Consider the following 55,733-nt stretch of genomic DNA (forward strand, 5'->3'; position numbering starts at 1 on the left):
AGCGCTCCCGGCACCACGACACAAAGGTTTCGTTGTGAACTAGTACGCGCTTCCTGCCTGAACTGCAGGAACGCACCTTCTCGCGCGGTTCCAAATTCCAGGACAGCTGACCGTCGTCAGCCGCGAAAAGGAAGTCTTCCATGAGACCTATCGCCCTGAATTCCAGCATTGCGTTCGGAGCAGAGTCCCTGGGCGCAGTGTTGGAGCAGGTTCGGCCCCACTCTTCGCCGATTCATCACCTGGCAGATGTCAAGCTGGAGCCGCCCTACAACAAGCTCCAAATCGCGGAATACCTGAAACAGCACCATGTCCGCACCACGGGCGACAACACATTCGACGACTGCCTCTTCCAAAGCGTGCTGTTCACCAACTTTTTTGAGAAGGTCGACAACGGTGAGCTCAAGCCAGGCCAGCCAGAGCATGACAAACCGGCGTTGTATCTGCTTAAGAAGTCCGTCGAATTGTTGCAACCCCTGCATCTAAAGATCGAGGCAACGTGCAAGCATTACGACAATATGCTTCTCAATTCGCCGCCGGCGCTGCGGGCAACGCTAGAGCAGGAACTCAAATTCGTCCAGGGCATGGCTGCAAGGTTTGCGGAGCTCGAAAGCGACCTGATAAAAGCATTGAGTTCTCCTCTTCAAGATTTCCAGCCAACGCGAAACAAGGCCTGCTTCCTGTTGTTCGCACACGCCTTGCTCGCGGATGCTGTGAACGCGGTCCAAGGATGGATGGACGATCTAGCTTCTGATGTACCCCAAACTTCGCGACTCAGGTTATTGCTGCAGCCGATCGAAGAAAGCATGGTGAGGAGCTATGTGACAAGGAACGAGTCCAGCAGCAACTTGTTTTCCGCAGGACCGCTGAAGCCCGCAGATGAGAAGCTTTGCAAGAAGGGCCTGACGTCTCTGAAATTGGACGGTATAGAAAGCTTTACGGTGCCGTCGTTCTCAGGGTCAGGTTCGCAAGGCGTGCTGTCCATCTTGCACGGGATCTTTCATGGAAAGTGCCTACTCAGCGCGGCCGCCAACCAGCCGTATGCCGTGCACGACAACTACTACAAGCAGCAACATCTCTCCACCTTGCGCCATGACTGCGAACACCTGGAGACCATGATCGGCACCCAGGTGTTCAGCAGCCTCGCCCCGAAGCTGATGCCGATCTTTGCCAAGCTGGAGGACCCCGAGAGCAACCTGCCCGCCCAGGACGTGAAGAAGGATCTGGTGGTGCTTTTCCACATGCTGCACGAGAACCCCGCAGAGCTGACGTTGCTCAGCACGTTGAACCCAAAGAAATCATTTCTTGACTGCGCCAAGAAGTTTTTCAATCGAGCGTCAGTGGTGGCGGACATGATCCCGCTGTTGAACAAGGTCGGCTTCTCCATCGCTCCTATTGACGAGCAGAGCTCTGCCGAGGACAAGGTGACCTGCTACGAGGCGGTCGCCCAAGCCACGAACACCCTCTGGATGGAGTTTCGCGTGCGACACGCCGTCGAGTTGAAGGAGAGCAAGCTGTTCGCCAAACTACCAAACTTCCTCAACGATTGAGCAATCGCCACGAACTTCACGGGGCCGCGCTTTAGGTTCTGCCGGCCCGCCGCGCACTGCGGCGCGAACGCGCCAAGGCGACGATTTCAATCAATCCCCACACCAAGGCACCCCCGAGCGCGCGGAAGGTGTGAGGATTCGGAGGCCAGAAGAAGGAAGCGTTCATGGAAGGGGCCGGGCACCGTCGACAGGTGGCCCTTGCGTCACCCTAAGGGCCTTGTGTGACATGTTGATGGCGACCATTGCCGCTATCCTCCAGCGCACCCGATCCCCCAACGACCACGCGTGAACCCCTCGGACCTGCCCGAACTGCTGGAGCTGGCGCAGCTGATCGATCTGGCCGGCGCACATCTGGAGACGCGCGTCCTGTGCGAAGTGGCCGCGGGCGCGCGGCGCTTTCCGGTCCAGGCCTTCCTGCTCGGCAGCACGCGGCCCGATGCGCCGGCCGTGGGCTTCTTCGGCGGCGTGCACGGCCTGGAGCGCATCGGCGCGCAGGTCGCGATCGCCTACCTGCGCAGCCTGGTGATGCGCCTCGCCTGGGACGAGACGCTGCACCGCCAACTGGAAACGATGAGGCTGGTGTTCATGCCGCTGGTCAACCCCGGCGGCACGTGGCTGGGCACGCGCGCCAATCCCAACGGCGTCGATCTGATGCGCAACGCGCCGATCGAAGCGAAGGAGCGCGTGCCCTACCTGATCGGCGGACAGCGCATCAGCGCGAACCTGCCCTGGTACCGCGGCGCCGCCGGCGAGCCGATGGAATGCGAGAGCGCCGCGCTCTGCGCGCTGGTCGAGACCGAGCTGCTGGGCCGGCCGCTCAGCGTCGCGGTGGACTGCCACTCGGGCTTCGGCCTGACCGACCGCATCTGGTTTCCCTATGCGCACACCGCGCGGCCGATCGGCCATCTGGCGGAGATGCACGCGCTGTGCGAGATCCTCGACCAGAGCCTGCTGCACCATCGCTACAAGCTGGAACCGCAGAGCCGGCAGTACCTGGCCCACGGCGATCTCTGGGACCACCTCTACCTGCATGCCGCCCACCGGCCGGGCAGCGTGTTCCTGCCCGTGACGCTGGAAATGGGCTCGTGGCTGTGGGTCAAGAAGAACCCGCGCCAGCTCTTCTCGCGCCACGGCATCTTCAACCCGGTGATCGAGCACCGGCACCAGCGGGTGCTGCGCCAGCACATCGCGTGGCTGGACTTCATCACCCGCGCCGTGGGCAGCCACGAACGCTGGCTGCCCGCCGGCACGCAACGGGCGCATCACGAGCAGCAAGCGCTGGCGCGCTGGTACGGGAGGCCCTGATGGACACCTGGGTGCTGATGCGCGGCCTCACGCGCGAGAGCGCTCACTGGGGACGCTTCGTCGGCTTGCTGGAGGATTGCTTTCCCACCGCGCGGATCGTGGCGCTCGACCTGCCCGGCAACGGGCGGCTGAACGAGATGCGCAGCCCGCTGCGCATCGAAGACACGACCGACGCCTGCCGCGAACAGCTGCGCGCACTCGGCATCGCGCCGCCCTACCATCTGCTGGCGATGTCGCTGGGCGCGATGGTGGCGGTGGACTGGGCGGCGCAGCATCCGCACGAGCTCGCGGGCTGCGTGCTGATCAACACCAGCTTGCGGCCCTTCAGCCCCTTCCACGAGCGCCTGCGCCCGGCCAACTACGGCACGCTGCTGGGCCTGGCCTTCGGGCGGCAGGCCGCTCGCGAGCGCGAGGCGACGATCCTGCGGCTCACCACCCGCCATCCCGCGGGCGGCACGGCCGTGCTCGACGACTGGACGGCCATCCGGGAGGCGCGCCCGGTGTCGCCGGCAAACGCGGTGCGCCAGGTGCTGGCGGCGGCGCGCTACCGGGCGCCGGCGCGGGCGCCTTCCGTGCCGCTGCTGGTGTTGGCGAGTGCCCGCGACGGGCTGGTGAATCCGCGCTGCTCGCGGCGGCTGGCGCAGCAGTGGAGCGTGGAGATTGCGGAGCATCCCAGCGCCGGGCATGACCTGCCGCTGGATGACGGCGCCTGGCTTGCGGCGCAGGTGGGACGCTGGGCCGCGCAGAGCCTCAGGCGGGCATCAGCTGCTCCACCAGGCCATCCAGGCGCGCCTTGACGCTGCGCCACTGCGGCAGCAGCGTCTCCAGCAGCCGATGGAAACGCGGGCCGTGGTTGTGCTCGGCGAGGTGGCACAACTCGTGGATGAGCACGTAGTCGATGCATTCGCGCGGCGCCCTCACCAGATTCGGATTCAGCGTGAGGCGACCTGCCGGCGAGCAGCTGCCCCATCGTGTCCGCATGATGCGCAGCTGCATGGGCGGCGGTGTGCCGACCCATTGCAACAAGGGTGCGAGGGCGGCCAGGCGCGCGGCCAGCACCTCGCCGGCACGCTTGCGGTACCAGGCGTCGAGCAAGTTGCGCACGCGAACCGCGTCGCCCTGGGGCACCGTGACTTCGATGCGCGTGCCGCGCAGGCGCACGTGGCCGTCCCGGCTTTCGTCGACGACGACCTCGAGCACGTAGCGTCGGCCGAGGTAGAGCAGCGACTCGCCGCTGACATGAGCGCGCGGCAGCGCGTGCGCAAGACGCTCTCGAACCGCGGCGACCTGGCTGCTGATCCAGCGCGCGCGCCGCTGCAGGGCCGCCTGCACCGCGGCGTCGGATGTCCCCTGCGGCACATCGACCCGCACGCGCCCGTCGGGAGCGACGTGAATGGCAATGCGCTGCCCCGTGCGGGCCGGCTGGACGCGCAGGCAGAAGGCAATGCGCTCATCGCCGTAGCGAAGGCTTCGAAGCGTCGCATCGCTCAAGCGCGTTGCCCCAGGCCGATGCGGGTCATCTGGAGCACACGAGCGATCACATCGTTCGCCCGATCGAGCCCCAGCGGCGCATAGAGCAGCTGCAGCAAGCCCTTGCGGATCGCGGCTTCGATGCCCTGCGCACTCAGGGAATGCTCGGCCACCGCGTTCTGCACCACCGCACCGATGGCGAGCGCATGCTGGACGTGGGCGTTGCGCCGAGCCTCGTCGAGCGCCGCCGCCTCGCCATCGCCCAGCGCCATCAAGATGGCGCCGTAGTAGGCCCTGGCCTGCGGGTTGAGGGCCAGGAGCTCCGGCATGCCGGGCGTGGCGCGCCGGTCCACGTCGCGCTCGAGTTCCTTGAACAGCGCGTACTGGGTTCGCGGGTGTTCGAACATCGCCTCGGCCTGCTCGATCGCCGCCTTCAGCAGCTCGGAAAATACCTGCTGGGCGTAGGGGTCGTCGACCAGCTCCTGCTCGATGGTCTTGCGCACACGGGTCTTGATCAGGTCTGCCTCGCTGCGCGTCTTCGCCTGCGACCAGCTCTCGGAAACATCGGGCACGCCCCGCTCCTGCGGCATGAAACGGCCACGCGTGACGCGGATTTTTTCGCCGATGACGTGCTCGTCGACCAGTCTGCGCAGCTGCTCGTCGTATTCGCTGGGCGGGGCGGTCTCCATGGCATCGCTTCGTGCCGCTTGCCGCACCTGGATCAAGATCTTGAGGTCCGCCTTGTACTCCTCGAGCGCCGCCTCCGAAAAGCCACGGTCCTCGAAGAAGCCGCGCGACGACAGCGCGGTCTTGAGGCAGAGGCCGAAAGCCGTCAGGGCGGCGTAGAAATCGTCGCGAAGCTTCTGCCGCTGGTCGTAGTCGCCGCCCTGCCCGTCGCTGGCCAGACGAGGGCTCAAGGCCTGGCGCAGCTGCTCGGCGTCCTTGCGGTTGGCGACGCCTTCGAAAAAAGACCAGACCGCCTGGTGCCGCATCGGCAGTTGTTGGTATTCGGTGCCGAGCTGTGCGTAGAGCCCTTTCAGATCGCCGATGTCGAAGCCGCCTTGCGTGCGGGCTTCGAGGTCCTGGTAGGCACGGATCGCGGTGTCGAGCTCCTTGAGGATGCCGCGATAGTCCACCAGCAGGCCGTGGCGCTTGGCGTCGTGCAGGCGATTCACCCGAGCCACGGCCTGGATCAGGTTGTGGCCCTTCAGCGGCTTGTCGAGGTAGAGCACCGCATTGCGCGGCTCGTCGAAACCGGTGAGAAGGCGATCGACCACGATCAACAGGTCGGGGTCGCCGTCGGTCCCGAAGTCCTGCATCACCTGCCTTTCGTGGTGGGACGCGTCGACGCCCTGGTGCAGCATGTTCTGCTGCCACCATTTCTGCACCTCGGGCATGCCGCCTTCGTCGATGCCGGCGTCGCCTTCGCGCATGTCGGGCGGGGAGATCACCACCATGCTCGTGACCAGGCCCGTCGCGTCGAGCGCCTTCTTGTAGCGGATCGCGTCGGCCTTGCTCGCCGTGGCGACCTGGCCCTTCAGGCCCGGCGCCATCTTCTTGAAGTTCTCATGGAAGTGCGTGGCGATGTCCCATGCGATCAGCTGGATGCGCTTGGCCGCGCCGTGGATGGCACCGCTCCTGGCGTACTTCCTCTTGAGCTCGGCGCGCTGCGCCTCGGCCAGGCCTGCGGTGATCCTGTCGAACCAGCGGTCGGCGGCAGCGGCGTCGATGAACAGCTCGGGCACCCGCTCTTCGTAAAGAAGCGGCGCGACGGCACGGTCCGCCACCGCGCGCTCCATGGTGTATGCGTGGATGATCGGGCCGAACTTCTGCGCGGTCTTCTCGTCCTTCAACAGCGGCGTTCCGGTGAAGGCCACATAAGCCGCGCGAGGCAGCGCCTTCTTCATGCGCTCGTGCGTCTCCCCGCCATGGCTGCGATGGCCTTCGTCCACCAGCACCACGACATCGGGCGAATCGTTGCGGCACTCCGCGAGCCTGGAGGCGGTATTGAATTTCTGCACCAGTGCGAAGGTGATGCGCTTCGTGCCCTGGCCGATGCGCCGCGCGAGGTCGCGCCCGCTCGCGGCCTTGCTGTGCTCGCCCTCCTTGTGCGTGGCGATGGAGGAGCCGAAGGCCCCGCCGGCCATGAAGTTCCGTGCGAGCTGCGTTTCGAGATCGCGCCGGTCGGTGATCACCACGAGACGGCACTCCTTCAAGCCGTCGTGCAGGAGCAGCGCCTTGGTGAGGAACACCATCGTGAAGCTCTTGCCCGAGCCCGTGGTGTGCCAGATCACGCCGCCCTCGCGCGCGCCATCGGGCCGTTGCCCGGAAAGGCGCGCCAACAGGGCGCGCACCGCGAAGAACTGCTGGTGGCGCGCCACGATCTTTCCGATGCGGCTGTCGAACACCACGAAGCCGCGTATGAGTTCGAGCAGCCGCTCTCGCGTCAGCAGGCCGACCATCAGGCGGTCTTGTTCGTTGGGCGGCATCGACAGGAACCCGCTGGACTCGAAGTACTCGCGCACCGTGGGTGGCCGGCTTTCGAAGAGCGCATGCGAGGCTGCGGGCAAAGGCGCGTTCTTCAGGGCATGGACGTGCGCATCGTCGAACTCTTCTTCCAGCGCCCAGTGCGCCCAGAATCTTTCCGGCGTGGTCGTGGTGCCGTAGCGGGCGTCGGTCTCGCTGACGGACAAGAGCAGTTGTGCGTAGACGAAGAGGTGCGGAATCTCATCGTCGCGCTGGTTGAGCAGATGCTGGCCGATGCCCTCGAGCACCATCGCTTCGGCCGCGTTTCCACCGTGCCGGCCGTGGGGCTGCCTGGCCTCGATGACGACCAGGGGAATGCCGTTGACGTAGCCGACGATGTCCGGCGCGCATTCGTGCGTGCCGCGCGTGGAGACGACGCGCAGCGCTTCCGTCGCGTCGAAGCGGTTGGCGTTCGGGTCCATCCAGTCGATGACATGGATCGTCGGCTGGTGCCGCCTGCCGTCCGGCATGAATTCGGTGACGGTGATGCCATAGGCGAGCTTGGCGTAGAGGCGCTCGTTGGCCGTCAGCAGGCCCTCGCCGAGGCCGACGGTCGACAGCTCGCGCAGGATCTGATCGATCGCGCTGGGTGAGAGGTGATAGGGCTCGCCCTTGTAGTCGAAGCGGCGGGTCTGCAGGACCTCGATGAGTCGCGGCTTGAGGAGGACTTCGCGCGTCGAGCCGCGCAGGGTGAGGCAGTCTGCGGTGCTGAGGTAGTTCCACCCGAGGTTGCAGAGCATCCGCAGCGCGGAAACTTGGGCGCCGGATCGCCCGCGGATGGAGGGGATGATGGTCATTGCGCCGGTCCCTCGGTGATCAGCCGCCGCATGACTGCTGCGCTTTGCATTCGATTTGTGGCTACGGGAATAGCCAGCTTGGCAAGCTGCCCTCTTGTCCTGCCCAGTCCGTACATCTCCATCAGCAAGGTATTCGGCGGGCGACGCCATTCGGCCGCCCGCGTGCGCCGGTTCTCGAAGAAGTCAAGCCAACGGCCATTCTCACGCCTCATTTCCGTCGCCCCTTCACAACCTCGGACAAGTGCTTCGCCTTGCTCGTCGCCTCGGCGAAATGCTGCTCTACGGGGCTGCGCAGTTGCAGTTGCGTCTGTCGAAATTGCTCGTACTGGAGGTGCGCCTTCCTTAAGGCTTCATCGTTGCTTACTCGTCCCAAATCACTAAGGATGTCGCGCTCGGACATGCGCAGGAAGTCGTCCAGCTTGTCGATCCAGGCGCGCATCGTCATGATCTTGCGGCTCATTGCCTGCAGTTCCGCGAACTCCAAGTAAAAGCTGACGATGCGGTTGAGCATCTCGAGTTCCTCGAAGCTGAGATAGTTCTTGGCGACCTCAACATCCGCCTTGCGCGGCCTCGCCCCCGCCCAGTTTGTCAGGCCCATGTTCGGCTTGGTTGCATCGGCACGCGTCGAGATGATTTCGGCAGCGGTATGGCCATGCGCGGCCCAGTGCATCTTGTTCTGCAACGTTGCGAAGAATTGTTGTGAAGAATCCGCCCTCGGGTCATAGTCAATGCTGGTGGCGTAAATTTCCAGGATCTTTTGCCAGAACACCTTTTCTGAGCTGCGGATGTCACGAATGCGCGCCAGCAACTCGTCGAAGTAGCGCCCCTGGCCGGCTGCCTTCAGTCGCTCATCGTCCATCACGAAGCCCTTGATCAGGTATTCGCGCAGACGTTGCGTGGCCCAGATGCGAAACTGGACACCGCGCAGCGACTTGACGCGGTACCCGACGGAAATGATGACGTCGAGGCTGTAGTGCTCAGTCTCTCGCTGTACCTCGCGCTCGCCTTCGGATCGAACCGTTGCAAAAACTGCAACGGTTGCGTCCCGGGTCACCTCGCCCTCCTCGTAGATATTCCTGATATGCCGTGAGATGACCGACTTGTCACGACCGAACAACTCAGCCAGTTGCGTGAGGCTGAGCCAGACGTTCTCGCCAACCATCCGGACCTCGATGTGGCTGCGGCCGTCATCCGTTTCGTAAAGAAGAAACTCTGTCGATTCCATATCGGCGGCGCCCACGTTAGGGTCGGTTCGGGGGGGACGCCTTCGTTTCCCGCTCATATTCCTATCTCCGCGAGGTGCGTCTCTATTTCTTCTTCGATGCCGTCAAGCTCCTTCCTGAGCCCATGGCGTTCGTCCTTCAGCGTCGTCATGTCGAGCAGACCGTCTGTCGCGAAGGTATTGACGTAGCGAGGAATGTTGAGATTGAAGTCGTGTTGGGCGATCTCCTCCGGTGTCGCGAGATACGCATATCTTTCGACCGGCGCACGCGCTGCATGGGTGTCCAGCACACGCTGCAGGTCTGTGTCGCGCAGCACATTCTGGTTCTTGCCCGGTTCAAAATCGCGACTCGCATCGATGAAGAGCACCTTGTCGTCCGCCTTGTCCTTGCGGAAAACGAGCACGGCGGCCGGGATGCCCGTGCCATAGAAGAGCTTCTCGGGCAGGCCGATCACGGCATCGAGCAGGTTTTCCTCCACCAGCTTCTGCCGAATGCGCCCCTCGGCCGCGCCGCGAAACAGAATGCCGTGCGGCACGACGACCGCCATGCGACCGCCCGCGGGCTTCATGGTCTCGACCATGTGAAGAATGAAGGCGTAGTCGCCCTTCGTCCGCGGCGGTATGCCGCGGCGGAAGCGGCCGAACTTGTCTCTTCCGGCGGCCTCGTGGCCCCACTTCTCCAGGCTGAATGGCGGGTTGGCGACGACCACGTCGAACTGGCGCAGGCTCCCGTCGCCCGCCAGCAGCTTGGGATTGCGCAGCGTGTCGCCCCACTCGATGCGATGGTTGTCCTCGCCGTGCATGAACATGTTCATTTTGGCCAGGGTCCAGGTGTTTCCGATGGCCTCCTGCCCGTAGAGCGCATAACGCTTGGAGCCGGTGCGGTCGCGGATCAGGCGGCCGCACTTGAGCAGCAGCGAGCCGGAGCCGCAGGTCGGGTCGCAGATCTCCTCGCCTTCCTTGGGGTCCATCAGGCGCGCCACGAGACTGGAGACTTCAGGCGGGGTGTAGAACTCGCCGGCGGTCTTTCCGCTCGACGACGCGAAGTGGCTGATGAGGAATTCGTAGGCGTTGCCGATCAAGTCGAGCTCGCCGATGCGGCTGGGGCGCAGGTTGAGCTCGGGCCTGGCGAAGTCTTCGAGCAGGTGCCGCAGGATGTCGTTCTTCTGCTGCTCGTCGCCGAGCTTGTTGGAGTTGAAGCCGACGTTCTGGAACACGTCGCGCAGCTTGCCGATGTTGGCGTCTTCGATGGCGTGCAGCGCGCGGTCGATGCGCTCGCCGTTGCCGGGCTCGAAGCGGGCCGCATGCAGGGCGTAGAAGCTGGCGCTGGGCGGCAGGACGAAGCGCTCGGTCTTGAGGAGCTCCACGATGAGATCCTGCGCCGTGTCGCCGTACTGCGCCTGGTAGGCGTCGTGGTGGTCCTGCCAGGCGTCGGACACGTACTTGAGAAAGAGCATCGGGAGCACGTAGTCCTTGTAGGTGCTCGGGTCGACGACGCCGCGAAAGGTGTCGCAGGCCGCCCACACGGCGGCGTTGATGCTGTCCTGGCTGATGGCTGTCTTGCTCATGCTTTCTTGGTTTCCCTGGGGTGGTTCATGCCTTGCCCGATGTGCTGGCGAGGGCCTCGGCGATCGATTCGAACTGCCGTTCGCGATTGCGAATGAGCAGGTCGTGCACCTGCCTTTCTCGTTGCGCGAGGCGGGCCAGCGCCACGATGCGCTCCTGATCGGCCAGCGGCGGAAGGCCGATCGGCAGCGATTCAAGCACAGGCCGACGCACGCTCAGTTGGCTGGAGCCTTCGGCGGCGCGGCGCAGGGCCCGCTGGAAAGGCGCCTGGTTCATCTGCCAGGCGAGGAAGGCCGGCAGCAGCTCGTGCCCGGGCCTGACCCGCAGTTGGAAGAGGTGCGGGCCGCACACGGCCGGGCCGGGAAGCTCGCCGACGCAGCTGGCATGGAAGCGCGTGCCGCGGGCGACGAAAAGCAGGTCTTCGGGCAGGAGCCAGTCGGGCTCGCGTCGGCCGGTGAGCTGCGTGCGGATGACCCCGTCCCAATCGATGCCGTGGAGGGGGTCCAGGTCTTTCATCTGCACGGCCTGGACAGCGCCGCCGCGGATTTCATCGATGGCGCCGCGGAAGGGATAGCCGGCTCGCACGGCGACATGTGCGCCCAGGAAGTCTTGAATTGCATGAATTGACATGATGCACATGTTACTACTTGCAAACACGTGCTTTCTCCTTCAAACTGTGTTTTTTCACAGAACTGATTGCATCAACTGAAATGATGCATCTACGGGGAGCTTTTCCATTGGGCTATGAAGTCGACCTCTTCCCTGGAGCCGATGGCGGCGCCGCGATCGTTGTGCGTTGGGGCGCACTGGACAACTACCGCTTGCTGGTCTACGACGTCGGCACACCGGCCGCAGCCCAGCAGCTCGTGAAGCCGTTCGGGAGCAATGCCTCACCTCGCACGTGCAGCACGTCGTGATCCCGCATCCGAACCGAAGGCATGCCGGCGGCCTGGAGGTGGTGCTGGACCAGCTCAGCGTCGGCGAGCTGTGGATGCATCGGCCGTCCACGCACACCGATCGCGTGTCCGAAGCCGGCACGGTTGCTCGCAAGCTGGAGGAGCTCGCGCTGGCGCGAGAGATCCCTCTGCACGAGCCGTTCGCGGGCGCCGTCATCGGACCTTTCACGGTGCTGTCGCCGAGCCGGAGCTGGTACGTCGAGGGTTTGCTTCCGGCCTTCGAAGCGGCATTGCCGCCCGCGAGCGGGCCGACGCTGGCCGACGCGGCGCGATGGATTCGGCTGGCAAGTGCGCGGTGGGCAGCCGCTGGGATGTCGAGGTGCTTCCCCGCGATCCCGCAACCTCGGCGGAGGACGAGTCGAGCGCGGTGCTGTACGGCGAGTTCGAAGGTCGCGGCGTGCTGCTGACGAGCCATGCAGGTGTGCGTGCGCTGAGTGACGCCTGTACCTTCGCCGAATACCTTGGCTTGGGCCTGCCCTCGAATCTCCGGCTGATGCAGGTGCCCAATGACGGCAAGCCCGATCACCTCTCGAGCCGCGTGCTGGACCGCCTCGTGGGCGAGCGCCTGCCGCGGGAGCAACGGCACTTCACCAAGACGGCCTTCATGTCTGCGCCTCGCGATGCACCCCCCATGGGCTACAAGATCGTGACCGACGCGCTGATGCGCCGAGGCGTCCTGAGCTTTCAGACCCAGGGGCCGCAACTCCATCACGCCCACGAGATGCCCCATCGCGACTGGCTGCCGGCCGGGCCGGTGGGGGTGGGTGCGTGAACACCGGCCACCAGAACGACAAAACGCGCCCGAGGGCGCGTTTCAGTCACGAAAGGAGAAGAAGCGACCTACTTGGCCGCCACGACCCGCACCATCTCCAGGCACTTGTTGGAGTAGCCCCATTCGTTGTCATACCAGCTCACCAGCTTGATGAAGGTGCCGTCGAGCGCGATGCCGGCCTCGGCGTCGAAGATGGAGGTGCGCGGATCGCCACGGAAGTCGGTGGCCACCACCTTGTCTTCGGTGTAGCCGAGCACGCCCTTGAGCGCGCCTTCGCTCTGTGCCTTCATCTCGGCGCAGATCTCCTTGTACGTGGCCTCCTTCACCAGCTCCACCGTGAGGTCGACCACCGACACGTCGGAGGTCGGCACGCGAAAGCTCATGCCGGTGAGCTTCTTGTTGAGCTCGGGGATGACCACGCCCACCGCCTTGGCCGCGCCGGTGCTGGAGGGAATGATGTTCTCGAGGATGCCGCGGCCGCCGCGCCAGTCCTTGTTGCTCGGGCCGTCCACGGTCTTCTGGGTGGCGGTGGCGGCATGCACGGTGGTCATCAGCCCGCGCTTGATGCCCCACTTGTCGTTGAGCACCTTGGCCAGCGGGGCCAGGCAGTTGGTGGTGCAGCTGGCGTTGCTGATGATGGCCTCGTTGGCGTACTTCTTGTCGTTCACGCCATAGACGAACATGGGGGTGTCGTCCTTGCTGGGTGCCGACATGATCACCTTCTTGGCGCCGGCGTCGAGGTGCTTCTGGCAGGTCTCCTTGGTGAGGAAGAGGCCGGTGGATTCGAGCACCACGTCGGCGCCCACTTCGTCCCACTTGAGGCTGGCCGGGTCGCGCTCCTGTGTCAGGCGGATCTTCTTGCCGTTGACGATCAGGGTGTTGCCTTCGACCGTGACCTCGCCCTGGAAGCGGCCGTGCACCGAGTCGTACTGGAGCATGTAGGCCAGGTACTCGGGCTCGAGCAGGTCGTTGATCGCGACGATCTCGATGTCGTTCTTGAAGTTCTGCACCGCCGCGCGCAGCACGTTGCGACCGATGCGACCGAAGCCATTGATGCCGAGTTTGATAGCCATGTGGTTTGCTCCTGGAAGGTTGAAAACTGGGTGCGGCCGAATCAGCGCGCGAGCGCCGCCTCGACCGTGGCAGCGACGTTCTCGGCCGTGAAGCCGAAATGCTTGAACAATACGCCGGCCGGTGCCGACTCGCCGTAAGTGTCGATCCCGACGACGGCAGCGACACCGTACTTCCACCAGCCGTCGGTGGCGCCCATTTCGACCGCGATGCGCGGCGTTCCCTGGGGCAGCACGCTCTTCTTGTAAGCCACGTCCTGGCGATCGAAGGTGGTGGTGGAGGGCATGGAGACCACGCGCACGGCGATCTTCCTTGCAGCCAACAGCTCCTGGGCCTTGAGCGCGAGCTGCACTTCGGAGCCGGTGGCGATGATGACGGCCTGCAGCTTCTTCCTCAGCCCGTCGGGCTCCGCCAGCACGTAGGCGCCCTTGCTGATGTCGCTCAGGTCCTTCTTGGGCGCGTACGGCAGGTTCTGGCGCGACAGCAGCAGCGCGGTCGGGCGCGTGGCATTCTGCAGCGCGACGGCCCAGGCCACGGCGGTCTCTGCCGTGTCAGCGGGTCGCCAGACGTCGAGATTGGGGATGAGGCGCAGCGAGGCCGCGTGCTCGATGGACTGGTGCGTGGGCCCGTCTTCGCCGAGTCCGATGGAATCGTGGGTGAACACATGGACCACGCGCTGCTTCATCAGCGCCGCCATGCGGATGGCGTTGCGGCTGTAGTCGCTGAAAGTCAGGAAGGTGCCGCCGTAAGGGATGAAGCCGCCGTGCAGCGCCACGCCGTTCATGATGGCGGCCATGCCGAACTCGCGCACGCCGTAATTGATGTGGCGGCCCGGCAGGCCGTCGGGGATCTGCTCGTTGCCCTCGGTGCGCACCACGGCACCGGCGGCATCGAAGCGCAGCGCCGGCGTGCTCTTGGTGTTGGTGAGGTTGGAGCCGGTGAGGTCGGCGCTGCCGCCGAGCAGCTCGGGCAGGGCGGCCGTGAAGGCTTCGAGCGCCAGCTGCGAGGCCTTGCGCGAAGCCACGGTCTCGGCCTTGGTGTGGGCCGTGACGACGGCATCGAAAGCGGTCTGATGAAAGTTCTTCGGCAGCTCGCCCTTCATGCGGCGGGTGAACTCCGCCGCGAGGTCGGGGAACTGCTTCGCATAGGCGGCGAACTTGTCGTTCCACGCGGCTTCGCGCTGCGCGCCGGTGGCCTTGGCGTCCCATTCGTCGTACACCGCCTGCGGCAGCTCGAAGGGCTCGTGCTGCCATTGCAGCGCGGTTCGGGTCAGGCCGATTTCATCGGCACCCAGCGGCTCGCCATGGGCTTTGGCGGTGTTGGCGCGGTTGGGGCTGCCCTTGCCGATCTGCGTCTTGCAGATGATGAGGGTGGGGCGCTCGTCCTGCTGCCGGGCCCGCTGGATGGCGTCCGACACTTCCTTCACGTCGTGGCCGTCGATCGGGCCGATCACGCTCCACCCGTAGGCCTTGAAGCGTTCCGCCGTGTTGTCGATGAACCAGGGCTTGACCGGGCCGTCGATGGAGATGCCGTTGTCGTCGTAGAGCGCGACCAGCTTGCCCAGCTTCCAGGCGCCGGCCAGTGCGGCCGCCTCGTGGCTGATGCCTTCCATCAGGCAGCCGTCACCGAGGAAGACATAGGTGCGGTGGTCGACGATGCTGTGCTCGGGGCGATTGAACTCCGATGCCAGCAGCTTTTCGGCCAGCGCGAAGCCGACTGCGTTGGTGATGCCCTGGCCCAGCGGACCGGTGGTGGTTTCCACCCCGGGCGTGATGCCGGTCTCGGGATGGCCGGCCGTCTTGCTGTGCAGCTGGCGGAAGCGCTTGAGCTCTTCCACCGGCAGTGCGTAGCCCGTGAGGTGCAGCACGGCATAGATGAGCATCGAGGCGTGGCCGTTCGAGAGCACGAAGCGGTCGCGGTCGAACCACTGCGGGTTGACGGGGTTGTGCCGGAGATGCTCGCCCCACAGGGCGACCGCCATGTCGGCCATGCCCATCGGTGCGCCCGGATGCCCCGAGTTCGCGAGTTGAACGGCATCCATGGCCAACGCGCGAATCGCGTTGGCCATCAAGGCTTGGTTGGCCATGTGGTCGGGGCTTTCTTGGGGGAGCTGGTTGGGGAGAACCCAGGATTTTAACGGGCGGGGCATGGCGCCTGTCCGGTGGCGCGGCAGAGGGCTGATAGAGTGCCGGCCATGCATGGGCTGCACCTGACCGCCGACCTTCACGATTGCCGTTGCGAGACGCGCTGGCTGGTCGATGCATCGACGCTGGGAGCCGCCTGCGTGAGGGCGGTCGAGACCGCGGGCCTGCAGGTGGTGGGCACCCTGTTCCACGCTTTCCCGGCCAGCCCGCAGGGACCGGGCGGGGTGACGGCCACGGTGCTGCTCGCCGAGTCTCACCTGTGCGTCCACACCTGGCCGGAACAGCGCGGGGCGACGCTGGATGTCTACGTCTGCAATTTCGGCGCCGACCACTCGTCCAAGGCGAGGGGGCTGATGGGGGCGCTGGAGGCACTGTTCGCGCCCGGCCGCGTCGAACGGCACGCGCTGCAGCGCGGGGCCATCGCGGCGCAGGCGGTTGCGTCATGAGCATCCGCGCCATGATCCTCGCCGCCGGGCGGGGCGAACGCATGCGGCCATTGACCGACACAATGCCCAAGCCCCTGCTCGAGGTGCAGGGCAAGCCGCTGATGCAGTGGCCGATGGAGGCGCTGCGGGCGGGCGGCTTCCGGCGCTTGGTCGTCAACACCGACTGGCTGGGCGAGCTGATCGTCTCGCGCTTCGGGCACCGGCACGCTGCTTGCGAGATTGCCTATTCCCACGAGGGCCGGGATTTCGGCGGCGCCCTGGAGACCGCGGGCGGCATCGTGCGCGCGCTGCCACTGCTGGGCGATATCTTCTGGGTGCTGGCGGCTGACGTGTTCGCGCCGGGTTTCGTCTTTGGCCAGGCCGCGGTGGACCGTTTCGCGGCCGGCAAGGAGCTCGCGCACCTGTGGCTGGTGCCGAACCCGCCGCACAACCTGCGCGGCGACTTCGGGATCTCGCCCGATGGGCTGGCGCTCAATGACGCGCCGCTGATGCACACCTTCTCGACCATCGGCCTGTACCGCGCAGCGTTGTTCGCGCCGCCGTACTGCCGCATTCCGGCGGGCAACCCCGGCGGCGTCAAGGCGCCGCTTGCACCGCTGCTGCGTGCGGCCGTGGCCGAGGGCCGGATCGGCGCCGAGCTCTACGAGGGCCCATGGACCGATGTCGGGACGCCGGAGCGGCTCGCGGCGCTGAACGCAAGAAGACGACCCGCCTAGAGCGCGGCCGGTCAGGGTACGTTGGCCGTCCGGATGTGGAAGGGCTTGCCCTCCATCGCATAGCTGCCGCCGAACTCGATGTTCACGCTGCCCGTGGCCTGGACAGGACACCCGGTGGGTGGCTGGCACGACCATGAGCCGCCGCGGTCGGCGAAGACGACGGCGCCGTAGCGGTAGTTCGACACCGCCTTGCCCGTGTAGTCGGCGATGCTCAGCACCATGTTGTCGCTGGCGAAGTTGTCGGCGTCTTCCACCGCGATCGGGTCGACGATGCGCGAGTCTTGCAGGGTGCGGATCACACTGCCGCTGTTGCCGTCGGAGGCGAAGCGCACCCACTGGATCTTGCGATCGCCGCGCGAAGCCACCAGCACCTGCTGGTTCAGCGGCTCGATGCTCCTGTTCTCCGGATCGATCTTCGAGATGGCCAGCGATGTCGGGTTCTTCCCGACTGCGACGCGGCCCTTTTCGACGACGTCCGTTGCCAGGGTGCCGGCTGGCACGTTGCCCAGGCCGTAGATGCGCAGCGAGCCGCTCTCCGTGGCGATCCAGGCCCGATGGACAGGGCCGAACACGGTGGTGCGCACCGCCGTGGGCCGGTCGTCCAGCGCCACAGTCGAGATCACCGCTGGAGTCTGCTGCGGCTTGTACGCGAAGGTGTACGGCCACTGGTTGTCGGCCTGGCCAAGGTTGGTGAACTCCGTCGGACCGGTACCGAAGTACACGCTGTTGACGTAGGTGAACAGCGGCTTCAGGTCGATGAAGGCGGCCTTTTTCTCCGACTTGGAGATCACCACCGCCACGCCGGCCTTGGCATAGCGGTTGGCGTTGGTGCCGGACCCGCTGAAGGTCGCCCGCTTGACCGGGTCGGTCAGCGGCGTGTAGGTCTGGCCCATGAACTCGCCATACTTTTCCGGCAGGGCGGTCTGGAACTGATCGAAGCCGGTGGTGACCGCGATTTCCGTCGGCGCGTTCATGCCGGGCAGGTCGATGTAGCCCAGCACCTTCATGAAAGCGGTGTTGCCCATGTTCGGCAGGCCGGGATACACCGCCATCCACTCGTGCCACCAGTCGTACCAGGCGTCGTAGCTGCCGTTCGTCGCGGAGTTGTAGGGGTTGCAGTTGTTGCACAGCCCCGCCAGCGAAATCACCGCCACCTGGCCCTTGAGCGCCGTCGTGTCCCACACCGTCACCAGCGCGTATTCGCTGGTGTTGGTGACGGCCATGCCGGTCGGCACCTTGTTCTCGGGCAACTTGACGGAGGTCCGATTGTTCGCGGTGTTGCTGCCGGCGGTGCCGATCAGGCCATTGTTGAAGGCCACCAGGGAGGTGGCGCAGAAGCCCGTGCGACCCCCGCAACGCGCCACCGCCACCGGTTCGCCGTTCGTGAGGCCGGCGGTCTTGTAGGTGCTGACGTTGTAGTTGGTGCGCCCGGCGCTGCCGTCCCAGGCGGCCGCTTCCTGCCAGGGCAGCTGCGGCGCCTGCGCGAAGGTGTTGTGGTCGATCGCGGAGATCTGCAGGTCGCCCACGCCCATGCGCACGGCCGTGTTGTCGGCGACGAAGCCGACATGGGCCTGGTTGGTCGAGTAGAGGCCGGCCTCGGGGAGGAGGGGACCACCCACCTGCCACGTCCCGGCGTGATAGGCCGCCATCGTCTGGTCGGCGCGCTTGAACAGGGTGGGAATGCCGCTGTTGTTGATGGCCGGCGCGTCGCCGTAGCGATAGACGATGCCCTCCGCCTTGGCGAGTCGGGGCGCCAGGGCGCGATAGGCGTCGGCGACGACACGGCCGGCGCTGTCGATCACGTCGCCGGTGATCGGAGCCGGAGCCGGGGCCGGGGCCGGAGCGGGAGCGGGAGCGGGGGCTGGAGCTGGAGCTGGAGTTGGAGCTGGAGCTGGAGCCGGAGCTGGAGCCGGAGCCGGAGCCGGAGCCGGAGCGGGCGCGGGAGCAGGTGCAGGTACGGTGACCGGGCCGAGCGAATAGCAGGCCTTCGCGACAAAGGGGGAAGGGTCGCGGCCAAAGAATTCATTGGTGCATGCGGCGGTGCCGGTGATCGACTTTTCGATCCATGACGTGCCGGAGCCGTACCACACCAAGGTCGCAGCGGCGGCAACGGTGAAAGACGAGCCCTCTTTGGCGAGCAGTGTCCCCGCGAGTTGAGCGGGAGCCGGGGCAGAGTTTGAGTTGGAGGTTGCGGGTGGGGTTGGGGTTTCGGTAGACACCGGACTCGGCGCGGGGCTCGGTGTGACCGGGGAAGTGGCGCCACCCGCAAGGGAGACAGGAAGGCTTCCGCCACCCGAGCCGCCGCCTCCTCCTCCGCAACCCGCCAGCGCACCGGCCGCAACAAAGAGCAGAAGGGCGCTTTTGTCCGTGACTTTCATCCAATTGCTCCAAAAAGATCGAGGCGCAAGATGCAGCAGCAGGCGATACGTCTTTCTACGTTACTTGCATTCAGTTTCTTTTCGCTCGGTTTGGGCCTGTACAGGTTACTGAAGTTTCAATTGGTTACTTGAACTTTTGGAAAAGGCATACCGAAGAATTCGTTGCCGGCACCAGCTGTTTGGGGGAAGCAACAGCCAAAAAAAAGCGGCCCGCACAAGGCGGGCCGCAAAGCTTGGGTCGAATCAGGCGATCAAGGCACGTTGGCTGTTCTCATCATGAACGGCCGCCCCTCCATCGCGAAGCTGCCGCCGAACTCCATGTTCATGCCGCCGGTCCCCTGCACCGGACAGCCGCCGGTCGACGCCGGGCACGCCCCGCCGCCCGCGAAGACCACCGAACCGTAGCGGTAGTTCGACACCGCCTTGCCGGTGTAGTCCGCAACACTCAGCGTCATGTTGTCGCTGGCGAAGTTGTCGACGTCTTCGACTGCGATCGGGTCCACGATGCGCGAGTCCTGCAGGGTGCGAACCACGCTGCCGCTGTTGCCGTCGGAGGCGAAGCGCACCCACTGGATCTTGCGATCGCCGCGCGAGGCCACCAGCACCTGCTGGTTCAGCGGCTCGATGGTCTTGTTTTCCGGATCGATCTTCGAGATGGCGAGCGAGGTCGGGTTCTTTCCGACCGCGACGCGGCCCTTTTCCACCACGTCCGTTGCCAGGGTGCCGGTTTGCACGTTACCCAGGCCGTAGATGCGCAGCGAACCTTCTTCGGTGGCGATCCACGCGCGGTGCACGTCGCCGAACAGGGTCGTGCGAACCGCGGTCGGCCGGCTGTCCAGTGCCACCGTGGAGATCACCGTCGGGGTCTGCTGCGGCTTGTACGCGAAGGTGTACGGCCACTGGTTGTCGCCTTGACCCAGGTTGGTGAACTCCGTCGGACCGGTACCGAAGTACACGCCGTTGACGTAAGTGAACAGCGGCTTCAGGTCGATGAAGGCGGCCTTCTTCTCCGACTTGGAGATGACGACTGCCACGCCGGCCTTGGCATAGCGGTTGGCGTTGGTGCCGGACCCGCTGAAGCTGGCGCGCTTGGCCGGGTCCGTCAGGGGCGAGTAGGTCTGGCCCATGAACTCGCCTTGCTTCTCGGGCAATGCCGTCCTGAACTGGTCGAAGCCGGTGGTGACCGCGATCTCCGTCGGTGCGTTCATACCCGGAATGTCGACGTAGCCCAGCACCTTCATGAAAGCGGTGTTGCCCATGTTCGGCAGGCCGGGGTATACGCCCATCCACTCGTGCCACCAGTCATACCAGCGGTCGTAGGTCCCGTTGCGGATGCCGGTCGGCGTCCCACCATTGGGGTTGTAGGGGTCGCAGTTGTTGCACAGCCCCGCCAGCGAAATCACCGCCACCTGGCCCTTGAGCGCCGTCGTGTCCCACACCGTCACCAGCGCGTATTCGCTGGTGTTGGTGACGGCAATGCCGGTCGGTACCTTGTTGGCAGGCAGTTTCACCGAGCCTCGGTTGTTCGCCGTGTTGCTGCCGGCCGTGCCGATCAGGCCATTGTTGAAGGCCACGATGGAAGTCGCGCAGAAGCCCGTGCGACCGCCGCAGCGCGCCACCGCCACCGGATCGCCGTTCGTGAGACCGGCGGTCTTGTAGGTGCTGACGTTGAAGTTGGTGCGCCCGGCGCTGCCGTCCCACGCCGCCGCTTCCTGCCAGGGCAGTTGTGGCGCCTGCGAGTAGGTGTTGTGGTCGATCGCAGAGACCTGCAGGTCGCCCACGCCCATGCGCAGGGTCGGGTCGTCGGCAACGAAGCCGACATGGGCCTGGTTGGTCGAGTACAGCCCCGCGTCGCTCGAGACCGGGCCGCCCACCTGCCAGGTCCCGGCGTGGTAGATCATGGTCTGGTCGGCGCGCTTGTACAGCGTGGGAATGCCGGTGTTGTTCACGGTCGGGGCGTCGCCGTAGCGATACCGGATGCCTTCCACCTTGGAAAGCAGCGGTGCCATGGCGCGGTACGCATCGGCCACCAGGTTGCCAGCGCCGTCGACGACGTCGCCGGAGACAGGGGCGGCGGGTGCGGGTGCCGGGGCCGGGGCGGGCGCAGGAGCCGGCGCAGGTGCCGGGGCGGGCGCGGGAGCCGGTGCCGGTGCGGGAGCCGGTGCAGGCGCGGGGGCAGGTGCCGGCGACGCCGCACCGAGGGAATAGCAGGCCTTCACAACGAAGGGCGCAGGATCGCCGCCGAAGGTCGTGTTCGAGCAGCTGACGGTGCCGCTCACCGTCTTCTCGGTCCACTTGCCGGTGACACCGTACTGCACGCGAGTCGCAACAGCCACCGTGAAGGACGCACCCTCGACGGCGAGGCGCTCGCCGACTGCGGGCGCGGGTGCGGGGGCAGGGGCCGGGGCGGGCGCGGGCGCGGGCGCCGGAGCCGGAGCCGGTGCCGTGCCCGTCTGGACGTAGCACGCCTTCACCACGAAAGGCAGCGGGTCGCCAAAGTTTCCGTTGCTGCAGGACTGCGTGCCTGACAGCGTCTTGGTGGCGTAAGTGTCGTTCGCCCCATATTTCACGACCGTCGAGGCGGCCAGCGTAAAGGTCCGATCCTCGTCTGCCACCTTCGTCCAGCTGGCATCGAGCTTGCTCATCGGTGCTGCTTCCTTGGTCCCCGTCGATTCGGCGGCAGGTGCGGCGGTGGTTGAAGAAGCGGTCGCAGGTAACGCGTCCGAGCCCTGGGCTGCGGCGAATCCGCCGGTGTTGTTGCCTCCACCCCCGCATCCTGCGAGTGCGCCAGCTGCAACAAAAAGCAGAAGCGCGCTTTTGTCGATGACTTTCAAGCAAATCCCTCCTAAATTGGTTAAGTTCGGGTTTGTACGGGTCAACGTCGTTACGGGCAACCGCTCTTGCACTTCTTTTCCTATGTGTATTCCGTGTCCCCAGGGCGGTGTTACTAACGTTGTGATTGCTAACGCTTTCAACGCAAATCCTCCACATTGAGGAGGCGCCTTTCTCGGGACCGTGATGGGGGTGCGAAGAAGTGGAAGCAAGCCAAAAACGTGCCCTTGGGGTGGCGCACGCAAGAAAAAAGGCCCGCACTGGGCGGGCCTTTGGAGATCAATTAGCAGCAGATCGCAGCAGATCAGGGAACATTGGCGGTTCGGATCTGGAAAGGCTTGCCTTCCATCGCAAAGCTGCCGCCGAACTCGATGTTGACCCCGGCAGTAGGCTGAACGGGACAGCCGCCCGGCGGCTGGCAGGTCCACGAGCCGCCCCGGTCCGCGAAGACCACCGAGCCATAGCGATAGTTGGACACCTTTTTACCGGCGTAGTCGGCAATACTCAGCACCATGTTGTCGCTGGCGAAGTTGTCGGTGTCTTCCACCGCGATCGGGTCGACGATGCGCGAGTCCTGCAGGGTGCGAACCACGCTGCCGCTGTTGCCGTCGGCGCCGAAGCGCACCCACTGGATCTTGCGATCGCCGCGCGAGGCCACCAGCACCTGCTGGTTCAGCGGCTCGATGGTCTTGTTTTCCGGATCGATCTTCGAGATGGCGAGCGAGGTCGGGTTCTTGCCGATCGCCACGCGACCCTTCTCCGCCACGTCCGCAGCCACCGTCCCCGTCGGCACGTTGCCCAGCCCGTAGATGCGCAGCGAGCCGCTCTCCGTGGCGATCCACGCACGGTGGACCAAACCGAACAGGGTGGTGCGCACGGCAGTCGGCTTGTCATCCAGCGCCACGGTCGAGATCACCGTCGGCGTCTGCTGCGGCTTGTTTGCAAAGGTGTAGGGCCACTGGTTGTCGGCCTGGCCGAGGTTGGTGAACTCCGTCGGACCGGTACCGAAGTACACGCCGTTGACGTAAGTGAACAGCGGCTTCAGGTCGATGAAGGCGGCCTTCTTCTCCGACTTGGAGATGACGACTGCCACGCCGGCCTTGGCATAGCGGTTGGCGTTGGTGCCGGACCCGCTGAAGGTCGCGCGCTTGACCGGGTCGGTCAGGGGCGAGTAGGTCTGGCCCATGAATTCGCCGTTCTTCTCGGGCAGCGACGTTCCGAACTGGTCGAAACCGGTGGTGACCGCGATTTCCGTCGGCGCATTCATGCCCGGCAGGTCGACGTAGCCCAGCACCTTCATGAAAGCGATGTTGCCCATGTTCGGCAGGCCGGGGTACACGCCCATCCACTCGTGCCACCAGTCGTACCAGGCGTCGTAGCTGCCGTTCTTCGCAGAGTCGTAGGGGTTGCAGTTGTTGCACAGCCCCGCCAGCGAAATCACCGCCACCTGGCCCTTCAGCGCCGTCGTGTCCCACACCGTCACCAGCGCGTATTCGCTGTTGTTCGTCATGGCGATGCCCGTGGGCACCTTGTTGGCGGGCAGCTTGACCGAGCCTTTGTTGTTGGCAGTGTTGGTGCCGGCGGTGCCGATCAGGCCGTTCTGGAAGGCCACCAGCGAAGTCGCGCAGAAGCCCACGCGACCGCCGCAACGCGCCACGGCCACCGGTTCGCCGTTCGTGAGGCCGGCGGTCTTGTAGGTGCTGACGTTGTAGTTGGTGCGCCCGGCGCTGCCGTCCCAGGCGGCCGCTTCCTGCCAGGGCAGCTGCGGCGCTTGCGCGAAGGTGTTGTGATCGATCGCGGAGATCTGCAGGTCGCCCACGCCCATGCGCACGGCCGTGTTGTCGGCGACGAAGCCGACATGGGCCTGGTTGGTCGAGTAGAGGCCGGCCTCGGGGAGGGGTGGACCACCCACCTGCCAGGTTCCGGCGTGGTAGCTCATGGTCTGGTCGGCACGCTGGTGCAGCGTCGGAATGCCGGTGTTGTCGACGGCGGCAGGAGACCCGTAGCGGTAGGCAATGCCGGCATCCTTGGCGAAACTGGCGGCAATCGCCTTGTACGCGTCGGCGGACACCGCGCCGGTGCTGTCGACCACCTCGGGAGCGGGCGTGCCGGGGGCCTGGGTCGCCGTGGTCGAGCCGGCTCCGGTTCCGGTGGCTGTCCCGCTGTTGGCCGCAGTGGCGCCGAGGGCTGCGAATCCGCCGCCACCGCCACCGCCACCGCCTCCTCCACAACCTGCAATGAGTGCGCTTGCGACAACGGTCGCGAGAAGCGCGCCTTTATATGAAAAATTCAACAAAAACACCTCCATTTTGACAAGATCGTCATTTGTACGTGGGCCACCTCCTACAGGGCAACCCTTCTTGCAAATGTTTTCGTGATGTGTTCCTACTCTCCAGGGGAGTAGTTACAAAGGTATTGCATAGTGACGTTATGACCGCAAATCATCTAGCCCGCCGCCGCAAGGAACTTTCTTCGTATTTGGGACCCGACGCCGTCGCCATCATCCCGACCGCGCCGGAGCGACCGCGCAACCGGGACAGCGACTTCCTCTTCCGCCACGACAGCTACTTCTATTACCTGACGGGGTTCACCGAGCCCAACGCCTGGCTCGTGCTCACGAGCGAGGGACATGCCACCCTGTTCTGCGCCCCCAAGGATCGCGAGCGGGAGATCTGGGACGGTTACCGCCTCGGCCCGGAAGCGGCACCGGCGGCGCTGGCAGTCGAAGAGGCTGTCTCGATCGAGGAACTCGATGCCCGCATGCCGAAGCTGCTGGAGAACAAGAAGACGGTCTGGTACCCCTTCGCGACGCACAAGGGGCTGGAGTCGCGCATCGACGGCTGGTTGTCGGCGGTGCGCGCCCGGGTGCGCTACGGCGCGCTGTGCCCCGAGGAACAACGCGACCTTTGCGGCCCGCTGGACGAAATGCGGCTGATCAAGGATGCGGGCGAGCAGGACACGATGCGCCGAGCCGCGCAGATCAGCGCCCGCGGCCATGTCCGCGCGATGCAGCTGTCGGCGCGCATGCTGCGCGAGGGCCGGGACGTGCGCGAATACCACCTCGATGCCGAGCTGCTGCACGAGTTTCGCATCGGGGGCTCGCAGTACCCGGCCTACAACTCGATCGTGGCCGCCGGGGCCAACGCCTGCGTGCTTCACTACCGCGCCGACGTCGCGCCGGTGCGCTCGGGCGAGCTGGTGCTGATCGACGCCGGCTGCGAGCTGGACGGCTACGCCAGCGACATCACCCGCACCTTCCCGGCCAACGGCACGTTCACCGGCCCGCAGCGTGCGCTCTACGAGCTGGTGCTGGCCAGTCAAGACGCAGCGGTGGCTGCAACGCGAGCGGGCGCTCGCTTCAACGACCCACACGAGGCCACGGTGAAGGTGCTGTCACAGGGCATGCTGGACTTGGGCCTGCTCGACGCCGACAAGGTGGGCGGCGTGGACGACGTGATCGAAAAGCGCGCCTACTTCGCCTATTACATGCACCGCACGGGCCACTGGCTGGGCATGGACGTGCACGACTGCGGCAGTTATGTGGAGCCCACGCAGGCCGGCGAAGTGAGCGAGCGCCGGGACCCGCTGTCGAACGAGCTGATCAAGAACCGGCCCAGCCGGATCTTGAAGCCGGGCATGGTGCTGACCATCGAGCCGGGCATCTACGTGCGGCCGGGCGAGGGCGTGCCGGAGCAGTTCCACAACATCGGCATCCGCATCGAAGACGACGCGATCGTCACCGAAACGGGCTGCGAACTGATCTCGCGCGGGGTGCCGGTCAAGCCCGACGAAATCGAAGCGCTGATGCGGCCCTGATCCGTTCGGATTTCTAGACAGCCTCGGCCGGGCCGAGCCCAAGCACCTTGTGCGCCCATGCGGGCAGCCAAGGCCCGTGCGCTTGCACGCGGCCGGCGACCACCGAAGCCACCAGGTGCGGGCCGCCGGCCTCGACGTCCGCCCCGTCGAACAGCATCGCGAGCGGCACCGCGCGAACCGCCAGCCGCAAGTTCTCGAGAGTGCGCGGATAGCGCGCCAGGATCTTGCTGGCCGGCACGTCGTGGCCGCCCTCATGCACGCGCTGTTGCACGCGTTCCAGCAAACGGCGCGGCTCGTCGAGGCACACGATGTAGAGCGCCACCTCGAAGCCGAAGGTCCGCGCCTCGGCAAGGAGTTCCAGCTTGGAGGGATGCGAGAAGACGGTCTCGCTCACGAAGGAGCGCCCTGCCTCCAGATGGGCTTGGCGTTGCGCATCGGCCCAGCTTCGGGCGGCCTCCGAGCGCCGCACAGCCTGGCGGACATGTCCGAGCTGCTCGCGCTCGTACAGGTCGGCGTTGATGAAGGGCAGCTGCGGGTAGCGCGGCTGAATGAGATAGCGGTACAGCGTCGACTTGCCGGCGCCATTCGGGCCGGCGATCAGGTGCAGGACCGGCATCAGGCCGCGCGGCGGCTGCGCGGATGGGGCTGGGCCTTGGCGCGGTTCTCGCCCACCGCTGCCTTGGCCCGCTCGGCCAGTGCGCCGGACTGGGCCAGGGCCAGCACGTGGCCGTGCAGGGCGTCGAGTTCGGGCGAAAGGGGCGGTTGAGCCTGGCCCGAGACGACGTAACGCGCCCCTTCCTCGCGCGCGATCAGCGCTTGGCTGTCCTGGATGGAAAGGCCGGCTTGCTCGAGCGCGCGGCCGAGGGTGGCCCAGTATTCGATCTGGCTTGCCACCGAGCGGCGCATGGGCTGGGCCGCGTCGCGCGCTTTGTCGACCAGCGCGGCAGGCAGCTTGACGGAAGCGAAGGGGGTGGCCGAGGACATTGCTTTCACTCCTGTTTGGCGCATTTTGCGCCAGTCTGCAAAATCCGGTCAAGGATGACCATCCACCGAACCCAGCGAGCAGCGGCGGGCGGGCTCAGCCCGCCGACAGGTGTCCGCGGACGAAGGCCTCTTCGAAGATCGAATACCCCGACCAGTCGCTGTGCGCAAAGGCAAGCCGGCCGGCGACGACGCGCTCGCGCGCGCCCAGCCCGGCAAGCATGCCCGGCCCGGGGATGGCCATGGCATGGCCATAGCGGGTGATTTCGATGCGCGTGGCGAGCCCGGCAAGATCGGGATGAGCCACCGACAGCTCGCCGAGCAGCTCGTCGCGCCACCCGCGCCAGGGCCGCTCGAGCAGCAGGCGCCGGCCTTCCGGCCCGTCGTAAGCGCTCGGGCCCAGCGGCCGATACCAGCTCAGCACCGTGGCGCCCGGCGTGGGGTCCAGCGCCTGGTGACGGGCATCGACGTAGCCGAGCCCGCGCGTGCCGTAGATCACGTTGTCCCAGCTCGGCGCCGCGCCGGGCCGGTCGGCCAGCGGGGCGCGCACATGAACGTTGGCCACCAGCCATGGCGCATGGCGCAGCCGGTCCGCCGCCTCGCGCAGCGGCGCCGGCGGGTTCTCCACCACACGGGCGGCGATGAAGGCCGGCAGCGCGACGATGCAGCGCTCCGCCTGCCAGCGCACGCGCGCCCCCGCCGCCACATCGAAAGCCTCGATCTCGACGCCCGAACGCGTCTCGGCGATGCGCAGGACCGCCTGGCCCGTCTTCAGGCGCTCGCCCAGCGGGGCCACGAGCCGCCGCGCGAGCCAGCCATTGCCCTCCGGCCAGGTCAGCACCGCTTCGCGCTCCGCGTCCTCGTCGCCGGGTGCATGGAAGCCGTGCCGGCTCGCGAAATAGTGGATGCCGGCCCAGGCCGAGACATGGGCGCTGCCGGCGCCGTAGTCGTCGCGGCAGCAATAGTCGAGGTACCAGCGGAGCCGGGGATCGTCGAGGCCTTCGCGCTCGAGCCAGGCGGCGAAGGGCAGCGCGTCCAGTTCCAGCAGGCGCGGCGCGAGCGGCACGCGCAGCGTGGGGATGGCGAAGCGCGCCTCGCGCCGCAGCGCTTCCACGCGCCGCGAGAACAGGCGGTATTGCGCCAGGGTGCGCTCGCCCACGCCCTGCACGGGCAGCAGCCCATCCTGCCAGGCGCCCTGGAAGAACAGGCGCTCCTGCGGGCTATGGCAGAGGTGGCGCTCCTCGTACTCCCAGCGGCCCGCCACGCGCCGGCGCAGGCCGAGTTCCTCGAGCAGGTCCTGCACCTGGTGCGCCTCGTCGCCCGGCAGCGGCAAGTAATGGGCGCCGAGCGGGCAATCGATGCCGCCCACTCGGCCGCCGCGACTGTTGCCACCGGCCTGGTCTTCGAGCTCGAGCAACACGAAGTCCTCGATGCCGGCCAGCCGCAGGGCACGTGCGGCCGCCAGGCCGGCCACGCCGCCGCCGGCGATGAGGACGCGGGTGCGGCGCGTGGACGAAGGCGCGTCGTTGCGGCTCCAGGTCCCATCGCGCAGCGCATGGCCACGCTCGACGTCGATGCCGGTGAAGCCGCCCTCGATCTGGTCGCGCGCCTCGCAGCCGCCGAGCGCCAGGGCGCCGGCGGCGGCACTCAGGAATTCGCGACGCTTCATCAATGGCCGGCGACCTTGCCCCACTCCTGCTCGTAGGTGGTCACCAGGGTCTGGTTCGACAGCCGGTTCACCTCGGCCGGCACCCGCGCCATGTCGCGCGGGAACTCGAAGAGCTGCGGCAGCGCGGGCATGGCCAGGAAGCGCAGCCCGTCGGGCAGGGCTTCGGGCAGCCGGTAAGGCCTGCGGCTCGCGATGATGAAGCCCCATTCGCCGAAGCTGGGCACGTGCGCGTGATACGGCGCGGCCCGCAGGCCCACCGATTCGACGGTCGCGACCACGGTCCAGAAGCTCTTGCGCGCGACCAGCGGCGAGGTGGTCTGGATCACGGCATAGCCGCTGGCGGCCAGCCGCTTGTCGAGCAGGGCGTAAAAGGAATTCGTGTAGAGCTTGCCGATCGCGAAGTTGGTGGGATCGGGGAAGTCGACCACGATCACGTCGAACATGTCGCCGGCTTGCTGCAGCCAATGGAAGGCGTCGGTGTTGACGACATGCACCTTCGGCGACTTGAGCGCACCGCCGTTGAGCGCCGACAGCGTCTCGTGCGCGCTGAACAGCCGCGTCATGTTCGGGTCGAGCTCGACCAGCGTGATGCTTTCCACCGAGGGGTACTTGAGGATCTCGCGCACCGCCATGCCGTCGCCGCCGCCGAGCACGGCCACCTTTTTCGGTGCGCCCTGCGCCGCCATGGCCGGATGCACCAGAGCCTCGTGATAGCGGTACTCGTCGCGCTCGGCGAACTGCAGGTTGCCATTGAGGAAGAGCCGGTGCCCGGCGGCGCCCCGTGTGACCACGATGCGCTGATAGGGCGAGCTCTCGCCGAAGACGATGCGGTCCTGGTAGAACTTGTCTTCCGCCAGCGTCGTGATGTGCTCGGCGAAGACGAAGGCGCCGGCCAGCGCAGCCAGTACCAGCACACAGGCCAGCGCATGCGCCCCCAAGCGGCGCAGCTCGTGCCTGAAGAGCCACAGCGCCCACAGCGCCACTGCCGCATTCATGAGCCCGAAGAGCAGGCCGGTGCGGATCATGCCGAGCTGGGGCACCAGCAGCAGCGGGAAGGCAACCGATACCGCCAGCGCGCCCAGGTAGTCGAAGGTCAGCACCTGCGAGACCAGGTCCTTCAGCATCACATTGCGGCGCAGGATGCGCATCACCAGCGGGATCTCGAGCCCCACCAACGTGCCCACCACCAGCACCATCCCGTAGAGCAGAAGGCGGAAGGCACCGGGGATGTAGGCGTTGGCGATGAAGAGCAAGGCGGGGAGCGCGCCGCCGATCAGCGCCACCATGAGCTCGATGCGCAGGAAGTGCGCCGGCAGCTGCCGCTCGAAGTAGCGCGAGAGCCAGGAGCCCACGCCCATTGCGAACAGGTAGGTGCCGATGATGGTGCTGAACTGCAGCACCGAGTCGCCGAGCAGGTACGAACTGAGCGCCGCGGCGCTGAGCTCGTAGACCAGCCCGCAGGCCGCGACCACGAAGACGCTGGCCAGCAGCGCGATCTCCACGGGCTGCGGGCCGCGCGCCGTCCTCGCGGGAGCCGGATCCAAGGCTGCCTCGCTCATTGCGGGCCGCGAAGGCTCAATGGATCGCGGCGGCGACGATGATGCTGATGCCCAGACTCATCGCGGCCACCACCACGCCGAGCGCCACGTTCTGCTTCTCGACGATCTCCTGCCACAGGTCGTAGGGCGTGAACTTGTCGATGAGCAGGAAGATGATCCAGAACATCAGCACGCCGATGAGCGCGTAGAGGATCGAGCCCAGGAAGGCCGCGGGCCTTAGCCATTCAATTCCCAACATGAGGACCTCCGGTAAAAAACGTCATTTGTGGCCGCCGCCACTGGAATAGCCGCCATAGGAGCCGCCCGAACTGCGCGAGCCGCCCGAGCTGCTGGTGCAGGTGCTCAGGATGATCAAGAGGATGATGATCAACACGATGATCAGGATGATGGTGCCGCAGCCGAGCTTGCCCGCCGCGCTCACCGGCAGCGCGTCGCCGCGCTTGAACATGTCCTTCTTGCCGCCGAGCTTGAAGGCCGCGGCCACCGCGGCGCTGTCGATCTTGCTGCCGGAAGACCAGGTCAGCTCCTTTGCCGAGCGCTCCATGGACAGCAGGGCCGTGCCGCTCGCGAAGTCGCGGTTGAAGCTCTTCTGTCCCCGCTCGACCTGCCAGTAGAACTCGCCGGCCACGTACGTCGTTTCGGCGTTGTAGGCGTACTGCTGCTGGTAGACCTTGCCCAGGTAGGTGGCGCGCGAGCCGCTCTCGGCCATGGTGGGCGCGCCGGTGGTGGGCTTGACCAGGCTCCAGCCGTCCTCGGCATCGACCAGGAAGCTGAAGCCCCGCTTTTTGTTATAGAGCAGGTATTCGTTCCACCCGAAGTGCTCGTCGTCGCCGGGCGCCACGCCCATGCGGTGCTGGAAGCCCACGACCTGCCACTGCACGCCCTGCAGCTGGCCGGTGGCGCCCACCGGGATCAAGGGCTGCACCGGCTCGTGCTGCTCGGCGTGGCGCAGCTCGCCGCCGATGCCCTGCGTCAGGTCGATGATGCTGTTGCAGGCGCGGCAGGTGATGCTCTTGCTCTCGGCAAAATTGACCGTGACCGGCGAGCCGCAGTTCGGGCAGTTGAAGCTGCGGCCTTTTTCCTCCTTGGCCGATTCGTCGCGCAGGCCGGTGAGCTGCAGGTCTTCGAGCTGCACGGAGCGGCCGAGATAGGCGCCCGGCGGCCGAGTGTCGTAGTCGAGGCTCAGCACCAGGCCCTGGTCGCTGCGCAGCTCGACCACCGCGAAGGGCCGGCCGAGCTCTGGCAAGCGCGGCAGCTCGCCCTGGGCCGAGACCAGGCGCACCTGCTCGTTGGAGGCCACCGTGTAGCTCTGGCCGTTGAAGGCGGTGGTCGCGCCGACGCGCAGCTCGTCGGGATCGGGCGCCTCGCGCTGCAATGTGTGCGGCAGCGAGAACACGAAAGCGCCGTTGTCTTCGCTCAGGATGCCGGTGCGCTCGCCGTCGAGCGCGGCGATCCACTCGGTCCAGCGACCGCCCTCGTAGCTGTACTGCAGGCGGCCCACCAGCGTGAAGGGCTGGTCCTGAATGCGCCCGGCGGCGAAGAGCTGCAGCGGGCTGAAGTCGTCGAACAGCTCCGCCATCTTGCCGGTGCGCGCGAGGGTGTCGCCCTGGCGCACGACCGTGCTCTGGCAGTATGGACAGACGGCGTGGGTGGACTGCGCCGAACGGAATTCGACGGGCGCGCCGCACCCGGGGCAGGGCGCGCGGTAGTAGCGCTGCTGGGAGGAGTCGGTGGCCACGAAAAGACGGCAAGAATCCGCTCAGCGCGCCCCTGTCGACGCGTCGACGGGCTCGCTGCAGCGGAACGGGCTCAGACCAGCTTCTTCAGCAGTTCCGCCTTCTTGGCGTCGAATTCTTCCTGCGTGAGGATGCCCTTGGTCTTGAGCTCGCCGAGCTTCTCGATGGTGGTCATCACGTCGGCGGGGTTGACCACGGCGACCGCGGGTTGCTGTTGCGCCGCAGTGGGATTGTTGGGGTTGAGTCCCTGTTGCAGGTTCTGCGCCAGCACCTGGCCCAGCGCCACGCCGGCGCCCAGGCCCATCGCGTCGCCGGCGATGCCGCTGCCCTGGCCGGAGCCCTCGGCGAACTTGGGAATGGCCTGCGCCGTCTGGTACTGCATGAACTTGCCCATGTCCTGCCCGACCATGCCCATGCCGATCTTCTGGTCGAGGATCTTCTGCAGCTCCTCGGGCAGGGAAACATTCTGGACCGTGATGGCCTCGAGCTGGATGCCGATCTTGGAGAACTCGGGCACCAGCTGCGCCGCCAGCGCCTGAGCGAACTGGATCTGGTTGGCCGCCAGGTCGAGAAAGGGCACGCCGCTGGAAGCGATCGCGTTGCTGATGTTCTGCAGCACCAGGCCGCGCAGTTGGCCGTCGAGGTCGGCCACGCTGTAGATGTCGCGCGTGCCCGAGATCTCCGTATGGAAGAGCTTGGCATCGCCGATGCGGAAGCTGTAGTTGCCGAAGGCACGCAGGCGCACGGCGCCGAAGTCCTTGTCGCGGATGGTGATCGGCTGGGGCGTGCCCCATTTCTGGTCGACCTGCTGGCGGGTGCTGAAGAAGTAGACGTCGCTCTTGAACGGGGACTCGAAGAGCTTGTCCCAGTTCTTGAGATAGGTGAGCACCGGCAGCGTCTGCGTGGTGAGCTTGTACATGCCCGGGCCGAACACGTCGGCCACCTGGCCCTCGTTGACGAAGACCGCCACCTGCGACTCGCGCACCGTGAGCGAGGCGCCGTTCTGGATTTCCATCCCGGCCATCGGAAAGCGCCAGGCCAATGTCCCGTCTCCAGTTTCGGTCCACTGGATGATGTCGATGAACTGCTTCTTGATGAAATCCATCAGCGCCATGGTCGATCCTCGTCCGGTTTTTCTGAGCGGGCATATTGCCACAACGGCCTGAGGGCTTCGGGCCTTTTTGGCCGCACGGGCGGCGCTGCATAGCCGGTGCCCTCTCGATTGCGAGGTCTACAATCGGCGCCCCTCACAAGAAGCGTTGCACGGAGCCAAGGCACATGTCCGATCTGACCTCCCCGATCCCTACGCCCGAAGACAAGCGCGCCGAGCTGCGCAAGGCGGCCCTTGAATATCACGAGTTTCCTGTCCCGGGCAAGGTCGCGATCGCGGCGACGAAACAGATGCTGAACCAGCGCGACCTGGCGCTGGCCTACTCGCCCGGAGTGGCGGCGCCTTGCGAGGAGATCGTGAAGGACCCGGTCAACGCCTTCAAGTACACCGCGCGCGGCAACCTGGTGGCGGTGATCAGCAACGGCACCGCCGTGCTGGGCCTGGGCGACATCGGGCCGCTCGCCTCCAAGCCGGTGATGGAGGGCAAGGGCGTGCTGTTCAAGAAGTTCGCGGGCGTCGACGTCTTCGACATCGAGATCGACGAGAAGGACCCGGCCAGGCTGGTCGAAGTCATCGCGGCGCTGGAGCCGACCTTCGGCGCCATCAACCTCGAGGACATCAAGGCGCCCGATTGCTTCTACGTCGAGCGCGAGCTGCGCAAGCGCATGAAGATCCCGGTCTTCCACGACGACCAGCACGGCACCGCGATCACGGTGGCGGCCGCCATGCTCAACGGCCTCAAGGTGGTGGGCAAGGACATCGCGCAGATCAAGCTGGTCACATCCGGCGCCGGCGCCGCGGCGCTGGCCTGCCTCAACCTGCTGCTCAAGGTCGGCCTGAAGCGCGAGAACGTGTTCGTGACCGACCTGGCCGGCGTGGTCTATGAAGGCCGCACCGAGCTGATGGACGACGACAAGCGCCAATACATGCAGAAGACATCGGCGCGCTCGCTGGCCGAGGTGATCGAGGGCGCCGACGTGTTCCTCGGCCTCTCCGCCGGCGGCGTACTCAAGCCCGCCATGGTGGCGAAGATGGCGGCCAGGCCGGTGATCTTCGCGCTGGCCAACCCGAATCCGGAAATCACGCCCGAAGACGCGAAGGCCGTGCGCGACGACGTCGTCATGGCGACCGGCCGCACGGACTATCCGAACCAGGTCAACAACGTCCTGTGCTTCCCCTACATCTTCCGCGGCGCACTCGACTGCGGCGCGACCACCATCACCGACGAAATGGAAGTCGCGGCGGTGCATGCCATCGCCGAGCTCGCGCAGGCGGAGCAAAGCGAGCGCGTCGCGGCGGCTTACGTCGGCGAGAAGCTCAGCTTCGGCCCCGAGTACCTGATCCCGAAGCCCTTCGACCCGCGGCTCATGATGAAGATCGCGCCCGCGGTCGCCAAGGCGGCCGCCGAATGCGGCGTCGCCCTGCGCCCCATCGCCGACCTCGATGCCTACCGCGACAAGCTGCAGAGCTTCGTCTACGCTTCGGGCACCACGATGAAGCCGATCTTCGACGCCGCCCGGCGCGCGCCGAAGAAGCGGGTGGCCTACAGCGAAGGCGAGGAAGAACGGGTGCTGCGCGCCGCACAGATCGTGGTCGACGAAGGCGTCGCGCGGCCCACGCTGATCGGCCGGCCGGCGATCATCGCGCAGCGCATCGAGAAGTTCGGCCTGCGGCTGAAGGAAGAGCTCGACTACGACGTCGTCAACACCGACTTCGACCACCGATACCGCGATTTCTGGCAAACCTACCACCGCATGACGGAGCGCAAGGGCATCACGGTGCAGGTCGCCAAGATCGAGATGCGCCGCCGCCTCACGCTGATCGGCGCCATGCTGCTGCACAAAGGCGACGTCGACGGGCTGATCTGCGGAACCTGGGGCACCACGGCGCTGCATCTGCGCTATATCGACCAGGTCATCGGCAAGCGCGCCGGCGGCTGCCCGAGCACCCCTCAGGACGTGCCGATCTACGCTTGCATGAACGGCCTGCTGCTGCCCGACAGGCAGGTGTTCCTGGTCGACACGCATGTCAACTACGACCCGACGCCCGAAGAACTGGCCGAGATCACGACCATGGCGGCCGAGGAAATGATGCGATTCGGCATCAAGCCCAAAGCCGCGCTGCTTTCGCATTCGAATTTCGGAACGAGCGAACACCCGAGCGCCGTCAAGATGCGTCAGACGCTGGCGCTGCTGCGCGAACAAGCGCCTTGGCTGGAAGTCGACGGCGAAATGCACGGCGACGTTGCTTTGGACGGCAAGCAGCGCGCCGCTCTCATGCCGCACAGCGCCCTGGCCGGCAATGCCAATCTGCTGGTATTCCCGAACATCGATGCGGCCAACATTTCCTACAACCTGCTCAAGACGGCGGCCGGCGGCAACATCGCCATCGGCCCGGTCCTGCTCGGCGCTGCCAAACCCGTACACATCCTCACGGCCAGCGCCACGGTACGCCGTATCGTCAACATGACGGCCCTCACCGTTGCCGACGCCAACGCCGAGCGTTAAGCCTTGGTGCGACAGCGGTCGCTAACTTCAGTTGTAAGTGCGAGACCCTGGCGCCTGCTCAAAGATTGAGCAGGCGCTTGCGTTTTGTACGGCCCTAGGGCACACTTGCGGCCTTGAATTTGCGGGTTAACCCGGAGGTTGACCTGCGATTCGGCCCTCGCTCTTTTCCTTCTGGTGCCCCATGGCGGCTTACGCCTCGATCACGTCCCCGGTTTCCAAATTTGCGCTCACAGGGCTCCTGCTGGTGGCCCTCGGCGCCGGAGCCCAGGCCCGTGAATGGACAGGCACCCGCGCCGGACAGCCGGCACAGGAAACGATCGCGCTGGCCGAATTGCCGGTGCAGGGCCAGCGCACTTACGAAGCCATCTTGAAGGGTGGCCCCTTCCGATATGAAAAGGACGGCTCGGTGTTCGGCAATCGCGAACGCCTGTTGCCGCGAGAGCGCCGGGGCCATTACCGAGAGTACACGGTCGAAACACCCGGCTCGCGTGACCGTGGTGCACGGCGCATCGTCTGCGGAGGCGAGCGCACGACACCCTCGGTGTGCTGGTACACGGCAGACCACTATGCAAGTTTCAGGCGGATCGAGCCATGAGCGATGAACTGGATTTGAGCGGCGCACCCAGGCGCCCTGAGGTAAAGATGACCACGACAACTATGGAAAGACCAGCGGAGATGACCCCCACACTTCGGGGCGTGCGACCCAATATCGTGCAGTCGATTCGTGCGTTTCGCGTGAGCGATCTGCAAGAGGCGGCGCACGCAGCGGGCCAGCACTTCCTTTACGCCAACCTGGGCAATGCCCAGTCCAAGCAGGACGTGCTGGACCTGATCGCCCAGCAGTTCACCTTTCCACAGCATTTCGGCAAAAACTTCGATGCGCTGTACGACTGCATGACCGACCCGTTGCATAAATCGGGCCCGCAGCCTGGTTTCGTCATCGTGCTCGAGCAGATCCCGGCCAATGCCAAGTTCGACAAGGAAGCGCGCGAGCAATTGCTCGACATCTTCCGGGACGCCGCCGACTACTGGGGGGATCGGAAGATACCGTTCCGGTGCTTCTATTCTTTTCTGTAGCCCGTTCTGCATCCACCAGCCAAGCAGAACGGGCGAACGAGGCTAACGGTACCGAATCGGTGCCCGGTATCGAAGTCCAAGGCAATAGCGACCCGGCGGCAGAAAAGATGCCGACCGACAAACTGGTCGACGTGTCGCCCCTGGCGCTGCGCATGAGCAGTCCTTTCAACGCGGGCTACTGGCTCGCAGCCGCGTAGGCTTGCCCGAGAAGGCCCGTCTCTGACGGGCCTTTTTCTTTAGGGGGCGAGGGCCTGGGCCAGGGCGACGTACTCGCCCACCGGCACTTCCTCCGCACGCCGCTGCGTGTCGAAATGGCCGGCGAAGCCATGCTGCTCCAGCCATTTGCCCAAGCTATGGCGCAGCAGTTTGCGGCGCTGGCTGAAGGCGACCTGCACGATCTCGCCGAGCCGGCTTGCGTCGACCGACGGCGGTTCGGCCAGCGGCACCATGCGCACCACGGCACTGTCCACGCGTGGCGGCGGATCGAAGCTCTCGGGCGGCACGAACAGGACGTTCTCCATCGCGTAGCGCCACTGCAGCATCACGCTCAATCGGCCGTAGTCCGAGCTGGCCGGCTGCGCGACCATGCGGTCGATGACTTCCTTCTGCAGCATGAAGTGCTGGTCGGCGATCAAGTGCGCGAAGTCCAGCAGGTGGAACAGGATGGGCGTCGAGATGTTGTAGGGCAGGTTGCCCACCACGCGCAGCAGCTTCGACGCCGGGGGAATCGCCAGGCGCTCGGCCAGGGCCGCGAAATCCACCTTCAGGACGTCCGACTCGATCACCTCGAGCTGTCCATGCGCCCGCAACCGCTGCGCCAGGTCGCGGTCCAGCTCGATCACGGTCAGGCGGCCGAGGCGCTCGACCAGCGGCTGGGTCAGCGCCGCGAGGCCCGGGCCGATCTCGACCATCGCATCGCCGGGCCGCGGCGCGATCTCGCGCACGATCGCATCGATGATGCCGGCGTCGGACAGGAAATGCTGTCCGAAGCGCTTGCGGGCAATGTGCTTCACCGAGGGCCGCCGCGGCGCCTTGCCATCAGGACTGCGGCGCCTCGCGATACTCGACGTAGGCGCGCGTGCGCAGCTCCTGCGCCCAGGTTTCGTAGGCTTCCTCCAGCTTCTTCTCCCGCAGCACGCCACGCGCAGCCTCGCGCTGCTCGGCCTGGCTCAGCTTGGCGTCGCGCCGCGCGATCACCTGGATCAGGTGCACGCCGAAACGGGACACGACCGGATCGCTCACCTGGCCGGGCGCCAGCCGGTTCATGGCTTCCTCGAACTCGGGCACGAACTGCCCGGGCCGCGACCAGCCCAGTTCGCCGCCATCCTTGGCGCTGCCGTCTTGCGAGTTGTCGCGGGCCAGCCCAGCGAAATCGGCCGTGCCCTTCTGGATGCGATCCTTGAACTCGGCCAACTGCGCCACTGCCTGCGCGGTGGTGCGCTTCGCGTCGTTGCGCAGCAGGATGTGCCGCACGTGGGTCTGGGTGACGACCGCGTCGGCCGAGCCCGGCTGGCTCTTGGCCAGAACCTTGAGCACATGGAAGCCGGCGCCGGAGCGGATCGGCCCGGCAATGCCGTTGACCGCGGTCGACTGCGTCGCCTCGACGAACAGGGAAGGGTAGCGGTCGGCGCTGCGCATGCCCAGAGCGCCGCCGTTGGCGCGATCGGGCGAATCGGAGAACTCCTGCGCGAGCTTGGCGAAATCCTCGCCGGCGCGCGCGCGCTGGGCGACCCCCTGGGCCCGTTGCTGCAGCGTCGCGACCTGCGCCTCGGTGGCGTTCTCGGGCACCGCCACCAGCACCTGCGCGATATTCAGGTTCGGCGCCACGGCCGCGTTGGCTCCGTTGCGCTGCTCGCGCATGAACTGGTCGACCTCGACGTCGCTGATCTTCACCTTGGCCTCGATCTCGCGGTCGCGCAGGCGGGTGAGCAGGAGCTGGTCGCGCAGGTCGTTGCGGAAGCTCTGGGGCGAGATGCCCTCGGCCGCGACGCGGCTGCGCAATTCGGTCAGGCTCATCTGGTTCTGCCGGGCCACGGTCTGCTCGGCCTGGTCGATGGCGAGCTCGTCGACCTTGATGCCGACCTCCTTGGCCGCCTGCAGCTGGGTGCGCTCGGCAATCAGCCGTTCCAGCACCAGGCGCGTGAGCTCAGCCCTCGGCACGCGCTGCGCCTCGGGGTTTTCCTTCATCAGGCGCTCGACCCGGGTCTGCACCTCGTTGTTGGTGATGGGCTCTGAATTGACGAGCGCCACGATGTATTCGGCCGAACGCTGGGCGGTCGGTGCGGGCGGGGTGGCGCGGGGTGCTGCGGGCGCAGGCGCGAGGCGCGGGCCGGCACGCATGATGTCCGTGATGCCGACGCCGGGGCGCGAGCCCTGTCCCTGCGCACCGGCCGCCGCGGCCAGCGTTGCGAGGCACGCCAGGGTGAGGATGGAGCGGATGTGGTTCATGGCGGGAGGCTCAGTCGTAGTTGGTGAAGCGGCTCGGTGCGGGGAAGGGTTGCCGCAAAGGCTGGTAGCGCTGGATGTTCTGGGTCAGGGTGCGCATGGGGCTCGATCCGATGGAGGCGAAACCGACGAATTCGATCTGGAACATGATGCGCGTGTTCGCGGTGGCTTGGCCAGTGGTCAGGCGTTCCAGGACGACGCGGCCGATCCAGCAGCAGCCGTCGTACTCGAAGCCGAGCACGCCGTCGGTGAGCTTGCGGTCCTGCAGGCTGTAGTTGAGCCGGCCGACGGCGTACCAGCGCCCGCCGCCTTGGCCACGGCCCGGGCCGAGGTCCTTGCCCTTGTCGCCCCACAGGTCGTTGATCGGCCACTGCCAGCTCACGTCCAGCGATTTGTTGCCGTCGTTGGAGGTGGGGGTCGTGTTCGCCTGGTAGCGGTAGGCCGCCGAGATGTTGCGGTAGGGCCCGGGGTTGTAGCGCGCGCTCAGCGCCGCGCGGGTCGACTTGTGGTCGTCGGGGTTGTACTGGACGGTGCCGTCCACGCTCCATTGGGGCGTCCAGTTGATCTGCGCGCCGAGCAGCAGGTCGCTGACGCGGTCGGTCACCGGGGTGCCGCCCGGCAGCGTGACGCGCTGGTCCTTGAAGCGCAGCCGCTGCGCGATCCCGAAGCGGGCCGCCTCGGCGCCGCTTTCGGGATCGATCAGCCGCGAGGTCACGCCCGTGGTAAGCGTGTTGCTGTCGGAGATGCGGTCGTTGCCGGAAAACGCGTTCTCGGTGTAGACGGTCGCGAAGTTGAAATCGTTGGCCGCCGAGTCGTAGTTCGGCAGCAGGCTCTGGTCTCGGTAGGGCGTGTAGACGTAGAAGGCGCGCGGCTCCAGCGTCTGGCGGAAGGCGCGGCCGAAGAAATTGGCGTCGCGCTCGAAGATCATGCCGCTGTCGAGGCTGAAGGTCGGCACCGTTCGGCTGGCCGAGCTCGCGCCATTGGACAGCGGCGCATCGAACTGGTAGCTGGTCGTGTGCAACTGGATCTTGGGAATGACGAAGGTGCCGGGCGTGAGGAAGGGCCGGCTCAGCGAGCCCAGCGCGTACACCCGTTCGCCGTCGGGCTGCTTCTGCAGCGAAGGGTCCCCCCGGAAGCGCGAGTAGTCGGCGTTGAACGAGAAATCGAAGCCGTTCCAGTCGTACTTGTTGTAGTTGGCGGTGATCTGCGGCAGCCGGTCGTAGGGCGGCACGATCGGCGAGAGGTCATACTGCAGCGTCTGGTATTTCAACGTGCGCACCACGCCGTTCCAGTCGCCCTTGGTCCAGTTGAGCGAGGCATCGTTGGCCAGCAGACGCGTCGTCAGCGTGGGCGTGCGCGTGAAGTCGCGCCAGTAGTCGTCGTCGCTCACCCGGTTGAACCTGAGTGAGGCGGTCAGCGAATCCAGGCCCAGGGGCTTCGGATCGAAGGTCTGCGAGTGGTTCGTCCAGATGCCCCAGCGCTTGCGGTTGCGCAGGCTGTCGGTCGGCATGTAGTCGACGCGGATGTCCCCGCTGTAATCCTTCTCGAGGTAGCGGAACTCCGTGCCCAAATTGACGCCGCGCTTGCTCATCACCTCCGGATAGAAGGTCGCGTCGCGGTTCGGCGCGATGTTCCAGTAGTAGGGCGTGCTGATGTCGACGCCGTTGACGCTGCCGATGCCGATGGTCGGCGGCAGGAAGCCGCTCTTGCGGTCGTTGCTGAGTGGAAAGCTCAGCGACGGAAAGGGCGGCGTGCTGATGCCCATGAAGCTCAGCCGTGCATCGGTGGCCACGCCGACGTTCTCCTCGGTGTCGGTGGTCAGCGTCGCGGCGCTCAGCAGCCAGGCCGGCATCCAGCCGGGATAGTCCTCGCGCCGGCAGGTGGTGTAGGTGCCCTGCCGGGCGATCGAGACGTTGCTGTCGACGAAGTCCACCCGCTCGGCCTCGCCCTCGCCGCCCGAGGCCAGGAAGCGGTAGCGCACCTTGTTGAAGAAGCCCTCGAAGGTTTCGAGCTTGAGCTCCAACTGCGGGCCCTCGTAGACGTTGCCGGCCTGGTTGATGCGCACGTTCCCGCTCGCCTTGGCGAGGTCCTCGGGCTGGTAGTACTCGAGCCGGTCGGCGTGGATCACCGTGTCGCCGCGCCGCAGCGAGGCATTGCCTTCGATCACGGTTTCGAGGTCGGGCCGGCCGGAGATGCGGTCCCCGTCGACGAAGCTCGGCAGCTCGCCGCGCTGCGTCTTCGGGATGGTCTCCAGCAGTTGCGGCGTGCGCTTGAGCGTGATCGGCGCGTCCAGGCCGGCCTCCTGTGCCGATGCGCCTTGGGCTTGCAGCAGCGCCAGCGTCAACAAGGCCAGCGGCAAAGGCGGTCGGCACCGGCGCCAGTCAGCTCGGGTCAGGTCAGGCATCGGTACGGAAAGAATTCTTCTGGGGGAAGCGCCGGATGGTCGGGGGTTGCGACAGGCCCGCGCCGGGCGGATTTGTAGAATTGATTATCCATGACAGCCTCCCCGCCCCCGGACAGCGGCGCCTCGACGCCTTCCCCACCGATCAGCTGGAGCGATCCGGAGCGCGCCCAGGCCTTTGCGCGTTGGCTCGGCGCCGTAGGCCCGCGGCACCGGCTGCTGCCGGCCACCGTGCGGCCGGCCTCGGCCGACGCAAGCTTCCGCCGCTACTTCCGCATCGACACCGAGGACCCGGCCGGCACGCGCATCGTGATGGACGCGCCCCCCGCCCAGGAGAACAGCGCCCCCTTCGTGCAGGTCGCCCGGCTGATGCGCGACGCCGGGCTCACAGCGCCCCGGGTGCTCGAATGGCACGAGCCGCAAGGCTTCCTCCTGCTCGACGACCTCGGCCGCCAGACCATGCTCGAGGTGATCGACCCGGCCGATCCCGATGCTGCGCGTCCGCTGTACCTCCAGGCGATCGATGCGCTGATCCGATGGCAACTCGCGTCGCGGCCGCAGGTGTTGCCGCCCTACGACCGCGCGCTGCTCGAGCGCGAGCTGGCGCTGTTCCCCGACTGGTACGTGGCCCGGCACCGTGGCCTGGCCGTCGAGGGCCCGCTGCAGGAGCGCCTTCGACGCAGCTTTCAGCTGATCGTCGAGAACAACCTTGCAGCGCCCAGCGTGTACGTGCACCGCGACTTCATGCCGCGCAACCTGATGATCACCGGCGGCCCGGCCCTGGGCGTGCTGGACTTCCAGGACGCGGTGCACGGCCCCATTACCTATGACATCGCCAGCCTGATGCGCGACGCCTTCCTGAGCTGGGACGAGGACTTCGTGCTCGACGTCACGGTGCGCTACTGGGAGCAGGCGCGCAAGGCGGGACTGCCCGTGGACGATGACTTCGGCGCGTTCTACCGCGCGGTCGAATGGATGGGCCTGCAGCGCCACCTGAAAGTGGCGGGCATCTTCGCCCGGCTGACGCTGCGCGATGGCAAGCCGAAGTACCTGGGCGATGCGCCGCGCTTCATCGCCTACATTCGCGCGACAGCGGGCCGCTATCGCGAGCTGACGCCGCTCTTGCGCGCCATCGACGACATCGAAGGCACGCAGCCGCAGAGCGGCTTCGCGTACGGGCGGATGTGAAGCCGCGCTTCCACTGCGCCACGGCCCTTGCCGCGCACAGCGCGATTGCGCTCCCGCCCGGCGCCGCGCGCCACGTCCAGGTGCTGCGCATGCAGCCCGGCGACGCGCTCACGCTCTTCGACGGCAGCGGCGGCGAGTACGAGGCCACCGTCGAGCGCATGGGCCGCAGCGAAGTGACGGTGCAGGTCGGCGCGCACGCCGCGATCGAGCGCGAGGCGCAGCGCGCCGTGCACCTGGCGATCGGCATGCCAGCCAACGAGCGCATGGACTGGCTGGTCGAGAAGGCGACCGAACTCGGCGTCGCCAGCATCCAGCCCCTGATGACCGCGCATGGCGTGCTGCGCCTGGCCGGCGAGCGCGCCGACAAGAAGCGCGCGCACTGGCAGGCGATCGCGATCGCGGCCTGCGAGCAGTGCGGCCGCAACCGGGTGCCGCTGGTTCACCCTGTGCGTGCGCTGGCCGGCTGGATCGACTCGCCGCCGATCGACGATGCCGAGCGCTTCGTGCTCAGCCTGGCCGATGGCGCGCACAGCCTGCGCGAGATCCGCGACAGCGACCCGGCCACTGGCCGGCGCGGCGCCTGTGTGCTCAGTGGCCCCGAAGGCGGCCTGAGCACCGCCGAGGAGGGCGACGCCATCGCGCGCGGTTTCGCGCCACTCACGCTCGGTCCGCGCGTGCTGCGCGCCGAGACCGCGGCGCTGGCGGCGCTTGCATTGCTCGCACACCCGTGAACAGACGCCCCGCCTCTTCTTCCACATTGCAACCCCACCCACACATGCCATCGCTCCTGCCGTCTTCGCTGCGCCTCGCGCCCCTCCTGCTCGCCACGCTGTGCACTGCCAATGCCGCCCATGCCCAGGGGACGGCAGTGGCGCCGACGCCGACCCAGGTTCGGCCGGCCGTCGACCAGGCCTACACGCAGCTGCTGGCCGCGCCCGCCGTGAAGCGCTTGCTCGAGGCGGTGAAAGCGGACCATGAGCGCTCGGTCGAAGACCTCAAGATGCTCACCGAGATCGAGGCGCCGCCCTTCAAGGAACAGAAGCGCGCCGAGGCCTTTCTCGCGCGCATGAAGGCGCTGGGCCTCAGCGACGCCCGCATCGATGCCGAGGGCAACGTGGTGGGCCTGCGCAAGGGCACGGGCAACGGGCCCAAGCTGCTGATCTCGGCCCATCTCGACACGGTCTTTCCCGCGGGCACCGACGTGAAGGTGAAGGAGCGTGACGGCAAGCTGTATGCGCCAGGCATTTCGGACGATACGCGCGGCCTCGCTGTGCTGCTGTCCTGGCTCAAGGTGCTCAACGACAACAATGTCCAGACCGTCGGCGACCTGCTGTTCGTGGGCAACGTGGGCGAGGAGGAACTGGGCAACCTGCGGGGCATGAAGGCGCTCTTCCGCGAGCACCTCGACATCGACGGCATGGTGGGCGTGGAGCCGACGCCCGACGGCACGGTGCTCGTGCTGGGTACCGCGAGCCATCGCTACGAGGTGAGCTTCAAGGGGCCCGGCGGCCACAGCTACGGCGCTTTCGGCCAGGTGCCCAGTGCGATCCACGGCATGGGTCGCGCGATCGCCAAGATCGCGGAGATCAAGACGCCCAGCTTTCCCAAGACCACCTTCACCGTGGGCACGGTCGGCGGCGGCACGTCGGTCAACACCATTGCCCCCGATGCGCGCATGGCGGTGGACATCCGCTCCGACGAGTTGGGCGCACTGCTCGAGACCGAGAAGAAGGTGCTGGCCGCGATCGACGAGGCGGTGGCCGAGGAGAACAAGCGCTGGAACGTCGCCACGCTGAGCGTGAGCAACAAGCTCATCGGCGACCGGCCGGGCGGGCGCACGCCCTCGGACTCCGTGATCGTCGAGGCCGCGGTGCGCTCCAACAGCGCCTTCGGCCAGAAGACCTTGCTGAGCGGCGCCAGCACCGATGCCAACGTGCCGATGTCGCTGGGCATCCCGGCCATCATCATCGGCGGCGGTGGCAAGACCGGCGGCTTCCACGCGCTCACCGAATGGATCGATGTGACAGACGGCTGGAAAGGCGCGCAGAATTCGCTCGCGACCGTGCTCGGGCTGGTCGGCGTGCAGGGCGTGAGCGAGCCCTTGCTGCCCAAGCGCCCGCCGCGCGCACAGCCCTAGCCCTTCCCCCTCACTCACTATCAGGAGTCCATCATGGGATTGCTCGATTCGGTACTCGGACAAGTGCTCGGAGGCGCGCAGCCACAGCAACCCCAGGGCGGCGGCTTGGGCGGGCCCGATGAGTTCGGCGGCCTCGCCGGCGCGCTCGGCAGCCTGCTCGCCAACAACGGCGAGGTGGGCGGCCTGGGCGGGCTGGTCTCCAAGTTCGAACAGGCCGGCATGGGCGACGTGATCGGCTCGTGGATCGGCAAAGGCGAGAACCAGCCGGTCACCGACGGCCAGCTGCAGGACGCGCTGGGCAGCGACGTCGTCTCCGGTCTCGCGCAGAAGCTCGGCCTCAACGCCGCCACCCTGCTGCCGATGCTGGCCACGCTGTTGCCGATGCTGATCGACCGGCTCACGCCCCAGGGCCAGGCGCCGGCCGAGGGCCTGGGCGACCAGGACGAGCTGCTGTCCTCGCTCAGCAGCCTGCTGCACAAGGGTTGAGCACCTCTCGATGAACCGCAATCTCTGGCTGCTCGCCATCTGCCAGGGCTTGTTCCTGACCAACAACGTCGCCTTCATCGCGATCAACGGCCTCGTCGGCCTGGCGCTGGCGCCGCGCGGCTGGATGGCCACGCTGCCGGTGATGGGCTATGTGGTCGGCGGCGCACTGGCCACCGGCCTGGTGGCCCGCACGCAGCGCCGCCTCGGGCGGCGCCGCTCCTTCCAGATCGGCCTGGCCGTGGCTTTGGGCTCGGCGCTGCTGTGTGCGCAGGCCGCGTTCTGGCAAGACTTCTGGCTGTTGTGCGCGGCCACCGTGGTGGCCGGCTACTACAACGCGAACGCCGCGCTCTACCGCTTCGCTGCCGCCGAACTGGCCACGCCTGCGTGGCGCGAGAAGGCGGTCTCGCTGGTGATGGCGGGCGGCCTCATCGGCGCGGTGGCGGGCCCCAACCTCGCGGCCCTCACGCGCAGCTGGTTCGCGGTGCCCTTCGCGGGCGTCTATCTCGCCCTCGGCGCCGTCGCGCTGCTGGCAATGGGCCTGATGCACTTCATCGACTTTCCCGCGCCGGCCGCGAGGAGTGCTGCAACCGGCGGACGGCCGCTCGGCGAGATCGTGCGCCAGCCGGTGTTCATCGTCGCTGCGCTCGCGGGCGCGCTCAGCTACGGCGTGATGAACCTGCTGATGGCCGCCACGCCGATCGCGATGCAAATCTGCAGCCTGCCTTTCGATGACGTCGCTCTGGTGCTCGAATGGCATGTGATCGGCATGTTCGCGCCGGGTTTCTTCACCGGCCATCTGATCCGCCGCTTTGGCGCGCTGCCGGTGATGGGCGCAGGCCTGCTGCTCAACCTGGGCTGCATCGCCGTGGCGCTGTCGGGTGTGGAATTGCACCAGTTCCTGGTCGCGCTCTTCCTGCTGGGTGTGGGCTGGAACTTCCTCTTCACGGGCAGCACGACACTGTCGCTCTCGTCGTACACGGCCGAGGAGAAGGACCGTGCGCAAGGCGCGCTCAACTTCTGCGTCTTCGCGACGCTGGCGCTGAGCTCCTTCGCCTCCGGCGTGCTGGTCACGACGCAGGGCTGGCAATTGCTGAACATCGGCTCGCTGGTGCCGGTGCTGCTGACCGGCGCAGGACTGCTGTGGCTCGCGCGCAAGCGGCGTGCCGCGGCTGCAGCGGCTGCAGCGGCGGCTTAGGCCGGCGGGAAGCGGGCGTCGAGCCAGCGTGCCAGCGCGTCGAAGACGGGCTTCGATTCCAGCTCGTTGAAGATCTCGTGATAGAGCGCCGGAAAGCAGGTGGCGCTGAGCACCTTGGCCGGCGCGGCCTCCGCAAAGCGTCGGCTGCCGTCCGCCTTCACCAGCCGGTCGTCGCCGGCGTAGACCAGCAAGGTGGGCACCGTCCATCGAGGCGCCGCCGCCTGCACGACCGCGCCTTCATCGGCCAGGAAGCGCGCCAGTCGCGCACCGATACGGTCGTGGCACAGCGAGTCCGCACGATAGCCCTCGACCACGGCCGGATCGTGGGAGAGATAGCGCTCATCGAGTCCGTTGCTCACGCGCAGCGTGGGCGCCGCGCGTGACAGCACGGCGACGAGCAGTTTCTGAAACGCGCTGAGCCCCGGATCCAATCCCGGCGACGAGAGCACCAGCGCATCGACGGGCCGCACCGCGCGCGCCACGAAGCTCGCCGCGACCAGCCCGCCGAGGCTGTGACCCAGCACGACCAGCGGCAGTCCCGGATAAAGGTGGCGCGTGTCGTCGACGACCAGCGCGAGGTCGTCCACCAATCGCATCACGCTGGGCAGTCCGCCGCGTGCGCCGCTCGATGCGCCGTGGCCGTAGTGGTCGGCGGCACGGACTGCGAAACCCCAGTCGTTGAGGGCTTGCGCCACATGCGCGTAACGGCCCGCATGCTCGCCGATGCCATGCACCAGCGCGACGACGGCCCGGGCGGGGCGATCTTTCGAAAGCGGCCAGTCGCGCAGGGCCAGCGTCTCGCCGTCCGGCGTGCGCAATTGCGCTTGCGCCACGAATGCGGCGACCGGCTTCAGGCGCCGGCGGCGCGCGCGGCCGGCAGGGCGGCGATGACCTCGGCCACGGCCGCGGTCAGCTTCTTGGCATAAGGCACATGCAGGAACTCGTTGGGTCCGTGCGCATTGCTCTTGGGGCCGAGCACGCCGCAGACCATCATCTGCGCCTTCGGGAAGCCGACGCTCAGCATGTTCATGAGCGGAATGGTCCCGCCTTGCCCGATGTAGCCGCAGCTCGCGCCGAAGTGCGCCTGCGAGGCGGCGTTGAGCGCGCGCTCGAACCAGGGTGCGGTCGAAGGTGCATTCCAGCCGGTGGCGCCGCCGTTGCTCTCGAAGGTGACCTTGGCCTGGTAGGGCGCGTTGTCTTCGAGCAGCGCCTTGAGCTCCTGCACGGCCCGGTCGGCATCGACCAGCGGCGGCAGGCGCAGCGAGAGCTTGAACGCGGTGTACGGACGCAGCACGTTGCCCGCGTCCTTGAGCGCCGGGAAGCCCTCGGCGCCCGTCACGGAGAGCGTGGGCTTCCAGGTGCGGTTGATCAGCGCCTCCACCGGATCGCTGGTGGTCGGCAGTGCGAAAGCGGTCGCGCCGCCGCAGTCGTAGTGCGCCCAGGGAAAGCGCTTGTAGACCTCGTCGCCCAGGATTTCGGCGGTGGCCCTGGCCTGCGCGAGGCGATCGGCCGGCAGCTCGCAGTGGAAGCTCTGCGGCAGCAGGCGGCCGGTCTTGCTATCCTCGAGGCGGTCCAGCACCTGGCGCATGATGCGGAAGCTCGAGGGCACCAGGCCCGAGGCGTCGCCGGAATGCACGCCCTCGGTCAGGACCTCGACCTTCAGCGTCCCGCTCGCCATGCCGCGCAGCGAGGTGGTGAGCCACAGCTGGTCGTAGTTGCCGGCACCCGAATCGAGGCAGATCACGAGGCCCACCTCGCCGAGGCGCGGCCGCAGCGCATCGATGTAGGGCAGCAGGTCGTAGGAGCCGGATTCCTCGCAGGTCTCGATCAGGCCGACCACGCGCGGATGGGCCGCGCCCTGCGCCTTCAGCGCCTGAAGCGCCGCGACGCTCGCGTACACCGCGTAGCCGTCATCCGCGCCGCCGCGGCCGTAGAGCAGGCCGTCCTCGTACTTGGGTGTCCACGGACCGAGGTCGCTGCGCCAGCCGGTGAACTCGGGCTGCTTGTCGAGGTGGCCGTACATCAGCACGGTCTCGCTCATGTCGGTGCCGGTGGCCGGCACCTCGAAGAAGAGCACCGGGGTGCGCCCTTCGAGGCGCACGATCTCGAGCGTCAGGCCCTCGACCTTCTGCGCCTCGACCCAGGCGGCGGCATTGCGCATCACGGTGTCCAGATAGCCGTTCTGCACCCAGTCCTTGTCGAAGCCGGGCGACTTGGCCGGGATGGCGATGTACTCGGTGAGCTGGCGGACGATGTCCTGGTCCCATTTCGTCGAGACGTCGGACAGGGCGCGCTCGGCGTCGAGCAGGCCCGAAGGCATTTCGCGGTGCAGGGGGGCGTTCATGGGGTTCTCCGCGTGGTGGGTCAGGGCGAGGATCTCGCGAATTATGGGCGCATGGCGCGCGGGCCGCAGGGCTTTGGGCTAATCTCTGCCGGCTTCGAAGTGGCAACCCGATCGGAGGCAGATCTTGAGCAGCAACAGCACGAACAAGCGTGTTCGCGTCGGCGTCGGCGGCTGGACCTACGAGCCCTGGCGCAACAACTTCTATCCCGAGGGCCTGCCGCACAGCCAGGAGCTGCACTACGCCAGCCGGCAGCTCACGGCCATCGAGGTCAACGGCACCTACTACAGCAGCTTCAAGCCGCCGACCTTCAAGAAGTGGCACGACGAGACGCCGGACGACTTCGTGTTCTCGCTCAAGGCCTCGCGCTTCGCGACCAACCGCAAGCAGCTGTCGGCCGCGGGCGAGTCGGTCTCGCGCTTTGTCGAAAGCGGCATCACGGAGCTCGCGAACAAGCTCGGCCCGATCGTCTGGCAGTTCATGCCGACCAAGGCCTTCGATCCCGAGGACTTCGAGGCCTTTCTCGCGCTGCTGCCGAAGAAGGTGGGCAGCCGTGCGCTGCGCCACGTGATGGATGTGCGGCATCCGAGCTTCATGGCGCCGGCCTACCTGGCGCTGGCGCGCAAGTACCAGGCGGCGACGGTCTTCACCGACGCAGACAAGTTCCCGTCCTTTGCCGACCTGACGAGCGACTTCGTCTATGCGCGGCTGATGATGAGCGACGCCGGGCAGAAGACCGGCTATGCGCCCAAGGCGCTCGATGCCTGGGCCGAGGCGGCGAAGCGCTGGGCCGGCGGCGGCCTGCCGGAAGCGCTGCCCTATGTCGAGGCGGACGGCAAGGGCACGAAGAGCGCGCGCGATGTCTTCATCTACTTCATCAACGGCGCAAAAGAAAAGGCACCGGCGGCGGCCGGTGCCTTGATTCAGCGCCTCGGTTGAGCGCGCGAGAGACGCCGCGGCGTCAGGCTGCGGCTTGCAGCGCCGGCTTGCTGGCGCTGCTGCTGCCGGCGGCGGCACCGAAGCTGATCTCGCCGGAGAGCTGGCCACCTTCCTCGACCACGATCTTGCCGTAACGGATTTTGCCGGTGACTTTGCCGGTGGAATGGATGACAAGCTTCTCGCGCACGGTCAGGTTGCCGTCGAACAGGCCTCGGATCTCGGCGATGTCGATTTCGGCCGAGCCCTTGAAGGCGCCTTGTTCGGCGATCTGCATCACGCGCGAGTCCATGGTCGCCTCGACCAGGCCTTCGACCACGAGCGTGTCGCAATCCGTGATCTCGACGCCCTTGAGTTTGATGTTGGGGCCGACGGTGAGCTTGCTGCCGCCTTCCTTGGCCGCCGCGCCCGCGGTCGACTGCGCCGACAGATTGGCCGGGGTCACGGGCGAACCCGACAGGTTGGTGCCGGAACCCATCAGTGGCGCGGGACGAGAGGCAAGGGGTTCGGCTTCGCGTTCACGCTTGCCGAAGAAGGGGGACTGTGTGGCCAATGGGAAGCTCCTCAAAAGGGGTCATCGTAAGAAGGCGCTCCGAGCTCGCTGCACTTCATTGCGCAAGAAGCGTAACTGAATACGTCTCGAATGGCAGTCGCTGGGAACTTTCGTCTGCGTCTCGATGCGTCGGCTCACGCAGTCTGCCACACCGCGCGCCCTTGAGCGGCATCGTCGACCGCTGCGATGAAGCCGGCGGCCACCGGCTCGGGCAAGCTGAGGGAGAAATGCACCAGGCTTTCATGGCGCACTTCGAGTAGCGTGGCGCCTGCCCTCGCCATCTCTCGGCGCACGACGCCCTCGAGCGCGTAAGGGATGGCGCATTGCACACAGCATTGCTTCACGAGCGGCACCAGCGTTGCGCCGAGCAGGGCCTGCGCAATGCTGTCGGTGTAGGCGCGCACCAATCCGCCCGCACCCAGCTTGACGCCACCGAAGTAGCGCACAACGGTCGCGAGCACGCCCTCGAGCGCGTGGTGCCGCAGCACTTCCAGCATGGGGCGGCCCGCGGTGCCACCGGGCTCTCCGTCGTCGTTGGCGGCCGACTGCCCACCGGCCATCAGCGCCCAGCACACATGGGCCGCGCCGGGATGCGCGCTGCGCAGCGCATCGACGATGGCCTGCGCGGCCGCGCGATCGGCCACCGGCTGCACGCAGCCGATGAAGCGGCTCTTCTTGATCAGCAGTTCGCTGTGCAGCGGCGCGGCGAGGGTGAAGGCCATTGTTCCGGGCGCGGGACCGAAGCTCGGCTACTTCAGCGCTCGCGCTCGAACTTGAAGACGGCCGTGCCGGCACGCGCGTTCGGCAGCCAGCGCACCTCGGTGCCTTCCTGCAGGCCGAAGGCGTCGAGCACGCGCAGGCGGTTCTTGTGCGCAAGCACTTCGAAGTCCTTGAAGGTGCCGACGCGGATGTTGGGCGTGTCGTACCACTGATAAGGAAGACGTCGCGTGACGGGCATGCGCCCGCGCGCGACGCTGATGCGGTTCGGCCAGTGCGCGAAATTGGGGAAAGCGACGATGCCGATGCGGCCGACGCGTGCCGTTTCGCGCAGCATCACCTCGGCATTGCGAAGATGCTGCAGCGTGTCGATCTGCAGCACGACGTCGAAGGAGGCATCGTCGAACATCGCCAGGCCTTCGTCGAGGTTGAGCTGGATCACATCGACGCCGCGGCGGATGCATTGCAGCACGTTGCCGTCGGCGATCTCGACGCCGTAGCCGCTGCAGCCGCGCTCGCGCTGCAACAGGTCGAGCAAGGCGCCGTCGCCGCAGCCGAGGTCGAGCACGCGCGAGCCCTCGGGCACGAGGCGCGCGATCAGGCGCTGGGTGTTCAGGTCACTCATCGAAACACCCCCTCTTTCGCGATGTTCTCGAAGTACGAGCGCACGAGGCTCATGTAGCGCACGTCGTCCAGCAGGAAGGCGTCGTGCCCATGCGGCGCGTCGATCTCCGCATAGCTCACGTTGCGGCGGTTGTCGAGCAGCGCCTTCACGATCTCACGGCTGCGCGCAGGGGCGAAACGCCAGTCGGTGGTGAAGCTCACGAGCAGGAAGCGGGCGGTGGCCGGCGCCAGCGCGGCGCGCAGGTCGCCACCGTATGCGCGCGCGGGGTCGAAGTAGTCGAGCGCGCGCGTGATCAGCAGGTAGGTGTTGGCGTCGAAGTACTCGCTGAATTTGTCGCCGTTGTAGCGCAGATAGCTTTCGATCTGGAACTCGACCTCCTGGGTCGAGTAGAGGAAGTCCTTGCCGGCCACATCGCCCTCGACGGCGCTGCGCAGCGCGCGGCCGAACTTCTCGTTCATCACGTCGTCGCTCTGGTAGGTGATGTGGCCGATCATGCGGGCGATGCGCAGGCCGCGCTTGGGGATCACGCCATGCTCGTAGAAGTGGCCGCCGTTGAAGTCGGGGTCGGTCACGATGGCGCGGCGGGCCACCTCGTTGAAGGCGATGTTCTGCGCCGTCAGGCTGGGCGCGCTCGCGATCACGACCGCATGGCGCACGCGCTGCGGATACTGCAAGGTCCACGACAGCGCCTGCATGCCGCCCAGGCTGCCGCCCATCACGGCGGCCAGCGTGTCGATGCCGAGTGCGTCGAGCAGGGCGGCCTGCGCGCGCACCCAGTCCTCGACGGTGACCACCGGGAAGTCGGCGCCGTAGATGCGCCCCGTCGCGGGATTGACGTGCATCGGACCGGTGGAGCCGAAGCAGGAGCCGAGGTTGTTGATGCCGATCACGAAGAAGCGATCGGTGTCGACCGGCTTGCCCGGGCCGATCATGTTGTCCCACCAGCCTTCCGATTTCTCCTGGCCCGCATACACGCCGGCCACGTGGTGCGACGCGTTCAGCGCATGGCAAACCAGCACGGCGTTGCTGCGCTGCGCGTTGAGCGTGCCGTAGGTCTCGTAGGCCAGGCTGTAGTCGGAGAGCGTCGCGCCGCTGCTGAGCGGCAGCGGACCCGCGAAGGACATGGATTGCGAAGAGACGAGCAGCGACATGGAAAAGAAAAACCCGGCCTCGCCAAAAACGAGCCGGGTCGGGCATCCGTCTTTAGCAGCATTTGTTAAGCGCCCGCAAGCTGGAGCAAATCGGCGCGTCCGGAAGTATATGCCGCTCAAGCCCAGCCGATCAACGCGCCGGCGCCGAGCAGGAGGAAGAGGGCGGCGGACACGCCGTGCAGCAGCTTGATGGGCACGCGCTTGACGATGCGCTCGCCCAGCCACACCACCGGCGCGTTGGCCAGCATCATGCCCAGCGTGGTGCCGAGCACGACCCAGGCATAGGCATCCACGTAGCGCGCGGCGAGCATGACGGTGGCAATCTGCGTCTTGTCGCCCATTTCGGCCAGAAAGAAAGCGATCAGGGTGGTGCCGAAGACGCCGAAGCGCGAGCTCTTCGGAAGCTGATCGTCGTCGAGCTTGTCGGGAACCAGCATCCACAGCGCCATGGCGATAAAGGAGCCGCCCAGGATCCAGCGCAGCACGTCGGGCCCCAGCGTGTGGGTGACCCAATTGCCCACCGCGCCCGCCAACGCGTGGTTGACGACCGTGGCCGCAAAGATGCCCAGCACGATGGGCCAGGGCCTGCGAAAACGCGCGGCGAGGACCAGCGAGAGCAGCTGGGTCTTGTCGCCCATTTCGGCGAGCGCGACCACGCCGGTCGCAACGAGAAAAGCTTCCATGAAAAAGGGATTCCTGGGCCGAAGGACGCAATTGACCGTGCAACACCTTCGGCCACATCCGAAGCTGCACGGTCAAAGGTCTCGCCAGGTGGAACACTGTCTGCGCCATGTCCGGCACGGAGGCCGGGCAAGTCTGTTGACGCACACCCTTCTCGCAACGGAAGGCGGCTACTCCCCAATGACCGGGCGATTCTAGCCATGCGCGTGCTCCGCTTTGTGAGCAGGCGCAAACTTCTCATTTATTTTTTGAGAGGGCGCCATTGCGGGCAAATTCCTACTTGCGTGCGAATCGTTTCACCCATAATGCACGAGCCTCTCACTTGAGTTTTCGGGAGAGGGGCGATTCGGTGATCGGTCAGTTTCGCGCGGCCCAGCGGCATTTTCGTGGGTGGTGCTCCCGGGACTCCATCGCTTTTTCTTCGTGTTTATAGGAGTCCCTTCATGGGCAACAAACTGTACGTCGGCAACTTGCCTTATTCGGCACGCGACGGTGATCTTGAGCACGCATTCAGCCAGTTCGGCACGGTGACGAGCGCCAAGGTCATGATGGAGCGCGACTCCAGCCCGCCTCGTTCCAAGGGTTTCGGATTCGTTGAAATGGGCAGCGACGCGGAAGCGCAAGCAGCCATCAAGGGCATGAACGGCCAGGACATGGGCGGCCGCAGCGTCGTCGTGAACGAAGCGCGCCCCATGGAAGCGCGCCCGCCGCGTAGCGGCGGCTACGGTGGTGGCGGCGGTGGCTACGGCGGCGGCGGTGGCGGCGGCTACGGTGGTGGCGGCGGCGGCGGTCGCAGCGGCGGTGGCGGCTACGGCGGCGGTGGCCGCAGTGGTGGCGGCGGCTACGGCGGCGGCGGTGGTGGCGACGGCGGTTTCCGCAGCCCCTACGGCGCCGGCCCGCGTGGCGGCGGTCGCAGCGGTGGTGGCGGCGGCGGCGGTTATGGCGGTGGTGGCGGCAACAGCGGCTACTGATTCGCACCCCTGCACAGATCAAAAAGGGCTCCCTCGGGAGCCTTTTTCATTGCGCAGCGGTCCACATCGCGCCACCGGCCCAGCACCTAACCGGTGCGCCGTTGCTTTCGCCCGCGGCCCTGAACCGCGATATCGAACAGGCCGTTGGGCAAGGCCCGCATGAGCTTGGCCACCACGCCCATCTGCCACGGAATCACGCGATAGCTCGCGCCGGCCTCGATCGCGCGGAAGGCGCGATCGGCAAACGCCTCGGGCTGCAGGAGGAAAGGCATGCCGTAGCGGTTGCCCCGGGTGAGCGGCGTATCGACATAGCCGGGCAACAGCGTGACCACCTTGACGCCGCTGGCGCGCAGCTCGCCGCGCAAGCTCTCGCAATAAGCCACCACGCCGGCCTTGCTGGCGCAGTACGCGCCATGGCCGGGCAGGCCCCGGATGGCCGCGACGCTGGCGATGCCCACCAGCCGCCCGCTGCCTCGTTTGCGCATCGCGGCGACAAAGGGATGGAAGGTGGCGGCCAGGCCGACGTTGTTGACGGTCAGGGTCTCGGCCAGCACGTCGAGATCGCCGCGGTCTTCCGTATCGATGCCCACGCTGATGCCGGCGTTCGCGATGACCACGTCCGGAACTCCCTGGCGCTGGATGCAGTCGGCGCCCGCCCCCACGATGCTGTCGATCTGCGCCACGTCGGCGCCATAGACCTGGACATCGCCCGTGCCGATGCCGCGGGAGGCAACCCAGGCCTCGATCTCGGCAGTCCGCCGCGCCGCCAGCGCGAGCCGGTAGCCTGCCTCGTGGAAGCGCGCCGCCAGCGCCTGGCCGATCCCGCTCGAAGCCCCGGTGACGAAGGCCAGCGGCTTCAACGCTTGGTCCCAGGCGTGGACGGCATCAGCATGCCCCGCACGCGGCCGTGCAGATTGGCCACGCCCGAGAGGTTGTCGTAGTCCATCGAGTCGGCGGTGAACCGGTCCGAGCCGCGAATCAGGGTGACGGGCTTGTGCGACTTGACCCGCTCGGTGTCGAGGAAGGCGTGCAGGAACTCGCCGCGGAACTCCAGCCGCGGCATCGCCTTGCCGTCTGCCGTGGTGGCTGCTTCGCGCACCACGATCGCGTTGCCGAAGAGCTGGACCTCGCTGCCGTCGGCATTCGACAAGCCGCGATTGGCGGTGGCGCGGGTGGTCAGGCCTTCCGGCGACACGGAGCGCAAGCGCACCTGGTCCACCTCCATCGTGTCGGTGTCCGGATAGTGTCGGCCCTCGGTGCCGAACAGCTCGCTGCGCAGCTCGCCGCTGGGCAGGAAGTTCTTGATCACGAAGTCGCGCATGAAGTAGTCGGGCTCGTGCTTGGGTGCTTCCTTGGGCACGGGCTCGAGCAGCTTCGGCGCGTTGCGCACGAGCCAGTAGGTGCCCAGCGCGAGCACCGCCGTCAGGATGATCGGCAGGTAGATCGTGACCCGGTCGAAGGCGTCGCGCAGCAGATTCCAGGCCGCCTTCGCCCTCATGCGGCGGGGCCTCGCGCAATGTCCAGCAGGCGGCGGTAGTGGCCGCCGGCCGTGAGCAGAAGATCGCAGAATTCGCGCGCCGCACCTTCGCCTCCGCGCGCGGAGGTCACGTGGTGCGCGATGGCGCGCACCTCTGCATGCGCGTTCGCGGGCGCGGCGGCAAAGGCGACGCGAGACAGGACCGGCAGGTCGGGCCAGTCGTC

At 66.8% G+C, this 55,733-nt stretch carries 49 protein-coding genes and 1 riboswitch (1 of these 50 cut by a window edge); of the genes, 18 read left to right on the forward strand and 31 right to left on the reverse strand.

Going from position 1 to position 55,733, the window contains the following annotated elements; genetic code table 11:
• Nucleotides 1-140: 140 nt before the first annotated feature.
• The 3 genes from AC3A6Y_RS03405 to AC3A6Y_RS03415 all read left to right on the forward strand — a co-directional run bounded on the left by AC3A6Y_RS03405 (nucleotide 141) and on the right by AC3A6Y_RS03415 (nucleotide 3,649).
• Nucleotides 141-1,547, forward strand: a complete 1,407-nt coding sequence (locus tag AC3A6Y_RS03405; RefSeq protein ID WP_487866822.1) for a hypothetical protein — start codon at nucleotides 141-143, stop codon at nucleotides 1,545-1,547.
• Between the two features lie 285 nt (nucleotides 1,548-1,832).
• Complete coding sequence (locus AC3A6Y_RS03410; protein ID WP_487866823.1) at nucleotides 1,833-2,852, forward strand: M14 family zinc carboxypeptidase; 1,020 nt, start codon at nucleotides 1,833-1,835, stop codon at nucleotides 2,850-2,852.
• Nucleotides 2,852-3,649, forward strand: a complete 798-nt coding sequence (locus tag AC3A6Y_RS03415; RefSeq protein WP_487866824.1) for an alpha/beta fold hydrolase — start codon at nucleotides 2,852-2,854, stop codon at nucleotides 3,647-3,649. The genes AC3A6Y_RS03410 and AC3A6Y_RS03415 overlap by 1 nt, the downstream gene beginning before the upstream one ends.
• On the opposite strand, the gene AC3A6Y_RS03420 is transcribed toward AC3A6Y_RS03415, so the two are convergent.
• From AC3A6Y_RS03420 to AC3A6Y_RS03445, 6 genes are read right to left on the reverse strand one after another with little or no spacing between them, the layout of a single operon-like run.
• The gene (locus tag AC3A6Y_RS03420; protein ID WP_487866825.1) at nucleotides 3,603-4,343 is read right to left on the reverse strand and encodes a M48 family metallopeptidase; all 741 of its coding nucleotides are present in this window, start codon (nucleotides 4,341-4,343) and stop codon (nucleotides 3,603-3,605) included. The two genes, AC3A6Y_RS03415 and AC3A6Y_RS03420, sit on opposite strands and share 47 nt — an antisense overlap.
• Nucleotides 4,340-7,645 (reverse strand): type I restriction endonuclease subunit R, encoded by a 3,306-nt coding sequence (locus tag AC3A6Y_RS03425; RefSeq protein ID WP_487866826.1) that lies wholly within the window; start codon nucleotides 7,643-7,645, stop codon nucleotides 4,340-4,342. The genes AC3A6Y_RS03420 and AC3A6Y_RS03425 overlap by 4 nt, the downstream gene beginning before the upstream one ends.
• Nucleotides 7,642-7,857, reverse strand: a complete 216-nt coding sequence (locus tag AC3A6Y_RS03430) for a hypothetical protein (protein ID WP_487866827.1) — start codon at nucleotides 7,855-7,857, stop codon at nucleotides 7,642-7,644. Before AC3A6Y_RS03430 ends, AC3A6Y_RS03425 begins: the two co-directional genes overlap by 4 nt.
• Nucleotides 7,854-8,885: a virulence RhuM family protein gene (locus AC3A6Y_RS03435; RefSeq protein WP_487866828.1), complete on the reverse strand. Its 1,032-nt coding sequence runs from the start codon at nucleotides 8,883-8,885 to the stop codon at nucleotides 7,854-7,856. The genes AC3A6Y_RS03430 and AC3A6Y_RS03435 overlap by 4 nt, the downstream gene beginning before the upstream one ends.
• 38 nt (nucleotides 8,886-8,923) lie before the next feature.
• Complete coding sequence (locus tag AC3A6Y_RS03440) at nucleotides 8,924-10,435, reverse strand: type I restriction-modification system subunit M (RefSeq protein WP_487866829.1); 1,512 nt, start codon at nucleotides 10,433-10,435, stop codon at nucleotides 8,924-8,926.
• A gap of 25 nt (nucleotides 10,436-10,460) precedes the next feature.
• Complete coding sequence (locus tag AC3A6Y_RS03445) at nucleotides 10,461-11,063, reverse strand: restriction endonuclease subunit S (protein ID WP_487866830.1); 603 nt, start codon at nucleotides 11,061-11,063, stop codon at nucleotides 10,461-10,463.
• Between the two features lie 17 nt (nucleotides 11,064-11,080).
• Here AC3A6Y_RS03445 and AC3A6Y_RS03450 point away from each other — a divergent pair, with 17 nt between their 5' ends.
• Nucleotides 11,081-11,350 carry a hypothetical protein gene (locus AC3A6Y_RS03450; RefSeq protein ID WP_487866831.1) on the forward strand — a complete coding sequence of 90 codons (270 nt, stop codon included), beginning with the start codon at nucleotides 11,081-11,083 and terminating at the stop codon, nucleotides 11,348-11,350.
• A 310-nt stretch (nucleotides 11,351-11,660) separates the two neighbouring features.
• On the forward strand, nucleotides 11,661-12,161 hold the full coding sequence (locus AC3A6Y_RS03455; protein ID WP_487866832.1) for a hypothetical protein: 501 nt from the start codon (nucleotides 11,661-11,663) through the stop codon (nucleotides 12,159-12,161).
• A gap of 68 nt (nucleotides 12,162-12,229) precedes the next feature.
• Here AC3A6Y_RS03455 and gap read toward each other — a convergent pair whose 3' ends face one another.
• Nucleotides 12,230-13,234 (reverse strand): type I glyceraldehyde-3-phosphate dehydrogenase, encoded by a 1,005-nt coding sequence (gene gap, locus AC3A6Y_RS03460; RefSeq protein WP_309959974.1) that lies wholly within the window; start codon nucleotides 13,232-13,234, stop codon nucleotides 12,230-12,232.
• A gap of 41 nt (nucleotides 13,235-13,275) precedes the next feature.
• Nucleotides 13,276-15,318, reverse strand: coding sequence for a transketolase (gene tkt, locus AC3A6Y_RS03465; protein ID WP_487866833.1), 2,043 nt, complete (start codon nucleotides 15,316-15,318; stop codon nucleotides 13,276-13,278).
• A 108-nt stretch (nucleotides 15,319-15,426) separates the two neighbouring features.
• On the opposite strand from tkt, the gene AC3A6Y_RS03470 reads away from it, so the two are divergent.
• Complete coding sequence (locus tag AC3A6Y_RS03470; RefSeq protein ID WP_487866834.1) at nucleotides 15,427-15,822, forward strand: S-adenosylmethionine decarboxylase family protein; 396 nt, start codon at nucleotides 15,427-15,429, stop codon at nucleotides 15,820-15,822.
• Between the two features lie 11 nt (nucleotides 15,823-15,833).
• On the forward strand, nucleotides 15,834-16,538 hold the full coding sequence (locus AC3A6Y_RS03475; protein ID WP_487867787.1) for a nucleotidyltransferase family protein: 705 nt from the start codon (nucleotides 15,834-15,836) through the stop codon (nucleotides 16,536-16,538).
• A gap of 11 nt (nucleotides 16,539-16,549) precedes the next feature.
• Here the strand turns inward: AC3A6Y_RS03475 and AC3A6Y_RS03480 are convergent, their stop codons facing one another.
• From AC3A6Y_RS03480 to AC3A6Y_RS03490, 3 genes are all read right to left on the reverse strand, one after another.
• Nucleotides 16,550-18,340: a hypothetical protein gene (locus tag AC3A6Y_RS03480; protein ID WP_487866835.1), complete on the reverse strand. Its 1,791-nt coding sequence runs from the start codon at nucleotides 18,338-18,340 to the stop codon at nucleotides 16,550-16,552.
• An 827-nt stretch (nucleotides 18,341-19,167) separates the two neighbouring features.
• Nucleotides 19,168-21,561 (reverse strand): hypothetical protein, encoded by a 2,394-nt coding sequence (locus tag AC3A6Y_RS03485; RefSeq protein WP_487866836.1) that lies wholly within the window; start codon nucleotides 21,559-21,561, stop codon nucleotides 19,168-19,170.
• A gap of 491 nt (nucleotides 21,562-22,052) precedes the next feature.
• Nucleotides 22,053-24,041 carry a hypothetical protein gene (locus tag AC3A6Y_RS03490; RefSeq protein WP_487866837.1) on the reverse strand — a complete coding sequence of 663 codons (1,989 nt, stop codon included), beginning with the start codon at nucleotides 24,039-24,041 and terminating at the stop codon, nucleotides 22,053-22,055.
• Between the two features lie 137 nt (nucleotides 24,042-24,178).
• On the opposite strand from AC3A6Y_RS03490, the gene AC3A6Y_RS03495 reads away from it, so the two are divergent.
• On the forward strand, nucleotides 24,179-25,564 hold the full coding sequence (locus AC3A6Y_RS03495) for an aminopeptidase P N-terminal domain-containing protein (protein ID WP_487866838.1): 1,386 nt from the start codon (nucleotides 24,179-24,181) through the stop codon (nucleotides 25,562-25,564).
• 13 nt (nucleotides 25,565-25,577) lie between these two features.
• Here AC3A6Y_RS03495 and AC3A6Y_RS03500 read toward each other — a convergent pair whose 3' ends face one another.
• The 7 genes from AC3A6Y_RS03500 to AC3A6Y_RS03530 form a co-directional block, all read right to left on the reverse strand.
• Nucleotides 25,578-26,180, reverse strand: a complete 603-nt coding sequence (locus tag AC3A6Y_RS03500; RefSeq protein ID WP_487866839.1) for an ATPase — start codon at nucleotides 26,178-26,180, stop codon at nucleotides 25,578-25,580.
• Complete coding sequence (locus tag AC3A6Y_RS03505) at nucleotides 26,180-26,548, reverse strand: TA system antitoxin ParD family protein (RefSeq protein ID WP_487866840.1); 369 nt, start codon at nucleotides 26,546-26,548, stop codon at nucleotides 26,180-26,182. The genes AC3A6Y_RS03500 and AC3A6Y_RS03505 overlap by 1 nt, the downstream gene beginning before the upstream one ends.
• A gap of 94 nt (nucleotides 26,549-26,642) precedes the next feature.
• Nucleotides 26,643-28,214: an FAD-dependent oxidoreductase gene (locus AC3A6Y_RS03510; RefSeq protein ID WP_487866841.1), complete on the reverse strand. Its 1,572-nt coding sequence runs from the start codon at nucleotides 28,212-28,214 to the stop codon at nucleotides 26,643-26,645.
• Entirely contained in the window at nucleotides 28,214-29,773 is a 1,560-nt protein-coding gene (locus AC3A6Y_RS03515; RefSeq protein WP_487866842.1) for a polyamine aminopropyltransferase, read from the reverse strand. The genes AC3A6Y_RS03510 and AC3A6Y_RS03515 overlap by 1 nt, the downstream gene beginning before the upstream one ends.
• 16 nt (nucleotides 29,774-29,789) lie before the next feature.
• Nucleotides 29,790-30,011, reverse strand: coding sequence for a DUF350 domain-containing protein (locus tag AC3A6Y_RS03520; RefSeq protein ID WP_487866843.1), 222 nt, complete (start codon nucleotides 30,009-30,011; stop codon nucleotides 29,790-29,792).
• A gap of 21 nt (nucleotides 30,012-30,032) precedes the next feature.
• Nucleotides 30,033-31,511 (reverse strand): DUF4178 domain-containing protein, encoded by a 1,479-nt coding sequence (locus AC3A6Y_RS03525; protein ID WP_487866844.1) that lies wholly within the window; start codon nucleotides 31,509-31,511, stop codon nucleotides 30,033-30,035.
• A gap of 71 nt (nucleotides 31,512-31,582) precedes the next feature.
• Nucleotides 31,583-32,623, reverse strand: a complete 1,041-nt coding sequence (locus AC3A6Y_RS03530) for an SPFH domain-containing protein (RefSeq protein ID WP_487866845.1) — start codon at nucleotides 32,621-32,623, stop codon at nucleotides 31,583-31,585.
• 164 nt (nucleotides 32,624-32,787) lie between these two features.
• Between AC3A6Y_RS03530 and AC3A6Y_RS03535 the strand changes: the two genes are divergently transcribed.
• The 3 genes from AC3A6Y_RS03535 to AC3A6Y_RS03545 all read left to right on the forward strand — a co-directional run bounded on the left by AC3A6Y_RS03535 (nucleotide 32,788) and on the right by AC3A6Y_RS03545 (nucleotide 36,204).
• Nucleotides 32,788-35,127: an NADP-dependent malic enzyme gene (locus tag AC3A6Y_RS03535; protein ID WP_487866846.1), complete on the forward strand. Its 2,340-nt coding sequence runs from the start codon at nucleotides 32,788-32,790 to the stop codon at nucleotides 35,125-35,127.
• Between the two features lie 181 nt (nucleotides 35,128-35,308).
• Nucleotides 35,309-35,722, forward strand: coding sequence for a guanyl-specific ribonuclease (locus AC3A6Y_RS03540; protein ID WP_487866847.1), 414 nt, complete (start codon nucleotides 35,309-35,311; stop codon nucleotides 35,720-35,722).
• Between the two features lie 47 nt (nucleotides 35,723-35,769).
• Nucleotides 35,770-36,204, forward strand: coding sequence for a barstar family protein (locus tag AC3A6Y_RS03545; RefSeq protein ID WP_162577690.1), 435 nt, complete (start codon nucleotides 35,770-35,772; stop codon nucleotides 36,202-36,204).
• A gap of 236 nt (nucleotides 36,205-36,440) precedes the next feature.
• On the opposite strand, the gene rsmA is transcribed toward AC3A6Y_RS03545, so the two are convergent.
• Genes rsmA through AC3A6Y_RS03560 form a run of 3 tightly spaced genes read right to left on the reverse strand, consistent with a single transcriptional unit; the run spans nucleotide 36,441 to nucleotide 41,053 of the window.
• Nucleotides 36,441-37,217 carry a 16S rRNA (adenine(1518)-N(6)/adenine(1519)-N(6))-dimethyltransferase RsmA gene (gene rsmA, locus AC3A6Y_RS03550; protein ID WP_487866848.1) on the reverse strand — a complete coding sequence of 259 codons (777 nt, stop codon included), beginning with the start codon at nucleotides 37,215-37,217 and terminating at the stop codon, nucleotides 36,441-36,443.
• 25 nt (nucleotides 37,218-37,242) lie between these two features.
• A complete protein-coding gene (locus tag AC3A6Y_RS03555) occupies nucleotides 37,243-38,652 on the reverse strand; it encodes a peptidylprolyl isomerase (RefSeq protein ID WP_487866849.1) in 1,410 nt (469 codons plus the stop codon).
• Between the two features lie 10 nt (nucleotides 38,653-38,662).
• The gene (locus AC3A6Y_RS03560; RefSeq protein ID WP_487866850.1) at nucleotides 38,663-41,053 is read right to left on the reverse strand and encodes an LPS-assembly protein LptD; all 2,391 of its coding nucleotides are present in this window, start codon (nucleotides 41,051-41,053) and stop codon (nucleotides 38,663-38,665) included.
• Nucleotides 41,054-41,143: 90 nt separating this feature from the next.
• Here AC3A6Y_RS03560 and AC3A6Y_RS03565 point away from each other — a divergent pair, with 90 nt between their 5' ends.
• From AC3A6Y_RS03565 to AC3A6Y_RS03585, 5 genes are read left to right on the forward strand one after another with little or no spacing between them, the layout of a single operon-like run.
• Nucleotides 41,144-42,238: an aminoglycoside phosphotransferase family protein gene (locus tag AC3A6Y_RS03565; protein ID WP_487866851.1), complete on the forward strand. Its 1,095-nt coding sequence runs from the start codon at nucleotides 41,144-41,146 to the stop codon at nucleotides 42,236-42,238.
• Complete coding sequence (locus AC3A6Y_RS03570; protein ID WP_487866852.1) at nucleotides 42,235-42,969, forward strand: 16S rRNA (uracil(1498)-N(3))-methyltransferase; 735 nt, start codon at nucleotides 42,235-42,237, stop codon at nucleotides 42,967-42,969. The genes AC3A6Y_RS03565 and AC3A6Y_RS03570 overlap by 4 nt, the downstream gene beginning before the upstream one ends.
• Before the next feature lie 44 nt (nucleotides 42,970-43,013).
• Nucleotides 43,014-44,375 carry a M20/M25/M40 family metallo-hydrolase gene (locus AC3A6Y_RS03575; RefSeq protein WP_487866853.1) on the forward strand — a complete coding sequence of 454 codons (1,362 nt, stop codon included), beginning with the start codon at nucleotides 43,014-43,016 and terminating at the stop codon, nucleotides 44,373-44,375.
• Between the two features lie 33 nt (nucleotides 44,376-44,408).
• Nucleotides 44,409-44,861 carry a YidB family protein gene (locus tag AC3A6Y_RS03580; protein WP_487866854.1) on the forward strand — a complete coding sequence of 151 codons (453 nt, stop codon included), beginning with the start codon at nucleotides 44,409-44,411 and terminating at the stop codon, nucleotides 44,859-44,861.
• A gap of 10 nt (nucleotides 44,862-44,871) precedes the next feature.
• Nucleotides 44,872-46,056: an MFS transporter gene (locus tag AC3A6Y_RS03585; protein ID WP_487866855.1), complete on the forward strand. Its 1,185-nt coding sequence runs from the start codon at nucleotides 44,872-44,874 to the stop codon at nucleotides 46,054-46,056.
• Here AC3A6Y_RS03585 and AC3A6Y_RS03590 read toward each other — a convergent pair.
• Together AC3A6Y_RS03590 and AC3A6Y_RS03595 are read right to left on the reverse strand one after the other, a co-directional pair.
• Nucleotides 46,053-46,889, reverse strand: a complete 837-nt coding sequence (locus AC3A6Y_RS03590; protein WP_487866856.1) for a lysophospholipase — start codon at nucleotides 46,887-46,889, stop codon at nucleotides 46,053-46,055. The genes AC3A6Y_RS03585 and AC3A6Y_RS03590 overlap by 4 nt on opposite strands.
• Before the next feature lie 17 nt (nucleotides 46,890-46,906).
• Nucleotides 46,907-48,400, reverse strand: coding sequence for a M20 family metallopeptidase (locus AC3A6Y_RS03595; protein WP_487866857.1), 1,494 nt, complete (start codon nucleotides 48,398-48,400; stop codon nucleotides 46,907-46,909).
• Nucleotides 48,401-48,524: 124 nt separating this feature from the next.
• On the opposite strand from AC3A6Y_RS03595, the gene AC3A6Y_RS03600 reads away from it, so the two are divergent.
• Nucleotides 48,525-49,337 (forward strand): DUF72 domain-containing protein, encoded by an 813-nt coding sequence (locus AC3A6Y_RS03600; protein WP_487866858.1) that lies wholly within the window; start codon nucleotides 48,525-48,527, stop codon nucleotides 49,335-49,337.
• 22 nt (nucleotides 49,338-49,359) lie between these two features.
• Here AC3A6Y_RS03600 and AC3A6Y_RS03605 read toward each other — a convergent pair whose 3' ends face one another.
• The 5 genes from AC3A6Y_RS03605 to AC3A6Y_RS03625 form a co-directional block, all read right to left on the reverse strand.
• Complete coding sequence (locus tag AC3A6Y_RS03605) at nucleotides 49,360-49,887, reverse strand: bactofilin family protein (protein ID WP_487866859.1); 528 nt, start codon at nucleotides 49,885-49,887, stop codon at nucleotides 49,360-49,362.
• A gap of 134 nt (nucleotides 49,888-50,021) precedes the next feature.
• Entirely contained in the window at nucleotides 50,022-50,609 is a 588-nt protein-coding gene (locus tag AC3A6Y_RS03610) for an IMPACT family protein (protein WP_487866860.1), read from the reverse strand.
• Between the two features lie 32 nt (nucleotides 50,610-50,641).
• On the reverse strand, nucleotides 50,642-51,229 hold the full coding sequence (metW, locus tag AC3A6Y_RS03615) for a methionine biosynthesis protein MetW (RefSeq protein WP_487866861.1): 588 nt from the start codon (nucleotides 51,227-51,229) through the stop codon (nucleotides 50,642-50,644).
• Entirely contained in the window at nucleotides 51,226-52,353 is a 1,128-nt protein-coding gene (gene metX / locus AC3A6Y_RS03620; protein WP_487866862.1) for a homoserine O-succinyltransferase MetX, read from the reverse strand. Before metX ends, metW begins: the two co-directional genes overlap by 4 nt.
• A gap of 143 nt (nucleotides 52,354-52,496) precedes the next feature.
• Nucleotides 52,497-53,063 carry a TMEM165/GDT1 family protein gene (locus tag AC3A6Y_RS03625; RefSeq protein ID WP_487866863.1) on the reverse strand — a complete coding sequence of 189 codons (567 nt, stop codon included), beginning with the start codon at nucleotides 53,061-53,063 and terminating at the stop codon, nucleotides 52,497-52,499.
• Between the two features lie 5 nt (nucleotides 53,064-53,068).
• Nucleotides 53,069-53,252, reverse strand: a riboswitch (yybP-ykoY riboswitch).
• Nucleotides 53,253-53,504: 252 nt separating this feature from the next.
• On the opposite strand from AC3A6Y_RS03625, the gene AC3A6Y_RS03630 reads away from it, so the two are divergent.
• Nucleotides 53,505-54,032, forward strand: a complete 528-nt coding sequence (locus AC3A6Y_RS03630; protein ID WP_487866864.1) for an RNA recognition motif domain-containing protein — start codon at nucleotides 53,505-53,507, stop codon at nucleotides 54,030-54,032.
• An 86-nt stretch (nucleotides 54,033-54,118) separates the two neighbouring features.
• Here the strand turns inward: AC3A6Y_RS03630 and AC3A6Y_RS03635 are convergent, their stop codons facing one another.
• The 3 genes in view from AC3A6Y_RS03635 to AC3A6Y_RS03645 are tightly spaced (each overlapping or abutting the next) and all read right to left on the reverse strand, a layout consistent with a single transcriptional unit that may run on beyond the window.
• Nucleotides 54,119-54,892 (reverse strand): SDR family oxidoreductase, encoded by a 774-nt coding sequence (locus tag AC3A6Y_RS03635; RefSeq protein WP_487866865.1) that lies wholly within the window; start codon nucleotides 54,890-54,892, stop codon nucleotides 54,119-54,121.
• Complete coding sequence (gene lptC, locus AC3A6Y_RS03640) at nucleotides 54,889-55,530, reverse strand: LPS export ABC transporter periplasmic protein LptC (RefSeq protein ID WP_487866866.1); 642 nt, start codon at nucleotides 55,528-55,530, stop codon at nucleotides 54,889-54,891. The genes AC3A6Y_RS03635 and lptC overlap by 4 nt, the downstream gene beginning before the upstream one ends.
• On the reverse strand, nucleotides 55,527-55,733 hold the 3' end of the coding sequence (locus AC3A6Y_RS03645) for a KdsC family phosphatase (protein ID WP_487866867.1). Its footprint extends 342 nt past the window's final position; 207 of the gene's 549 nt are visible here — the last part of the coding sequence; its start codon lies off the right edge, out of view; it ends in the stop codon at nucleotides 55,527-55,529. Before AC3A6Y_RS03645 ends, lptC begins: the two co-directional genes overlap by 4 nt.

This window comes from Variovorax sp. Soil_C_17 (genome assembly GCF_057657265.1).

Excerpts from the sequence above, each read along its gene's own strand:
- AC3A6Y_RS03580 (WP_487866854.1), top strand. The coding sequence starts at position 44,409 with ATGGGATTGCTCGATTCGGTACTCGGACAAGTGCTCGGAGGCGCGCAG.
- AC3A6Y_RS03585 (WP_487866855.1), top strand. The coding sequence starts at position 44,872 with ATGAACCGCAATCTCTGGCTGCTCGCCATCTGCCAGGGCTTGTTCCTG.
- AC3A6Y_RS03405 (WP_487866822.1), top strand. The coding sequence starts at position 141 with ATGAGACCTATCGCCCTGAATTCCAGCATTGCGTTCGGAGCAGAGTCC.
- AC3A6Y_RS03425 (WP_487866826.1), bottom strand. The coding sequence starts at position 7,645 with ATGACCATCATCCCCTCCATCCGCGGGCGATCCGGCGCCCAAGTTTCC.
- AC3A6Y_RS03520 (WP_487866843.1), bottom strand. The coding sequence starts at position 30,011 with ATGTTGGGAATTGAATGGCTAAGGCCCGCGGCCTTCCTGGGCTCGATC.
- AC3A6Y_RS03625 (WP_487866863.1), bottom strand. The coding sequence starts at position 53,063 with ATGGAAGCTTTTCTCGTTGCGACCGGCGTGGTCGCGCTCGCCGAAATG.
- AC3A6Y_RS03595 (WP_487866857.1), bottom strand. The coding sequence starts at position 48,400 with ATGAACGCCCCCCTGCACCGCGAAATGCCTTCGGGCCTGCTCGACGCC.
- AC3A6Y_RS03500 (WP_487866839.1), bottom strand. The coding sequence starts at position 26,180 with ATGCCGGTCCTGCACCTGATCGCCGGCCCGAATGGCGCCGGCAAGTCG.
- AC3A6Y_RS03565 (WP_487866851.1), top strand. The coding sequence starts at position 41,144 with ATGACAGCCTCCCCGCCCCCGGACAGCGGCGCCTCGACGCCTTCCCCA.
- AC3A6Y_RS03575 (WP_487866853.1), top strand. The coding sequence starts at position 43,014 with ATGCCATCGCTCCTGCCGTCTTCGCTGCGCCTCGCGCCCCTCCTGCTC.
- metW (WP_487866861.1), bottom strand. The coding sequence starts at position 51,229 with ATGAGTGACCTGAACACCCAGCGCCTGATCGCGCGCCTCGTGCCCGAG.
- lptC (WP_487866866.1), bottom strand. The coding sequence starts at position 55,530 with ATGAGGGCGAAGGCGGCCTGGAATCTGCTGCGCGACGCCTTCGACCGG.
- AC3A6Y_RS03540 (WP_487866847.1), top strand. The coding sequence starts at position 35,309 with ATGGCGGCTTACGCCTCGATCACGTCCCCGGTTTCCAAATTTGCGCTC.
- AC3A6Y_RS03535 (WP_487866846.1), top strand. The coding sequence starts at position 32,788 with ATGTCCGATCTGACCTCCCCGATCCCTACGCCCGAAGACAAGCGCGCC.
- AC3A6Y_RS03510 (WP_487866841.1), bottom strand. The coding sequence starts at position 28,214 with ATGAAGCGTCGCGAATTCCTGAGTGCCGCCGCCGGCGCCCTGGCGCTC.
- AC3A6Y_RS03470 (WP_487866834.1), top strand. The coding sequence starts at position 15,427 with ATGCATGGGCTGCACCTGACCGCCGACCTTCACGATTGCCGTTGCGAG.
- gap (WP_309959974.1), bottom strand. The coding sequence starts at position 13,234 with ATGGCTATCAAACTCGGCATCAATGGCTTCGGTCGCATCGGTCGCAAC.
- AC3A6Y_RS03505 (WP_487866840.1), bottom strand. The coding sequence starts at position 26,548 with ATGTCCTCGGCCACCCCCTTCGCTTCCGTCAAGCTGCCTGCCGCGCTG.
- AC3A6Y_RS03555 (WP_487866849.1), bottom strand. The coding sequence starts at position 38,652 with ATGAACCACATCCGCTCCATCCTCACCCTGGCGTGCCTCGCAACGCTG.
- AC3A6Y_RS03475 (WP_487867787.1), top strand. The coding sequence starts at position 15,834 with ATGATCCTCGCCGCCGGGCGGGGCGAACGCATGCGGCCATTGACCGAC.
- AC3A6Y_RS03430 (WP_487866827.1), bottom strand. The coding sequence starts at position 7,857 with ATGAGGCGTGAGAATGGCCGTTGGCTTGACTTCTTCGAGAACCGGCGC.
- AC3A6Y_RS03485 (WP_487866836.1), bottom strand. The coding sequence starts at position 21,561 with ATGAGCAAGCTCGATGCCAGCTGGACGAAGGTGGCAGACGAGGATCGG.
- AC3A6Y_RS03610 (WP_487866860.1), bottom strand. The coding sequence starts at position 50,609 with ATGGCCTTCACCCTCGCCGCGCCGCTGCACAGCGAACTGCTGATCAAG.
- AC3A6Y_RS03560 (WP_487866850.1), bottom strand. The coding sequence starts at position 41,053 with ATGCCTGACCTGACCCGAGCTGACTGGCGCCGGTGCCGACCGCCTTTG.
- AC3A6Y_RS03630 (WP_487866864.1), top strand. The coding sequence starts at position 53,505 with ATGGGCAACAAACTGTACGTCGGCAACTTGCCTTATTCGGCACGCGAC.
- AC3A6Y_RS03515 (WP_487866842.1), bottom strand. The coding sequence starts at position 29,773 with ATGAGCGAGGCAGCCTTGGATCCGGCTCCCGCGAGGACGGCGCGCGGC.
- AC3A6Y_RS03445 (WP_487866830.1), bottom strand. The coding sequence starts at position 11,063 with ATGTCAATTCATGCAATTCAAGACTTCCTGGGCGCACATGTCGCCGTG.
- metX (WP_487866862.1), bottom strand. The coding sequence starts at position 52,353 with ATGTCCTTCGCGGGTCCGCTGCCGCTCAGCAGCGGCGCGACGCTCTCC.
- AC3A6Y_RS03440 (WP_487866829.1), bottom strand. The coding sequence starts at position 10,435 with ATGAGCAAGACAGCCATCAGCCAGGACAGCATCAACGCCGCCGTGTGG.
- tkt (WP_487866833.1), bottom strand. The coding sequence starts at position 15,318 with ATGGCCAACCAAGCCTTGATGGCCAACGCGATTCGCGCGTTGGCCATG.
- AC3A6Y_RS03545 (WP_162577690.1), top strand. The coding sequence starts at position 35,770 with ATGACCACGACAACTATGGAAAGACCAGCGGAGATGACCCCCACACTT.
- AC3A6Y_RS03415 (WP_487866824.1), top strand. The coding sequence starts at position 2,852 with ATGGACACCTGGGTGCTGATGCGCGGCCTCACGCGCGAGAGCGCTCAC.
- AC3A6Y_RS03455 (WP_487866832.1), top strand. The coding sequence starts at position 11,661 with ATGGATTCGGCTGGCAAGTGCGCGGTGGGCAGCCGCTGGGATGTCGAG.
- AC3A6Y_RS03495 (WP_487866838.1), top strand. The coding sequence starts at position 24,179 with ATGACCGCAAATCATCTAGCCCGCCGCCGCAAGGAACTTTCTTCGTAT.
- AC3A6Y_RS03530 (WP_487866845.1), bottom strand. The coding sequence starts at position 32,623 with ATGGCGCTGATGGATTTCATCAAGAAGCAGTTCATCGACATCATCCAG.